Origin of the sequence: Eubacterium coprostanoligenes (assembly GCF_900167205.1) — a bacterium.
GTDB lineage: Bacteria > Bacillota > Clostridia > Oscillospirales > Acutalibacteraceae > Eubacterium_R > Eubacterium_R coprostanoligenes.
This window is the reverse complement of record NZ_FUWW01000011.1, coordinates 1-57,331: the sequence shown is the minus strand read 5'-3', so window position 1 is coordinate 57,331 and position 57,331 is coordinate 1. Positions and strand designations below refer to the sequence as shown.

The following is a 57,331-nucleotide window of genomic DNA, read 5'->3' as shown; positions in this document are numbered from 1 at the left end:
GCTGCAGGTATCGGCAACATCCACGGTAAGTACCCTGCAAACTGGGCAGGTCTTTCATTTGAAACTCTTGACGCTGTTCAGCAAAAGACAGGCGCTATGCCACTCGTTCTTCACGGCGGTACAGGTATTCCTGACGATATGATCAAGAAGGCTATCGACCTCGGCGTTTCAAAGATTAATGTAAACACAGAATGCCAGCTTGTATTCCAGGAAGCAACCCGTGCTTACATCGAAGCAGGTAAGGACTTAGAAGGCAAGGGCTTTGACCCTCGTAAACTCCTCGCTCCGGGCGCACAGGCTATCTGCGACAAAGTTAAGGAAAAGATGGAACTCTTCGGTTCTGTAAACAAGGCATAAGTTTAAACCTATATCGGCTCCCCTAATAGTTAGGGGAGCTGTCGGCAAATATAAGTCATTCAAACCGACCAAGGCTCCCCTTTTAATGTTATAAAGGGGAGCTGTCGCACTTTATGTGCGACTGAGGGGTTAAAAGGAATTAATCTATGATTCTTTGCGACTGAGTGGTCAAGAAGAAAAACCCCACCGTCTTTTTGCTTTGCAAAAATCCACCTCCCCTTACATTTAAGGGGAGGCAAACTTTACATAAACGATGCAACGGTGTCTGCAATGTCCGACATTTTGTTCATCGTTTTTTTCATAAATTTTTTTGTTGATGACGAAGTGGAATTTGAGCAACAACTGCCTGCAAATGCCATCACCGAGCAGAGTGCAAGCGTTGCGCCAACGCACTTCATCATTATTTTTGATGTTTTGACATTCATAAAAATACCTCCGTTTTCATTACAGCGTTTTTGCCATATCGGCAATAATAGTTTGTGCTTTTGACTGTAATAATAACAGAGGTAATTTTTTTATTTTATATCAATTTTGTCTGCAATTCTGACGAATTGACCGTCAATTTCTTCTGCTGATTTGAGGAATTTATTTCCAAAAAATTCGCCGTTCGGGAACAGCTCCAAAAGCGGTTCAAGAACAAATCTACGCTCGGAATATCGAGGATGAGGACAAACAAGATTTTCGGTGTTTATAACCTTATCTTCCGCAAAAATAAGGTCAATATCCAAAACTCTCGGACCGTCTTTAATCACTCTTATTCTGCCAAATCCTGCCTCAATGCCGAGGCACACGCCGAGCATTTCGTGAGGGTCAAGCTCGCTTTCAACAAGAACAACCGCATTGTAAAAATCATCCTGCTCATCATAGCCGACAGGCTCTGTTTCGTAAATCGAGGAACAAGCGATAACCGAAGTTTTCGGCACAAGATTTATCGACTCAACCGCATTGTCGATATTTTCTTTGCGATTGCCGATATTTGTGCCGAGTGCAAGAACATAAGTCATAATTTTTTACCTTTCTCTTGTGATTGAAACCGCAACATAATCAAAATCCGCACTGATTGGTGCTTCAGGCTTTTTGAGAGTAACTTCCACCTTGAAAATATCCTCAAATTCATCAAGCACCGAATCTGCGATAACCTGTGCCGCTCTTTCGATTAAATCATATTTTTCCGCTGTGAACACACGGCGAATTGTTTTGACAACCTTTGCATAGCTCACCGTGTCGTCAAGGCTATCCATCTGGCAAGCCTTGTTAATGTTTACATAATAATCCAAATCTATAACAAAATTTTGACCGTTTTCTTTTTCCTCCGGATTAACTCCGTGGTAGGCAAAAAGTTTTAAGCCCTTGATTGAAATCTTATCCATAATTATTCCTTACTTTGCATTTTTTTGATTGCGTACGCCATATCTATACCCTGTTTTTCGGCTTTTACATTGTGCAGGCGAATTATATCAACTCCGCCCAGAACACCCGCTGTGTCCGCTGCTATGTTGCCGTAATCACGGTTTTTAGCCACGCTCTCGCCACCGTATTTGCCTATAACACGCTTTCTGCTTGTTCCGAGTAACAGAGGGTAACCTTCAACCTTATAGTCGCTTACACGGGAAATGAGAGCCAAATCCTGCAATCTGTCCTTGCCAAATCCGATTCCCATATCAAAGCAAATCTGTGCCCTGTCAATTCCGAGTGCATCGCACTGCTGTGCAGAATCAACGAAAAATTTGTTGACCTCGTCAACTCCGCCTGCTCCGTTGTGCATAATTATCCAACCTGCTTGGTTATTTTTCACAACTTTTGCCATTTCTTTTGTGACAACACCGCTGACATCATTGATGATGTTTGCACCCCATTCAAGCGTGTTGAGTGCAACAACAGGAAAATAGGTGTCAATGCTTATCGGCACATCCGTCTGTGCCCTGACTTTTGAAATAACCGGCTCAAGTCTGTCCAATTCCTCAAGAGGTGAAATTTTTTCTGTATAGCCGGGTCTGGTGCTCTGTGCGCCGAAATCCAAAATATCTGCGCCGTCCTCAACCAATTTGAGGGCACATTCAATCGCCGATTCAGGCGAAAAATGGTCGCCACCGTCCGAAAAACTGTCCGGTGTGACATTCACAATACCCATAATAAGCGGTCGGTCGCCGTATTCAATATTTTTGTCTGTACATTTCCAAATCATAACTTTGCCTTTCTGCCAAAAACATTCATATACAAAATGCGACAGCTCCCCCAAAAAACAAGGAGAGCTGTATTTGATTTTATCTTTGAAGCAAGGACAAAACCTCTGCTCTTGTGCGTGCGTCTTTTTTCATAATTCCACGAAGTGCGGAAGTCATTGTTGACGAGCCTGAAGCCTTTGCACCTCTGATGTTCATACATGTGTGCTCCGCTTCAACGATGACCGCAACTCCCTTTGGCGAAAGATTTTCTTCCAAAAAGTCGGCAATATCCGAGGTCAATCTTTCCTGAACCTGCGGTCTTTTTGCAAAATTATCAACTATTCTTGCAAATTTTGAAAGCCCGATAATCTTATTATCCGACGGAATATACGCAATATGTGCCTTGCCGACAAACGGAAGCAAATGATGCTCGCACATTGACGAAAACGGAATGTCACGCACGATAACCATCTCATCATTTGACCTTTCATCAAACAATTTGAGGTGTTGCTTTGCATCGCTGTCAAGTCCCGCAAACATCTCCTCATACATATTTGCCACCCTTTTCGGTGTTTCGATAAGTCCCGGACGGTTTACATCCTCGCCCACCGCTTCAAGAATGTCACGAACGGCATTCATAATTTTTTGCTTGTTTTCTTCTGTAATCATAATAATTCCTCGTTATAGTTTTGTGTAAAACAATATTTACTTGCTGAAATAACCCTTGATTTCCTGCACGGATTTTGGAGTGAGCACATTCGACTGCGAATACTTGATTTTTGCCGAATAAACCGCAATATCTCTGTTTTTTTTGCAAAAGACCTCAAGGGAGTCGATATTATCCTGAAAATCACGAACCGTGATGTTTGTGGTTGAACTGTTGATAAACAATCTGAATATTGCCTCGGCATTTTCAAAATTTTCCTCGTTAAACAGTTCTGTAAGCCCGTAAAGGATAATTTGATTTGCTTTGGAATAATCCACCATATCATTTGAATAATAACGCAAAATATCGGCTGTTTCGGAGCCTGACAGCTTTTGTTCGCCTTTGCCGATACGAACCGAATACTTGTCATCCGGATTTTCGTTGCTGAATTTGATTACATCGGTTGACGGATAAATATATGTGCCGAGTTTGTTGACAAATTCGATGAAGTCATTCGTTTTCATTGAAGCGTAGTAATCTATATTCACTCCAAGATATGAAGTCAACTTTGTTTGAATTGTTGCTCCTCCGCCGAGTGAATACAAATCATAGAGAGATTGACCGTCAATATCGGTGTTCGGTGAAAGCGAGCAGACCTTGTAGCTTTGAGTATCTTTATCTGCCTGCACCAAAAATGCAAAGTGAATGACCGATTCTTCATCATCGGTTTCTATAATCAAAAAGTTGCTTTTGCCCGAAATTTTCGGCAATTTTTCAACAGTATTGACCTGTTCGGTGACAGTGACATTTTCACCTGCAAAAAATTCCTTGACCGATGAATATTTCTGCGACAATATGCCGAAAAAAGCAACCGTAAATATAACAATTACAACAAGCAGAATAAGCAAAATATGCTCTTCTCTGCTCTTTTTACCGTTTGATTTGCTGATATAAATATCGCCACGGTGCTTAAAAATTTTCATATTCTGCCTTTCTTATATTTTATATTGAATTCATTATAAAATAAATACATTCAAATTGCAACCTAAAATGAAAGATGTTGACCCTGCCGTTTTTGTTTGGTTTTGCTCATACATCTTATACAGTATATATATTATAGAAGTATATAATTATTATCTTATTTTAAATATTTATTGACTTAAACTCTTTTCTTTACTATAATAGATTATGTATTATTGCCTCAATCTTTTTTTTTGTCCCAACAAAGTTACACACTAAGGTTGCCCGACAAGGTTGCCCACTCGGCAAAATACTTTTTAATATTTAATAAAAACAAATTTTACATAACGGAGATTATTATATTTATGGATACATACCAAGAATTATGGCAAAATGTTCTCCTTTATTGCAAAGAGCAAACAAACCAAACGGCATACAATTTGTGGTTTGCTCCGATAGAAATGACTGAATTTAACGGAAGCGAGGCAACGCTGAAATTTGCCAACGAGTTTAAGAAAAACACGGTTGTTGGCAGATACGGAAAATTGATTGAAGAAGCATTTGAGGTTATTTGCGGATTTGAAGTAAAAATCAATTTTTATTGCCCCGAGGACGAAATGAGTCAAAAGCAAAAAACGGAAATCAGTTTTGCAGACTTTAAAAATGAAACATTTACCTTTGACAATTTTATTGTCGGCCCGAGCAACAGATTTGCATATGCGGCGGCAAAAGCAATCGCAGCCGACCCTGCCGGTCAAATCAGCAACGGTGCAAAATACTACAACTACAATCCGCTTTTCATTTACGGCTCGAGCGGTTTGGGTAAAACCCACCTTCTCAACGCTATCAGCTACGAGGTCAGCCGAAATTATCCTGAAATGCGAATTACTTATGTCAAGGCGGAAAATTTTGCAAACGAATTTATTGAGAGCCTTGGCAAAAAGACAGTTGACGAATTCCACAACAAATACAGAAACAACATTGATTTGTTTTTGGTTGACGATGTTCAGTTCATCGCAGGTAAAACACAGACAGAAGAAGAATTCTTCCACACATTCAACAGCCTTGTAGACAACGGCAAACAAATTGTGTTGACCTCCGACCGTCCTCCAAAAGAAATCAAATCGCTCACAGAGCGTCTTTGCTCAAGATTTGAAAGCGGACTTTTGGCAGATGTTCAGTCCCCTGAATTTGAAACAAGATGTGCCATAATCAAAAGAAAAGCACAGCTTCTTGATTTTGAAATTGAGGACGACAATGTTGTTGAATACATTGCACAAAACATCAAAACAAATATTCGTCAACTTGAAGGAATTACAAAAAGATTGCAGGCAATCTGCAAATTCAGCGAGCAAACACCAACCATTTCGCTTGCACAGAGTGCAATCAAGGCGGTTCAAAATGATGTTCGCCCAATTGGTGATGTGCTCAAAATTATTGTTGAGGAAGTCAGCAGAACAACAGGAATTTCTGTTGAGGATATTTACAGCAAGAAGCAGACAAGTGATGTTTCCATTGCAAGAAAAATGTGCTTCTACATCATCCGTGAAGTAACCGATATGAGCTTTAAAGCAATCGGCGAAAAGTTCGGCAAGGACCACTCAACAGTTATGTACAATGTAGAAAAATTTGAAGAAAAGATGAAAAATGATTCTGCACTTGAATATCAGGTCAGCGACATTATCAATAATGTAAAGGAATAATAAATTTTAAAGATTAGATAATTGATAAGAAATTATTTAAATTTCTTTTCTTGCGAACGGGAGCTGTACAAAGGTACCGCCCCTGAGCAAAAAACGAAAAGCACCAAATATATTTTGTATATGATATACAAAATATAGTTACAATCCTTCCGAGTGCGATAAAACGCACCCACCTCCCTTTACACAAGGGAGGCAAAAATCGGTTTAATTATTTTAAGGTGCGGTTTAAAAAATTTATTGCAATTATTTTCCACAAAATTTTAAGTTTCCACATTAATATTTTTCACACAGTATGTGGAAAACCAAAGTTTTACACATTTTAAACAAATTTTTCACAAACGGGATGTTAAAATTTTTTGAGGCAAAATTCTTTGTTTAAAAAGGTTTCAAGAGTTTTACACATTTTGCACTGCCTCTAATACTAATACTACAATAATGATATATTGTGATAGCAAATCCCGTTTCCAAACTGAAAATGAGGCAAACAGAGCTGTGAATTTTCAACACAGATGAAAAAATAAATTAATTAGCCGTATATAGCTATATCATATAAGAGGAGCATCGGTATGAAATTTATATGCAATACAAAAGAATTATCGGCAGCCTGCAATAATGTAATCAGAGCGGTCAGCACAAAGGTAACAATTCCGACAATTGAGGGTATTCTCATTGAATGCGGAAGCGACACTTTGAGCCTTACAGGTTATGACTTTGAATTTGGAATCAACACAATTATGAGTGTTGATGTTGTTGAGCCGGGTGCAATAGTAATCAATGCAAAGGTGCTTTGCGATATTATCCGCAAACTTAACAATGATGAGGTTACTATTGAAACAAACGGTAGTTCTGTATCAATCATCAGCGGTGCCGCACAGTACAATATTTCCGGCATAGACGCAGAGGACTACCCTGAACTTCCGTCTGTTAATAACGGAGATAAGGTTGAACTTGACCAAAAACTTATGTATTCAATGATCAGCCAAACCGTTTTTGCAGTTGCAGACAACGAATCATCAAAGCCTGTTTACACAGGTCTTAAGTTTGAAATTGCAGACGACACAATCACAATGATTGGTGTTGACGGCTATCGTCTTGCTATCAGAAAAGAAAAAATCAATTATAACGGTGAACCTCTTGATTTTGTTGTTCCGAAAAAAACAATTAAGGAAATTACAAAACTTTTCAATTTGGAAGAGGACAAGAGCGTGAATATGCTCATCAGCAAGCGTCATATTGTGTTTGAAATTGAAAATTACAGCATTATCAGCCGACTTCTTGATGGTGAATTCATTGATTACACCGCCGCAATTCCAAATGTACAAAAAACAACAGTGCTCATCAACACAGGCGATGCGATTGACTGCATTGAAAGAACATTGCCTGTTATTGAAAATAATCAGAAAAACCCGATTAGATGCTTGTTTGACGGTGACCAAATGAGAGTGTCAACCGTGTCAAGCCTCGGCAGAGTTGTGGATTACACACATGCAAATACATCGGGCGACAGAGTAGAAATCGGCTTTAACTCAAAATTTATGCTTGATGCACTCCACGCAAGCGACACAGACGAAGTGAAGATTGAACTTTGCGGACCTGTCAGCCCTGCGGTTATCAAGCCTATTAACGCAAACAACTTTATTTTCCTTGTGCTTCCAATGAGGTTGAAAAATGAGAATTAAGGTAAAAACAGCAGAACATCAAAAAGAAACGGTAAAAATCAATACCGAATTCATACAGTTGCAATCATTCCTTAAATTTAAAGGAATTGCAGAAACAGGCGGTCAGGCAAAAGAATTCATACAAGACGGAATCATCCGTGTGAATGGTGAAGTTTGCACCGCAAGAGGTAAAAAAATCAGAAACGGCGATGTTGTAACGGCATTTGCGGTTGATTATACAATAGTAAATGAAGATTAATTCAATTACACTTGAGAATTATAGAAATATAAAAGAACTGTCGGTTGATTTTGATGATGTGAACATCATTTGGGGTGAAAATGCACAGGGCAAAACCAATTTGCTTGAAGCAATATATTTGTTCAGCGGTGCAAAAAGTTTCAGAGGTGCAAAGGACAAAGAACTTGTCAAATTTGATTGCGACTACGCAAAAATGAAACTCGATTTTTTTGCAAACGGCAGAGAACAAACAGCCGAAATCAGCATTAAAGACAGAAAAACAGTGACCCTTAACGGTATAAAAAAAAGAAGTTCAACAGAACTCGGGGACGAAATCAAAACGATTATTTTCAGTCCCGACCACCTGAATATGATTAAGGAAGGTCCGAACGAACGCCGAAAATTCATTGACGGGGCACTATGCCAAATAAAAAGCAATTATCGCACATTACTGAAAAATTACAGCAGAACTCTTGTCCAAAGAAACTCCCTGTTGAGAAATGCAGAGAGCGTTGATGAGGTTGCACCTATGCTTGAAGTGTGGGATGTTAACTTGGCAAACTTGGGTGCAAAAATAATTTATCAACGAATTATGTACCTAAAGGCGATTAAACCGTACCTTAAAAGCATATTTGAGGGCATCAGCGGTGGCAAAGAGGACATTGAACTTGTTTATATCGGGGCAGACACCTACACGGATGATGTGAATGATATTGAACAAAGGCTGTATAATAAAATTAAAAGTCACAGAAAAATTGATGTGCTCAACCACACGACAACCAAAGGTCCGCACCGTGACGACATAGAAATTATGATTAACGGCAGGAGCGTAAAATCCTTTGGCAGTCAGGGTCAGCAAAGAAGCTCGGTGCTTGCGCTCAAATTGGCGGAAGCAAGCCTGCTTCGAGAAATGACGGGCGAAAATCCGATTGCTCTGCTTGACGATGTTATGAGCGAACTTGACGAAAAGCGACAGGATTATATCCTGAACCACATCAAAGATTTGCAGATTTTCATCACCTGCTGTGACAAAGAAACCGTGCTTCGACTGAAAAAAGGCAAAACTTTTCATATTGCAAACGGAGCACTCTCGGAGGGTTGACAATGTATTTGCACATAGGCGAGGACACCCTCGTGAGAGATAAGGATATTATCGGTATTTTTGATATGGACACTTCAACCGTCAACAAGGCGACAAGGGACTATCTCAAAAAAGCCGAAAAAGACAAAAAAGTAATTTATGTAAACTATGACTTGCCGAAATGTTTTGTTGTTACAGACAAAAATGTTTTTGTAAGTCCGATAAACACGGGCACACTCAACAAGCGTGCCAAATAAATGGGGTTAAAAAATGGAAGAAGAAAAGAAGTTAACCAATCTTGAGGAAGAGGATATCAACACCGTTGTAACAGAAGAATACAGTGCGGATGATATTCAGGTACTTGAGGGACTTGAGGCGGTTAGAAAAAGACCGGGTATGTACATAGGCTCAACAGGACCGAGAGGACTTCACCACCTTGTTTACGAGATTGTGGACAACTCTATCGACGAGGCTCTTGCAGGCTATTGTACTCATATTGAAACCGAGATTTTGCCGGGCAATGTCATCACAGTTCGTGATAACGGCCGTGGTATTCCGACCGGTATCAACGAAAAAACAGGACTTCCTGCCGTAACCGTTGTTCTCACAGTGCTTCACGCAGGCGGTAAATTCGGCGGTTCGGGCTACAAGGTTTCGGGCGGTTTGCATGGTGTTGGTTCATCGGTTGTAAACGCACTTTCGGAATGGCTTGAAGTTGAGGTAACTCAAAACGGCCACATCTATGCACAGAGATTTGAAAGAGGCGTGCCTGTAAATGATTTGCACATCATTGGCGACAGTGACGGTCAGGGCACATTCATCAAATTCAAGGCAGATGACGAAATCTTCCAAGAAACAACACAATATGATTTTGACATCCTTGAAAGACGACTTCGTGAGCAAGCATTCCTCAACGCAGGTCTTTCAATCAGCCTTACCGACAAGAGAGAACTTACCGAAAAGCCGGAGGGCGACAAATACGGCGAGGACGAACACACTGCCGTTTATTGCTACGAGGGCGGTATCCGTTCTTTTGTTGAATGGATAAACGAAAGCAGAGGACTCACTCCTATTCAGCCTGAAGTTATCCATATTTCAACTACAAAGGATGACAAGAGTGCAGAAGTTGCACTTTGCTATACAGACAGTTATTCCGAAACAAAACTTTCATTTGCAAACAATATCAACACTGTTGACGGCGGTACTCACGAAACAGGATTTAAGACTGCCCTTACAAGAGTGTTTAATGATTACGGCAAAAAATACGGAATTCTCAAGGACAGCGACAAGAAATTTACAGGTGACGATGTTCGTGAGGGTATCACCGTTGTAATTTCGGTTAAACTTACAGAGGCACAGTTTGAGGGTCAAACAAAGGGCAAACTCGGCAATACCGAAATGACAGGTCTTGTGTCAGGTCTTGTTTACGACAAACTTATGACCTATTTTGAGGAGCATCCGCAGGTTGCAAAAGCACTCCTCAACAAATCGCTTGACGCTTCCCGTGCAAGAGAAGCAGCAAGAAAAGCAAGAGAAAACGCAAGAAGAAAATCTCCGCTTGAGAGCAACTCTTTGCCTGGCAAACTTTCGGACTGCACATCAAAAGAACCTGAAAAATGCGAAATTTACATCGTAGAGGGTGACTCTGCGGGAGGCTCGGCAAAACTTGGCCGTGACCCGAAATATATGGCAATTCTTCCGCTTTGGGGCAAGATGCTCAATGTTGAAAAGGCACGACTTGACAAGGTTTACGGCAACGAAAAACTTGTGCCTGTAATCACGGCACTCGGCACGGGTATCGGCGAAGACTTTGACATTTCAAAGCTCCGCTATCACAAAATCGTGCTTATGGCGGATGCCGATGTCGACGGTGCGCATATCACAACCCTTTTGCTCACATTCTTCTTTAGATATATGCCTGAACTTATTGAACACGGACATGTCTATTTGGCAATGCCGCCACTCTTTAAGGTGACAAAGAACAAGAAGAGCGAATACGCATATTCTGACGAGCAGAGAGATGACATCATCCAAAAAATGGGCGGAGATTGCGATGTTCAGCGATACAAGGGTCTTGGTGAAATGGACCCTGAACAGCTTTGGGAAACCACAATGGACCCCGAGTTCAGAACAATGAAGCGTGTTACTGTTGATGACGCACAGATTGCAAGCGAAAACTTCTCTATCCTTATGGGTGAGGATGTTGAGCCAAGAAGACAGTTTATCGAGCAAAACGCAAAGTTCGTTAAGAACCTTGATATTTAATTTTAGAATAGGAGATATTACAAAATGGCAAGAAAAGAAGTAGTGCGTGACAATATTGACTATTCTAACCAAAAAATAGTTGATGTTGAAATCAGCAAGGAAATAAGAAGTGCCTTTCTTGACTACTCAATGAGCGTTATTGTTTCCCGTGCGCTCCCTGATGTAAGGGACGGCTTGAAGCCTGTTCACAGAAGAATACTTTATGCAATGTACAACACCGGACTTTATCCGGACAAGCCTTACCGTAAGTGTGCTACCACCGTCGGTGAAGTGCTCGGTCACTATCACCCACACGGTGACGCATCCGTTTATGATGCTTTGGTAAGAATGGCACAGGACTTTTCGCTCCGTCATCCGCTTGTTGACGGTCACGGAAACTTCGGTAGCGTTGACGGCGACCCTGCCGCTGCATACAGATATACGGAAGCAAGAATGAGCAAGATTTCGCTCAAAATGCTTGAAGATATAAAAAAGGACACAGTAAATTGGGTTCCGAACTTTGACGACACAGAGGTTGAACCCGAAGTTTTGCCTACAAAGTTCCCGTGCCTGCTCGTCAACGGCTCATCGGGTATCGCAGTAGGTATGGCAACCAACATTCCGCCTCACAATATGGGCGAGGTTGCAGAGGGTGTTTGCTGTCTTATTGACAATCCGGACGCCGAACTTGAAGAAATTATGCAATACATCAAAGGTCCTGACTTCCCGACCCACGGTATTATTATGGGTGCAAAGGGCATCAAAGAAGCATATTCAACAGGCAGAGGCAAAATTATTGTTCGTGCAAGAGCCGAAATCAAGGAAACCAAGAACGACAGATACAAAATTATCGTTACCGAGCTTCCTTACAGCGTAAACAAAAGACGACTTATCGAAAAAATTGCCGAGCTCATCAAGGACAAGAGAATTGAAGGCATTGCCGATTTGCAGGACTATACCGACAGACACGGTATGCACATCGAAATCACAATAAAGAGAGATGCAAACGCACAGGTTGTGCTCAATAATCTTTACAAAATGACCGAAATGCAAACAACTTTCGGCGTTATCCTCCTTGCGCTTGACGGCGGAGTGCCGAAAATTCTCACGCTCAAGCAAATTCTTCAAAAATACATCTCATTCCAAGAGGAGATTATCACAAGAAGAACAAGATTTTACCTCAAGAAAGCCGAAGAGCGTGCTCACATTTTGGAGGGTCTTGCAAAGGCGCTTGACATTGTTGATGAGGTTATCGCAACAATCCGTGCCTGCCGTGGCGGACAAAGCGAAGCAAAGCAAGCCATTATGGATAAGTTCGGTTTTGACGACCCACAGGCAGCGGCTATTGTTGCTTACCGTTTGGGTCAGTTGGCAGGTCTTGAAATCGAAAAGATTTTGAACGAGTTGGAAGAACTCCACGAAAAAATCAAGGACTACAACGACATTCTCAACAACGAACAAAGAGTGCTTGACATCGTCAAGACAGAAATCCGTGAAGTTGCCGACAAATACGGTGACGAAAGAAGAACGGAAATTTCCGCATTCACAGGCGATGTTGACGATGAGGACTTGATTCCTGTTGAAGACTGCATTCTCACACTCACCGAGCGTGGCTACATCAAGCGTCAGACAGTTGACACCTACAAGGCTCAAAACCGTGGCGGCAAGGGCATTATGGGTATGTCAAGACGAGAAGAAGATGTTGCAAAGAATATGTTTACATGTTCAACTCACGACGCAATTCTCATATTCACCAATATGGGCAAGGTGTTCAAGCTGAAGGGCTATCAAATTCCTGAAGCATCAAGAACAAGCAAGGGTATGAATGTCATCAACCTCTTGCCGATTGAACAAGACGAAAAAGTTACTGCAATGGTTAAGGTGCCAAAGGACAGCGACAGAGAATATCTCTGTATGGTTACACGAAACGGCGTCATCAAGCGTACAGCACTTGACCAATACAATAATATCAGAAAAACAGGCATTATTGCCATCAATCTTGACGAAGGTGACGAACTCTGCTGGGTTGAAATCACAGACGGCGAACGCAATCTCATTGTTGCCACTCATGACGGTATGTCTATCTGCTTCAAGGAAGAGGACGCCCGTCTTATCGGCAGAACCGCAAGAGGTGTAAGAGCTATTCAGCTTGCCGAGGGCGACTATGTTGTCGGATTTGCGGTTGCAGTTGAAAATATGCAACTCCTCACCGTATCAGAAACCGGCTACGGCAGAAGATCCGATTTTGAGGATTACCGTGTTCAGGGCAGAGCCGGCAAGGGTCTCATCAACTACCACACCGACAAATACGGCAAGGTTGCTATGATTGCTCCTGTTATGGAAGAAAATGATGTTATTATGATTACCTCCGACGGTGTTGTAATCCGCACCCACGCCGACCAAATCTCGCTCATCAAGAGAGGCGGAAAGGGCGTTAAGGTAATGACCGTTAAGGACAACGAAAAGGTTGCAACAATAGGCATTGTTGAACGAGCAAATGATGAGGAAGAAATCACTGCTCCGGAGCAAACAGATGCCGAGGCACAGAATGAAGATGTGCCTGTCGAGGAATAATAACCGTCAGTGATGACGACAGAGGAGTAATTTATGGAAAAAGGATATAATATCGACGATATTCTCTCGGAGGTTCAAAAACGCCGTGAGGAAAACGAGGCTAAGATTAAGTCGGACAACGAAGCTGCACAAAAAGTTGTTGAAGAAGTTATCAACAGCAAAAAACCGGAGCCTGTCGTTGAGGATATAACTCCAAGCGAAGAAACCGAGGAGGAATCGCAGGATACTTATTCTCAAACCACAAATGATAAAACACAAGAGCCTGTTCAAGAGGCACAGCCTGTTCATCGGGAAGTGCCTGAAAGCAAAGCGGAAAAGCCTGTAAAAAAGGCTGAACCGCAGGCTCAATCTGCCAAAAAAGTGCCAAAAACGGATGACGAGGACTTTGTTGATGTTAAGGAAATAGTTGACCAAAACAACGACTACGAAAATTACTACATCAACACTTCCGACAAGGATGCCCGTGACAGAGCCCGTGCAAGAAAGAAGAAGAAAAACGACAAGAAGAAAAAGAAGAACACCGCTGTTAAGGTTATTCTCATTTTGCTTGTTATCGTTCTTTGCGCAGGAATCGGCGTTTATTGGTATGTCAACAATATTTTAGAAACCGTGACGGACGAAAATGCGGACAAGCAAGTCAGCGTTTCTTCGTTCAGAATGGACGAGCGAGTTGAGTGCTTTGACAACTTTGAAGAAACAGACGCATCGGAAATCGGCTCGCTCAAAGATATGATTAAGAAGTGGTACAAAAACGGTACGCCTGTATCATCAACAAGGGTGCTCAACATTATGCTCATCGGTGAGGACACCCGTGGCAAAAATGTGCTTGAAAGCGGAACGAGAGCCGACTCTGCAATCATTGCAAGCGTAAATCTTGACACAAAGCAGATTAAACTCACATCAATTCTCCGTGATGCCTACGCTTATTGGGAAAACACACCGGGTGACGAATCGACAGGTCATTTTGGCAAAATCAACGGCGCAATGTCCACTGACGGCGGTGATATTCACACCTATATTTCAGCAGTTGAAAATCTTTATAAAATCAAGATAGACAACTATGTTATTGTAAACTTCACAAGTTTTGAAAAGATAATCGACAATTTGGGTGGTGTTGAGCTTGAACTCACAAGTGCCGAAATTAACGAAATCAACAACCACCAAAAGAGATACGGCGGTGTTTACATCGACAAGACATTTGACGGAACAAAGGGCATGCTCAAACTTTCGGGCAAGCAGGCTCTCGCTTATTGCAGAATCAGAAAGATTGACTCCGACAATATGCGTGCAAACCGCCAAAAGATTTGTCTTACAAAGGTGTTTGACGATTTGAAGGGCGCTTCAAGCGTTCAACTTCTCAAAATCCTCAACGATATGGTGCCTTACATCCGCACCGATATGCCAAAGAGCAATATCGTTTCAACCGCAAAATATGCGCTCAAAGAGGGTTGGATGAACTATGCCGTTAAGTCGTCAAATCTTCCTGAATACAGAAATGACGAGAACGGCGCAGGCGGTAATTTCTATGGCGCTTGGTGCTGGAAAGCCGACTATCCGATGGACGCATATATGCTCCAAATGGACATTTACGGCAAGAGCAACATCACTCTTGCACGCACAAGAGTTGACTACATCAACTGCCGTGAATCAGGATTTTATTCGGAAACAGGCTATGCCGTGCAGGCAACCTACACCAACGAAAACTACGGTGAAGTAACCACCCGTGCACCGGAAAAAACTGACGAAGAATAAACATTATCAAGCCTCCCCTTTTAATGTTATAAAGGGGAGGTATAATTCGGTTGATTATATCTTGGCGTGTTTCAGAACCTTTCTCAACAGCCTACTTGCTCTTTAATTATTAGGCGAACACAGTTCGCCCCTACGACATAAAAAACGACCTATTAAACATAATAGGTCGTTTTTATTGACAGATATTGCAGAATAATATATAATCTTTTTCGGACAAGGAGATTTGTTTTGAAAAACGGATAGGCGGTTAAATCTTACCTCCGAACTTCATTTGAAGAACGAGGAGGTGGTATTATGGATTTTCTTATTATTCTAACGGTTTTCGTTATAGTATATACAGGATACATAATTGAAATAAAGAAGAAGTAATCGCCCAAACTTCCAAATGAGTGCGATTACTTCATTGCTCAATCAAGGAGGTTGACCGTCTGTCAGACTGCTCCTTGTTCATTTTTATTATATATAATTAGTTTGAATTTGTCAACACTATGTTATTTTTCCAATTCGTTCAGCGAAACGGGTACGGTGTCAACAACTTCAACTTTTTTGCCCTGCATCCAAATTGACGGTGTGATGCGTAGCTTGTAGCCGTAGCCGGCGTCCATTTGCCAATGTGCCATAGGTGCTTCCGGAAGTCCGTAGCAAGCCAAAATCGTCATCAAAACTCCTGCGTGCGACACTATGGCAAACTTTTCTGTGCCGGTTGACACGCAACCCTCAACGACTTGTTCAAACGCTTTGCAGACTCTCTGCACAAATTCTGCGTTGCTTTCGCCAAACGGCGGGCGTGCATACATATCGCCGTGAAGCCAGTTTTTGAAGTCCTCGTTGTCCTTCAAATCGTCTGCCGTAAGCTCCTCGAACTCGCCGAATGAGTACTCGATGAAGTTATCTATTACAATTTTGTTATTTTTTGGGTACATTATGTCAGCCGACTCCATTGCCCTTTTTAGTGGAGAAACGAAAACTGCATCCACCTTGGGATACGGGTGCTCTTTTTTTATCTCTTTGAGCTGTTCTATACCAAATGTGGACAAAGGATAATCCGTATGCCCAATATACTGTGCGTTAAGATTGCCTTTTGTGAGTCCGTGTCTTAATAAATACACTGTGTATGATTTCATTATTTAAAACCTCCGTGAAAGTGATTTTTAACCAAAATATTACAAAAATACAACAAATAAAAAATAGTTCTTTACAAAAAGTATAATAAGTGGTAGTATGTATTTAGATTACAAATTGTATAGTGTTGAGAAGAGAACTATCGCTTTGTTCTAATATTTAGGAATTGGTTTAAGGGGAAGCTATGAAGAACGAAACAGAAAAGTTGTCCAAATTCTCCCAAATGCTTTCAAAAATGAGAAAAGAGAGAGGCATCAGCCAAAAAAAGGCTGCCACCGATTTGGGTATTTCTCAAGCGCTTCTTTCTCATTACGAAAAAGGCATCAGAGAATGTGGGCTTGATTTTGTTATTAAATGCAGCCGATATTACGGAGTCACCACAGATTATCTGCTTGGTGTGAGCGAAAGCAGAAACGGATTTAACGGTAATGTGCTTTCCGCTCTTGACGGCAGCGGCGAGGGCCGCTCAATCAAATCTATGGCGCTCGCAACAAAATATTTGCTTGAGCTTGCAACCGCAGGTGCAAACAATAATCAAAGCAAATTTGTATATGATTACTTTATGCTTTGCATATACAGGGGTGCTCTTACTCTTGCTAAAGCCGGTGATTTGCCAAAGGAACTTTTCAGAATTGATTATTCTGTTGCCCGTGATTTGGCATCGGCAGCAATTGCAGTGCAGGACGCAAAGTTCGTGCTTATTGAGGACAAGTCACGCACAGGCATTGACGAAAACCAATTTGCTCCGCTCAAGGATATTATCACCGAGGCAGAGGAATACATTTTGTCAAACTACATTTTAGAGTAAATTATCGGGTTTTGCCCGGCAAGTCAGATTGCAATATATATCGAAACGGAACGGCAGTTTTCGCCGTTCTTTTTCGTTGTTAGTCAAACACAGTTAGCCCCTATGAATTTTGATTACAATTCAAACTGTGTTTTTTGGGTTTTGATGTATTCAAGTATGATGTCGGTGCTGATTTTGGCAGCAATCATCTTGAAAGTCGGATAATCCATTTGTGCGTTTGCGTCACCGCCATCGCTGATAGAACGCAGAACAGCGAACGGCACTCCGTTTGCCTTGCAGGTGTGACCTATTGCACCGCCTTCCATTTCTCCGCAAATTGCGTTGAATTCGGTTGAAATAAGGTCTTTAAGCTCCTGTGATGCAATGAAGGTGTCGCCCGAAGCAACCGTGCCCCTGTGGATTTTTTCTCCGCAGCGGATTGCACATTGGCTGAGTGCCTCGGAAATCTCCCTGTCGGTTTCAACCTTGATGACATTCAGCCCGTTGATGAAGCCTCTCGGTTCGCCAAGAGCCGTGATGTCAATATCATATTCGCAAACATCGTTTGCAATAACAACATTTTTGATGATTACATCGCTTGAAAGCGAACAGCCAACGCCGACATTGATGATTGCGTCAGGCTTGAAGCGGTCAATCATAATCTGTGTGCACAGCGAAGCGTTCACCTTGCCCGGTGAGCACTGCGCAACAGTGACCATAACATTTTCAATTGTTCCGCAAACAAAAACTATGCCCGCAATTTCGGTTTCAACAGCATCTTTGACCTTTGCCTTGATGCTTGCTACCTCCACATCCATTGCTCCAATGATTCCCAGCATAATTCATTCTCCTTGATTTTTTCTATAATAAATTTGTAAATCACACAGCCGAGGATTGCCCCAACCGTGTTGAGTATAACATCGTCTATATCGGGGTCACCACACTTAAAAAAGTATTGATAAAACTCCATAGAAACGCTGATTGCAACGGGCAAACAAATCCCCCAAAAGAATTTACACCGCTTTGTAATCCCCAAAAGCACAATGACCAAAGCCGTAAAAAACAGCACATTGCCTGCGTCCCTGATGAGCAACTCAAGTTCTCCGCTTTTGGCAAACTCACTCATTTCGCCGTTGAAAGGGATGAGGTTTGGCGGATTGTATACTTTGCCGTAAATACGAGATGAAAAATAAATTTTTGCAAACCCGATAACCATAACCGGAATTGAACCCGAAAAGAACGCTTTGAGCGACTCGGCGTAATGATTGTTGAGTTCCCTGTTTTTTTGGCGGATAAGCGTAATCAAAGTTATGACCGCCAAAACGGAAAAGAAAGTTTCCAACCCAAAAATGAGCTGATGAAGCGACCGAGAGCGGTCTGTCATATCAAAATGTCGCAGATTTATGCCGTCGAGCACAAATAAAACTGAAAAGACAATCATAACCGACGCTGTGCGGTCGGCAATATAAATAAAATCGTGATTTATTAGATAATGAATCACAGTGACGGCAATCGGCACTATGAGAGCAAGCAGAAGTTTAAGCCAGCTATATCTGAAATATAACGACAAAAGAAAGTGATTGTAGTTGTAAAGAAATTGGCACGAGGAGAAAAAAATCGCCAATGTGAACAGGATATTTGAAAATTTTTTTATGCCCAAAACGGTATTTTTAGTTGTTGACACCCTGCTCACCCCCAACATATAGTGCCATTATATAATATATTTAGAATAAATACAAGTTTTTGTTGACAAATTGACATATTTTATAATATAATATCAAGGCTAATAGTATGTGTGGTAGTTTTGCCACATATCAAAAAAGCGTTTTGCCTGTGCTATACCGCACAGAGATTATAAAAGATTAAGACGAGTTTAGTCTTTGCGAAAGGTAGTGAAAAAGAATGAAGAGAACATTTCAACCAAAGAAGAGACATGCACAGAAGGTTCATGGCTTCAGAAAGAGAATGTCAACAAAGAATGGTAGAAAGGTACTTGCTCGCCGTCGTGCAAAGGGCAGAAAGTCACTTTCTTACTAATTAGCAAGTAAAGGAACGATTTTGTGAAAGGTCAAACCTTAAAGGAAAATAAGGATTTTCGCAGATTGTATTACAGGGGCAAAAGCGAGGCAAGCTCTGCGCTTGTTACCTACGGAATGAAAAGTCGTAGGGGCGGTGTCCGCTACGGAATAACCACAAGCAAAAAAATTGGCGGTGCAGTTCAGCGCAACCGTGCTCGCCGAGTTATTCGAGTAGCCTTCAGGAATATTGAGCCACTCATCGAGGGCAGTTGGGATTTTGTTTTTGTTGCAAGAACAAGAACAACCGAGTGCAAGGAGGATGTTGTGGAGAGGGCTATGCTCAAGCATATGCAGGCAATAGGTGCTGTTAAGAATGAAGAAGATTAACGCTTTTATCAAAAAGATTATGATATTTTTGATAAGAACCTATCAGGTGACTTTGTCGCCGAGGTTTTCGCACGGTGCTTGCAGATACACACCAACCTGCTCGCAATACGCCATCGAGGCAATACAAATTCACGGAATATTCAAGGGCACATTGCTTGCCATAAGGAGAATATTGCGTTGCAATCCTTTTTTTAAGGGTGGATACGACCCTGTTCCGATGAAAAAAACAAAGCAAGAGGACAATTATCGGTGATAACTACTATTACTATGGCTGTATCGAACGGTATGGGTTTGTTTAAACCGCTGTACTGGTTGTTCGGTAAGTGTATGGAAGGTTTGTTGATGCTTTTCAACGACCAATATTTCCTTGCTCTTATTGTGTTCACCATCGTTACCCGTTTGATATTGTTCCCATTAAACCTCAAACAGCAAAAAACAATGGCAAAGACATCCCGTCTTCAGCCAAAAATTCAAAAAATTCAAAAGAAGTACGCAAATTCAAACGACCCGAGAGACCGTCAGAAAATGCAAGAGGAAATGCAGGAACTTTACAATCGTGAAGGTCATAATCCTATGAATATGGGTTGCGGTCCTATGCTCTTTCAAATGGTATTTTTGATGGGTATTATCGGTATTATTTACTATCCTATCCAATATATCATCGGCGTTGATATTGCGTCAAACAGTGATGCGATTTTCAAAGCACTCAACAAGGTGCACGAAATTAAGGGCAATTATTTCCAGATTGAAATTCTCCAGAATTTTGATATTTACAAGGATGTGCTTGCAAGCAAGTTCCCTGAACTTTTCACTGAGGCGAAGCTTAATGCGATTGCCGACTACAAGGCACATATGTTTATCGGAAACCTTGATATGACTCAAATTCCGAACTTTAAGAACTGGAAAGACCCAATAATCATCATCCCTATTCTCTGCTTGGTTACTTCTTTTGGCTCAACACTGTTGTCACAGCAGATTCAGAAAAAGCAAAATCCGGCAGCTGCCGCTCAAGGTCAGCAGATGATGATTATGATGCTTATGATGCCGTTTTTCTCTTTCTACATCTCATTCAAGGTTTCAGCCGCAGTAGGCTTCTATTGGATTATTTCCAACCTTGTTGCAACCGCACAGCAGGTGTTTATGGCAAAATTCTTCCCACCAAAGCGCAATGTTGCCCGTCAAATGATTGAAGCAACCATCGAGCGCCGTTCGAGAGAAGAAAGCATAAAAAAGACAAAATAAATCGGAGATTTATATATGATTATAGAAAGAATCGGTTCCGGCAAAACCTTGGAGGACGCTGTTGCTTCTGCAAAAGCAATGCTTAATGCTCCTGCAGGCGCTGAAATAAAGACCGAAGTGCTCCAAACAGGAAGCAAAGGTTTTTTAGGCTTTGGCAAAAAGGACTTTGAGGTTAAGGTTTCTTTCGATGACGGCAAACGCCCTGAAAAGGCAAAAAAGCCGACTCCGGAGAAGAAACCGGCACAGCAAAAGCCGGCACAAAAAAAGCAAGTTGCTCCAAAGAAGCCACAAGCTCCAAAAAAGCAGGATGCTCCGGCAAAGCCTGCCGAGGCGCAAGAGGCAAAGAGCGACCAGCCTAAAAAGGATTATCCAAAGAGCGTAGACCTTGAATATGCAAAGAGCTACTTCTTGACAATCCTTGAGGGATTAAAGATTGTTGATCCAAAAATTGAAGCGTCTTATGCCGAGGGCGTTGTAACAATCGACCTTGATTGTGAGGATTACGGAATTGTAATCGGTCACAGAGGCGAAACACTCGACAGCATCCAGTATCTTCTTTCTCTTGTTATCAAGAAGAGCACTATGGAATATGTCAGAGTTGTGATTAATGTCGGCAACTACAGAGAAAAGAGAGCTATGACTCTCTCAAATCTTGCAAAGAAAAACGCTCAAAGAGTTCTTCGCACAGGTAGAAGATACACATTTGAGCCAATGAATCCGTACGAGAGAAGAATTATCCACACAGCAGTGCAGGAAATTGAAGGTGTTGAATCACGCTCAATCGGATACAATCAGGACAGACGAGTTGTTCTTGAGCCAACAGGCGGTGTAAAGAGAAACGGCGGCAACTATCGCAGAGGCGGCAGAAGCCAGGCTGTTACAAAGGCTCCGGAAAATCACACACCAAAGGCTGACAGAGCAGATTTGCCAAAGTTCGGCAAGATTGAAGTGAATAAATAAGCAGGTGAAAGGTGCAGTTACTTATTATTGTAATAGGTATTTTGCACCTTTTTTGCATAAATTTTTAGGAAGTGGGAGAAGGAGTATGTCAACTATTGCAGCAATAGCAACCGGTAATGCGGCAGGCGGAATCGGTGTAATCAGAATAAGCGGTGACGAGGCAACAGCGGTTGCGGACAGAGTTTTCAAGGCTATGGACGGCAGTTTGCTTGCAGACCTCGGCGGATACAGAGCAAAATTCGGCAATGTTATAATCGGCGGTCAACCGAGCGACAATGCGGTTGCGCTTGTGTTCAAAGCTCCAAAATCCTACACGGGCGAGGATGTTGTTGAAATCAGCGTTCACGGCGGACTTCTTATAGTTCAAAAAACCTTGGAAGCCGTGCTTGATGCAGGTGCAAAGCCTGCCGAGGCGGGCGAATTTACAAAGAGGGCGTTCCTCAACGGCAAAATGGATTTGACCCAGGCGGAATCGGTGGCAAGCCTGATTTCCGCACAGGGCGAAGCAGGAATGAAAGCCTCTTTCAATGCCTTGCAGGGTTCTTTGAGCGATAAGATTAATTCTGTTTTGCAAAAACTACTTGATATGTCGGCACTTATGTCGGCTTGGGTTGATTATCCCGATGAGGAAATTCCCGAACTTGAGGAGGACGAGTTGCTTTCTACTCTCAAAGAGTGCGAAGCGGAGCTTGACGAGCTTCTTCAAAATTACGACAACGGTCAAACCGTGATTGACGGAGTTGACACGGCGATTGTCGGTATGCCGAATGTCGGCAAAAGCAGTTTGATGAATATGCTTGTCGGCAGGGACAAGAGCATTGTTACTCAAATTGAGGGCACAACCCGTGACATTGTTGAGGAGAGCGTTCGCCTCGGCGACCTTGTTCTTCATCTGCGTGACACGGCAGGTCTGCGTGAAAGTGATGATGTGGTTGAAAGCATCGGAATTGACAAAGCGTACAAGGCACTTGACGAAGCACAGCTTGTTCTTGCGGTTTTTGACAACAACAAGCCGCTTCAAAAGCAGGACAGAGAAATTCTTGAAAAGGCAAAAAGCAAGCCTGCCGTTGCGGTCATCAATAAGGTTGACCTTGAACAAAGGCTTGAAACAGACGAAATAGAAAACGCATTTGCCAAGGTGGTTTACATCTGCGCAAAGGAAAACAAAGGATTAAAGGAGTTGTCTTCGGCAGTCGAGGAACTTTTAGGTGTTCAGGATTTTGACACGGGCGCTCCGATGTTGGCAAATCTTCGTCAAAGGCAGAATTGCCAAAATGCCAAGGAAAATATTGCCGAAGCAATCGGCGGAGTTGAGATGGGCGTGACCTATGACGCAGTCAATGTTATGGTTGACAGTGCGGTTGAGGAGCTTCTCTCGCTCACAGGCAAAAAGGCAACAACAGAAGTAGTTAACAACATTTTCAGCAAGTTTTGTGTTGGAAAATAATTTTAGTGGAGAATTATGGAATATTTTGGCGGAAAATATGATGTAATAGTTATAGGTGCAGGTCACGCAGGAATTGAGGCGGCGCTTGCATCTGCAAGGCTCGGCGTGAAAACCGCCGTGTTTACAATAAATTTGGATTGGGTCGGCAATATGCCGTGCAATCCGTCAATCGGTGGCACAAGCAAGGGTCACCTTGTCAGAGAAATTGATGCCCTCGGCGGAGAAATGGGCAAGGCGGCGGACAAGTATTCGCTTCAAAGCAGAATGCTCAACCTCGGCAAAGGTCCTGCGGTTCACTCGCTCCGTGCTCAAATCGACAGGCGTGAATACTCTGCCGGAATGAAGCACACTCTTGAACTCACCGACAATCTTGACATTCGTCAGGGCGAAATTGTTGACCTCTACAAAGACGGTGACGAGTGGGTGGTTAAGACAAGGCTTGAAGCTTTGTTCCGTGCAAAAGCCGTTGTTATTGCGACAGGCACATTTTTGGGCGGCAGAGTTTACATCGGTGATGTAACATACGAGAGCGGACCTGACGGTATGTTCCCTGCCAACGAACTCAGCAAGGCACTTTGCAAACTCAACATTCCGCTTCGCAGATTTAAGACGGGCACACCGAGCCGTGTTAATAGACGAAGCATTGATTTTGATGGACTTGATGTTCAAGAGGGCGACGAGGTCACCGTGCCGTTTTCGTTTGAAACCGACAAGCGCCCTGAAAACAAGGTTGTTTGCCACATCACTTATTCAAACGAGAAAACGAAGCAGATTATTCTCGACAACCTTGACCGTTCACCGATGTACAGCGGAAAAATCGAGGGCAAAGGACCTCGCTATTGTCCGAGTTTTGAGGATAAAATTGTTAGGTTTGCCGACAAGGAGAGGCATCAGCTTTTCATCGAACCTTGTGGCGAAAACACAGAAGAAATGTACTTGCAGGGTTTGAGCTCCTCACTTCCCGAGGATGTTCAGCTTGCATTTATCCACACAATCAAAGGTCTTGAGCACGCGCAGGTTATGAGGGCGGCTTACGCTATCGAATACGACTGCGTTGACCCGACCGCACTCAAAGCAACACTTGAATTCCTCGACATTCCGGGGCTTTACGGCGCAGGACAGTTCAACGGTTCGAGCGGTTACGAGGAGGCTGCGGCACAGGGACTTGTTGCCGGAATTAACGCTGCACTCAAAATTAAGGGTGAAGAACCGCTTATTCTCGACCGTGGCGGTTCGTACATCGGAACTTTGATTGACGACCTTGTTACAAAGGGTTGTTCCGACCCATACAGAATGATGACGAGCCGAAGCGAATACCGTTTGGTGCTCCGCCAGGACAATGCGGACATTCGCCTCACCCCGACAGGCCATAAAATCGGACTTATCAGCGACGAGCGTTTTGCAAAGTTTTGCAAGAAACAGGAACTTATCAAGGAAGAGTTCAATCGTGTTAAAAATTTGTCCGTGCCGATGACCGATGAGGTTCAACAGATTTTGACCTCCAAGGGCACTGCCCCACTCAAAACAGGATGCAAAATGATTGAACTTCTCCGCAGACCGCAGATTACATATGATGACCTCAAAACGATTGATGTTGACCGCCCTGAACTTCCGCTTGAAGTTTTTGAACAGGTTGAAATCAGCATAAAATACGAGGGTTACATCAAAAAGCAGGAAGCACAGATTAAGGAAATGCGCCGAATTGAGGCAAAGCAAATCCCTGCCGACATTGATTATTCCACGCTTAAAGGTTTGCGACTTGAAGCTATTGAGAAGCTGTCAAAAATCCGTCCGCAAAATCTCGGACAGGCAAGCCGAATCAGCGGTGTTAACCCTGCCGACATCACGGCGTTGAATATTATTTTGGAGAGTATGCACAATGATTGACAAAAATCGACTTTGCAACATTGCAAAAGAAAACGGAATAACTCTTGACGAGCAAGCACTCGACAGATTCGACAAGTACGCCGAGCTTCTTGTGGAGTGGAACGGCAAGATGAATTTGACCGCAATCACCGAACCGGAGGAAATTGAGGTTAAGCATTTTCTCGACTGCCTTATGCTTCCAAAGTATTTTAATTTGGAAAATGTCAAAACGGTCATTGATGTTGGTGCCGGAGCAGGCTTTCCGAGCGTGCCGTTACTCATCTATAAACCTGATTTATGTCTAACTATGATGGATGCAATTAACAAAAGATTAACATTCTTGGATACAGCCATTCACGCTCTCGGACTTGAAGCACAGCTCATTCATTCTCGTGCAGAAGACTCAGGACAAGACAAAAATTTCCGAGAAATGTTTGATTTGGCAACCGCAAGAGCAGTTGCGCCCATGAATGTGCTCGCTGAGTACTGCCTGCCGTTCGTAAAAGTCGGCGGATATTTTGTGGCACTCAAGGGTAGCTGTGACGATACCGAATCGGCAAAGGACGCAATTTCAACCCTTGGCGGTGAAGTTGTGGAAAATATTTCATATAAACTTAACGGAACAGAACCACGCTCAATTGTTGTGATTAAAAAAATATCGCAAACTCCGACACAGTTCCCCCGTAAGTCCAAAAAAATATCAACAAAGCCTTTGTAAAAAGGGACTTTTTGACGAATTAAAGGGATTTCTCACGATGAGAAATCCTTTTCTTTTTGCGTTGTTTATGATAATATAGATATATCGAAAGGACAGGCTTATGAACAATATCTCATATATAGCAACCGAAAAGCTGTTGCCTAATCCAAATCAGCCGAGGCATCAATTTCAATCGGAAGAAATGCTTGCACTCGCCAATTCAATCAAAGAAAACGGAATACTTCAACCGCTCCTTATTCGCAGAATGAATAACTCGGATTATTGCGAAATCATTGCGGGAGAACGCAGACTTCGTGCCGCAATCTTGGCAGGCATTGACACCGTGCCGTGCATAGAGATGGATATAGACCGAGAGCAATCGGCTGTCTATTCCATACTCGAAAATGTACAGCGTGAGGATTTGTCATTTTTTGAGGAAGCGGTGGCAATCGGACAGCTTATGACGGTGTTCGGGATGACCCAGCAAGATATATCCAAGGCGCTTGGCAAGAGCCAATCGGCACTTTCAAACAAGGTGCGTTTGCTCAAACTTCCCGTTGATGTGCGGTATTTTATTGAAAAAGAGCACCTCACCGAGCGACACGCAAGGGCACTCCTTGCCATTGAGGACGAAAAAGACATTTGGACTGTGCTCAATGTAATCAAGGACAGACATTTGAATGTTGCCCAAACGGAAAGCTATATTGCAACATTCTATGCAAAGCCGAAGCCTAAAAAAAGAACAAACCATCCTATTTACAAGGATTTTAGAATATTTGTCAACACGGTCAACAAGGCTATCAAAACGATGCAGGAATCAGGAATTAATGCCATATCTGACCAAACGGAAACCGATGAGTACATTGAGTATCGAATCAAGATACCTAAGGCGGTCGGTCAAAAATCGGCTTAAAATGGGTAAAACCATTTTAAACATATTCTCCTCTTTTCATCACAGCGGAACGGACAGGTTATGCCTGTCCGTTTTGCGTTGTTTCATGTGAAACATTATTTAATATACATTCGTGGGGAATATTACTCAATGTTTCATGTGAAACATTCAAATCCACATATTGATGTTTCATGTGGAACATACACCATATATTCACCTTGATATATAATCGGTATAGTAGTATAATAATATCAGTAAACAAATGAGGTGACTTTATGAGCAAAACTGTTGCAATTTTTAATCAAAAAGGCGGAGTCGGCAAAACCACAACATGCGTTAATATGGCTGCCGGTTTGGGTCAAAAAGGCTACAAAACCCTGCTTATTGACATCGACCCACAGGGCAATTCCACATCAGGTGTCGGCATCGACAAAAGCGAGGTTGAATTCAGCACATATGATGTGATGATTGGCGAGCAAACCGCCCGTTCCGTTATGATTGAAACAGAGTTCAAAAATCTGTATCTCCTCCCTGCAAATATGAATCTTGCAGGCGCAGAGGTAGAAATTGCAGAGCTTGAAAACCGCAACAGCGTGTTGAAGCGTTCAATTGCAACTCTCATTATGGAGTTTGATTATGTAATTATTGACTGTCCGCCGTCACTCGGCTTGCTTTCAATCAACGCACTTGTTGCAGCAGATACGCTCATCGTTCCGCTTCAGTGTGAATACTATGCACTTGAGGGTTTGAGCCAGCTCATCTCAACAGTTCGCACAATTAAACAACACTACAACGAACACCTCGAACTTGAGGGCGTGCTCTTCACAATGTATGACGGCAGATTGAAGCTCAACCAAATGGTAATTGACGAAGTGTCGCAATACTTTCCGGGTAAGCCATACAAAACGGCTATTCCTCGCTCCGTCAAGATTGCTGAAGCACCAAGCTTTGGTAAACCTGTAATCTATTACGAAAAATATTCCAAGCCGTCATTCGCATACAAAAAATTTGTTGAGGAATTTTTGAAAAATCAATAATTAACCGATAAACATTTCAGGAGGAAAATATGGCAAAAAAGTCAGGACTCGGTAAGGGTTTGGGTGCGTTGATGCTTGAAAATAACACCGATTCAATGGTGTCAACAAGCACGCTCAACATAAACGAAATCACCCCGAACAAAGAACAGCCGAGAAAAACATTTGACGAAACGGCACTTGAAGAACTTGCGGATTCCATTCGTCAGCACGGCGTGCTTCAACCGCTTTTGGTTCGACCGCTTACAAGCGGAGGTTATCAGCTTGTTGCAGGTGAACGCCGTTGGAGAGCGAGCCGTTTGGCAGAACTCAAGGAAGTTCCGGTAATCATCAAGGAGCTTTCAGACACCGAGGCTATGGAAATAGCTATTATCGAAAACTTACAGCGTGAGGACCTCAACCCGATTGAAGAGGCGGAGGGACTTCAGGCACTTATTGACAAATGCGGATACACTCAAGAGCAGGTGGCAACATCTGTCGGCAAGTCAAGACCGGCAATCACCAACGCTTTGCGACTTCTCAAATTGCCTGAAGAGGTCAGAGAAATGGCAAAAGACGGCACAATTTCAGCCGGTCACGCAAGGGCACTTCTTGCGTTTGACAATCAGCCGATGATGATTGAATGTGCAAATCAAATCGTTTCAAAGAAACTCACCGTGCGTGATGTTGAAAAAATGGCGAAGCGTCCTGCCACAAGTTCAGCAAAAACAAAAACCGCTCAAAGACGAGACAGTTTTTATGACGAGGTTGAACTTTCGCTCACAGAGGCACTCGGCACAAAGGTCAGAGTGTACAACGGCAGAAACAAGGGCACACTCGAAATTGAGTTTTACACCCTTGATGACCTAAAAAATATTGCAAATGCCATTGCAAAGTAATATAATATATATTTATAAATAACAAACAGGAGAAAAAATAATGTTAGATATTAAATTTGTCAGAGAAAATCCCGATGTGGTTAAGGAAAACATCAAAAAGAAATTTCAGGACCACAAACTTCATCTTGTAGACGAGGTTATTGAGCTTGATGAGGAACGCCGTCAGGTTATCGCAAGAGCAGATGAACTCCGTGCCAACAGAAACAAGATTTCAAAGGAAATCGGTGCTCTTATGGCACAGGGCAAAAAAGAAGAGGGTATGGCTCTCAAGGAAAAGGTTACAGCTCAGGCAAAGGAACTTGACGAACTTGCAGGCAAGGAAAACGAGCTTACAGAAGAAGTAACAAAGAGAATGATGATGATTCCAAACATCATTGATGAGTCTGTTCCGATTGGTAAGGACGACAGCGAAAATGTTGAAGTTCAGCGTTACGGCGAGCCTGTTGTTCCTGATTTTGAAATCCCTTATCACACCGATATTATGGAATCATTTGACGGCATCGATATGGAGGCTGCCGGCAGAGTTGCAGGCAACGGCTTCTACTATCTTATGGGCGATATTGCACGACTTCATTCCGCAGTTATCAGCTATGCCCGTGATTTTATGATCGACCGTGGTTTCACATATGTTGTGCCTCCGTTTATGATTCGCTCAAATGTTGTAACAGGCGTTATGAGCTTTGAGGAAATGGACGCTATGATGTACAAAATCGAGGGCGAGGACTTGTATCTTATCGGTACTTCCGAGCACTCAATGATTGGTAAGTTTATCGACACTATCACACCTGAAGAAAAACTTCCGCTCACTCTCACTTCGTATTCTCCTTGCTTCCGTAAGGAAAAGGGTGCTCACGGCATTGAGGAGCGTGGTGTATACAGAATTCATCAGTTCGAGAAGCAGGAAATGGTTGTTGTCTGCAAGCCTGAAGAATCAAAGATGTGGTTTGACAAACTTTGGCAGAACACCGTTGATTTGTTCCGCTCACTCGATATTCCTGTAAGAACACTTGAATGTTGCTCGGGCGACCTTGCAGACCTCAAGGTTAAGTCAGTCGATGTTGAAGCATGGTCACCAAGACAGAAGAAGTACTTTGAAGTCGGTTCATGCTCAAATCTTACAGACGCACAGGCAAGACGCCTCAAGATTCGTGTTAAAGGCGAAAAAGGCAATTATCTTGCTCACACTCTTAACAACACGGTTGTTGCTCCGCCGAGAATGCTCATTGCGTTCCTTGAAAACAATCTCAATGCAGACGGCACAGTTTCAATTCCTGAAGCACTCCGTATGTACATGGGCGGTAAGGACAAAATCGTTCCTAAAAAAGACTGTTGATAAAGTCTCTGAATCACGCCAAATTATAAATTAATAATTATTTATTTGAATATCCTTTTCGTTTTTTCTAAAACTAATAAAAAACGGAAAGGATTTTTTTATGCACAGTATCAAGGGAACAAAAACCGAAGCAAATCTGATTGCCGCATTTAACGGCGAAACACAGGCGAACACAAAGTATACGCTGTTTGCGACAAAGGCAAGAAATGACGGTTACAACGAGATTGCAAACATTTTTGAGCAGACTGCAAAAAACGAACTTGCCCACGCAAGATTGTGGTATAAGTATCTCCACAGCGATGAAATGCCCGACACTCAAACAAATTTGACCGAAGCGGTAGACGGCGAAAATTTTGAATGGGTGAATATGTATCCCGAATTTTCAAAAACGGCGGCAGAAGAGGGTTTTACGGAAATTGCAAAGCTCTTTGACCTTGTTGCAAAGGTGGAGTCCCAGCACGAAAGTAAGTTCCGTCAGCTTTTGACAGATGTGAAAAATCAAAAGGTTTTCACCAAAGACGGCGAGGCGATTTGGATTTGTATGAACTGCGGTCATATCGTTGTCGGCAAGTCCGCACCGGAGGTTTGTCCGCTCTGCAAAGTGCCAAAGGCTTATTTTAAGGAATATAAAAATTCATAAAAATAAAATTAATGCTTGACAAATGTAACTATCTTGGTTATAATAAGTCTTGCAATTGCGGATTTAGCTCATCCGGTAGAGCGTCACCTTGCCAAGGTGAAGGTAGCGAGTTCGAGTCTCGTAATCCGCTCCAAAAATGAAAATCCTCACCACAAGGTGGGGATTTTTATTTTTAAATTGTAGTGGATAACGCACACATTCTCGACAACATTGCAAATTAAAGCGAGCCGAGCGAGTCTCGTAATCCACAGTTGGCTTACACTTCCATAATCTGCTCAATTGCGTAGGCGATGCCGTCCTCGGTGTTTGCTTTTGTCACAAATCTTGCGTGGCGCTTGCATTCGTCTGTTGCGTTGCCCATTGCAACTCCGTATTTGCAAAATTCGAGCATTTCAATGTCGTTGCCTGCGTCACCGAATGCCATACATTCCGCATTTGTGATGCCGAGCACCTTGCACATTCCCTCAATCGCTGTGCCTTTGTTGACATTTGCCATTGTGAATTCCATACTTATCGGAAGTGAGGAAGCAAGATACAGTTCGTCAAAACCGCTCAAATAATTCCAAGCCTTGTCGTAGTCGGCTCTGTCGTCAAAATATGCGGTGAATTTTTCAATCCTGTTGCCCTCAAGCACGGCTCTCAAATCTTCAACACCGCTCATTTTTCCGAGCAATTCGTCAACAAATTCCTGTGGCAATGCACCTTTTGGATAAAACTTTGTTTTGTCGAGTTGATAGTAGCTTACACCGTCAACATAAACTTCAAAAAATGTCGGCATTGTGTTGAGCGTGTCGTAAATCGGTGCAACAAGCTCCCACGGCATAAATTTAGAATATATGATTTTTTGGTTGTGTCTGTCAAGAACGCCCGCTCCGTTTGAGTAAATCACATAGTCAATTTCGGGAACCTGCTGACAGATGTCGCCGATAATCGCAACTGTTCTGCCTGTGGCAATAGAAATCTTTGCTCCCGAATCGTGGGCACGCTTCAAGGCGTCTCTTGTTTTTTGTGTAACAGTCATATGGTCGGCAGAAGTGAGGGTGCCGTCCAAATCAAGTGCGATTAATTTTATCATATAATCATCTCCAAATATAAATCATCAAACCTTATGAGCCTCCCCTTATATCAAGGGGAGGTGTCTGCGTTGATATGCAGACGGTGGGGTCTATTCAACGAACCCTGTAACAAGGATGATAATATTACTCTATAATTTAATAATACACCACAACGGCAAAAAAATTCAAGGTGACAAAATGCACGAACAAGGGCGAAAGTTTTGGCGTTTCTTTGTGACGGATAGATAAAATAGTTAAAAAAGTGTATCAAAGTAAAAAAACTGTTGAATTTTGTTCCTTTATAATATAAAATATATGTGTATTTTAGAGGATAGGTGGATATAACTATGGATTTGTTAAAGAAGAAAATTCTTGAAGAGGGACAGGTTTATGCCGGTAACATCCTAAAAGTAGACTGTTTTCTCAACCACCAGATAGATTGTACCTTCTTGGCAGAAGTGGGCAAAGAATTTCATAGATTATATCAAAATGAGGGCGTCAATAAAATTCTGACTATAGAGGCATCGGGTATTGCTATCGGTGCGATAGTAGCACAGGAGTTCGGATGCCCTTTAGTATTTGCAAAGAAGAACAAAACAAAGAATATTGCCGGTGATGTGTACACTGCTCCCGTTGAGTCGTTCACTCACGGCACAACCTATAATATTATGGTCAGCAAAAAGTTCCTCAACCCCGGCGATAAAGTTCTTATTGTTGACGACTTTCTTGCTATCGGCAATGCACTCAATGGCTTAATCAGCCTTGTCAAAGAGAGCGGTGCAGAGCTTGTCGGCTGTGGCACGGTTATTGAAAAGGGCTATCAGCACGGCGGTGACAAGCTTCGTGCAAAGGGCATTCGTGTTGAATCGCTTGCAATTATCGAATCTATGGACGCCGATAAGGGCGAAATTGTGTTCAGAGATTAAATTTTCATTTGGTTATATGGCAATTATGCCTGTAATATAAATCATTTTATTCAACGGAGGAAAACGAAATGAAACTCACTAAAAAAATTTTGGCTGTTCTCCTTGCTGCTTTGTTTGTAGTAGCTGCATTCGCAGGCTGTTCTGCATCAAAGGGCAACGATGACGCTAAAGACGCATCAACATCAACAGACGCAAAGACAGTTAAGTTCGGTTTGATTACTCTTCATGATGAAAACTCAACTTACGACAAGAACTTTATCGCAGCTGCACAGGAAGCTGCTGAGGCTTGCGGAGTAGAGCTTGTTCAGAAGAACAACATCGAAGAAGGTCAGGCTGCATATGAAGCAGCTGCTGAACTTGTTGACGAAGGCTGCAACCTCATTCTTGCAGACAGCTTCGGTCACGAGGACTACATCATTCAGGCTGCAAAGGAATTCACTGATGTACAGTTCCTTCACGCAACAGGTACAAAGGCTCACACAGAGAACCTTCCAAATTACCACAACGCTTTCTCTGCAATCTACGAGGGAAGATTCCTTGCAGGTGTTGCAGCAGGTGAAAAGCTCAACCAAATGATCGCTGACAAGAAGATTACTGCTGACCAGGCTAAGTTGGGTTATATCGGTGCATATACTTACGCTGAAGTTATTTCAGGCTATACTTCATTCTATCTTGGTGCAAAGAGCGTTTGCCCATCAGTAACAATGAAGGTTACATTCACAGGTTCATGGTATGACGAAACAGCCGAGAAAGAAGCTGCTCAAAAGCTCATCAATGACGGTTGCGTAGTTATTTCACAGCACGCTGACTCAATGGGTGCTCCTACAGCTTGTGAAAAAGCAGGCGTTCCGAATGTTTCATACAACGGTTCAACAGAATCAGCTTGCCCTAACACATTCATCGTTTCTTCAAGAATCAACTGGGCTCCTTACTATGAGCACTGCATCAAGGCAGTTCAAGAGGGTAAGGAAATCGAGACTGACTGGGTTGGCACACTTGCTGACAATTCTGTATGCCTCACAGACTTCGGTGCAAAGGCAACAGCTGACGGCACAGCAGAAGCAGTTGAAAAGGCAAAGAAGGGTCTTGAAGACGGCACAATCCATGTATTTGATACTTCAACATTCACTGTTACAGTAACAAAGGACAAGAATGTAAATGCAAAGGTAGATGCTGACGGTCACCTTACAAGCTATATGGCTGATGTTGACACAGACGCAAACTACACTCCTGATACAGAAGCTGTATCTGACGGTTACTTCCACGAATCAGAATATCGTGCAGCTCCATACTTCGACATTCAAATCGACGGTATCGAATTGCTCGACACAGCATTCTAAGCAACGCTTTAATAAACTACACTCCGTGGCGAGGGATTAACCTCGTCACGGTATAGTTGTTTTATACAGAAGTATAAAAATGACAAAATTTATTCTTTTATGATGATTTAAGAGGTCGCAATGGAAAACAAATTAGCTTTGGAATTAAAGGGCGTCACCAAAAAATTCGGCAAGGTTGTGGCAAACCACGATGTGTCGTTGCAGGTGCACCACGGAGAAATTTTGGCTATCCTCGGCGAAAACGGTTCGGGCAAAACCACACTTATGAATATGGTGTCCGGCATTTACTTTCCCGATGAAGGTCAGATTTTTGTTGACGGAGAAGAGGTTGTAATCAAATCTCCTAAAGACGCATTTAAGTATAAAATAGGTATGATTCATCAGCACTTCAAACTTGTTGATGTTTTTACCGCTACCGAAAATATAGTTCTCGGTGTAGAGGACGGCAAAAAATACAATATTAAAGAGGCTAAAAAGCGTGTTAAGGCTATCACGGATAAATATGGCTTTAACATTGATTTGGACAAAAAAATCTACAATATGTCTGTATCCGAAAAGCAGACTGTTGAAATTATCAAGGTACTTTACAGAGGTGCGGATATTCTCATTCTTGACGAGCCGACTGCTGTACTTACCCCACAGGAAACAGAAAAATTATTTGATGTTCTTCGCAATATGCGCAAGGACGGTAAATCAATTATCATAATCACTCACAAGCTCCACGAGGTTTTGGAAATTTCCGACCGTGTTGCAATTCTCCGCAAGGGCGAGCATGTAGACACCGTGCCTACAAAGGATGCAACCGAGCAATCGCTTACGGAAGCTATGATGGGTGAAAAAATAGACCTTAATATCATAAGAGAAGAACCAAAGAATGTAAAAGAGCGTCTTGATGTTGAGCACCTCACCGTTATCAAGCGTGACGGCACAAAGGCACTTGACGATGTAAACTTTAAGGCTTACGGCGGCGAAATCCTCGGCATTGCCGGTATAAGCGGCTGCGGTCAAAAAGAACTTCTTGAATCAATCGCAGGACTTCAGCAAACAACAAAGAAGTCGAGCATTTTGTACAAGCCTGACGACTTGGGTCCGCAACAGCTTGTAGGCAAATCACCGAGAGAAATCAGAAAACTCGGCATTGCTCTTTCGTTTGTTCCCGAGGACAGACTCGGTATGGGTCTTGTCGGCAATATGGACATTGTTGATAATATGATGCTCCGTTCGTATAAGGGCGGAAAAACCGCATTCCTCAGCAGAAAAGAGCCAAAGCATTTGGCAGATGATATTATCGAAAAACTCGAGGTTGTCACTCCGAGTGCTTCAACTCCCGTAAGACGACTTTCGGGCGGTAATGTTCAAAAGGTTCTTGTCGGCAGAGAAATCGCACTCGGACCAAAGGTGCTTATGGTTGCTTATCCCGTAAGAGGTCTTGACATCAACTCGTCATATACCATTTACGGATTGCTTTCGGAGCAAAAGGAAAAGGGCACAGCCGTTATTTTCGTTGGTGAGGATTTGGATGTTCTCATCGAACTGTGCGACAGAATTATGGTAATTAATTCCGGTGTCATCACCGGAGTGGTAGACGGCAAAACCGCTACCAAGGAAGAAATCGGTCTTTTGATGACCAAAAGCGTTGACAGGGAGGTAAACACAGATGGCAAAGAATAATTCAACCGTGCGTGAACCTCTTTTTCATGTAGTTAAAAGGGACGGAGTGTCAAAGACAAAGTCCTGGGCAATCAGAATTATTGCGATACTCCTTGCACTTGTTTTTTCGGGCATTATCACAATGCTCCTCACGGGTGAAAACCCAATCAGCGTGTATGCCACAATGTTTGATGGTGCTTTCGGTTCAAGCAGAAAGGTGTGGAAGCTTCTCCAAAACCTTGCAATGCTCCTTTGCGTTTCGCTTGCGCTCACCCCTGCATTTAAGATGCGATTTTGGAACATCGGCGGCGAAGGTCAGGTGCTTATAGGCGGTTTGGCAACAACCGCTTGTATGGTGCTCCTCGGCAACAAAGTGCCAAATGCACTTCTCATCATCATTATGATTGTTGCTTCCGTTGTTGCAGGTGCTCTTTGGGCACTTATTCCGGCTGTATTCAAGGCAAACTTCAACACAAACGAAACCTTGTTTACACTTATGATGAACTATGTTGCAATTCAGCTCGTTTCGTATTTCTGTATGCTTTGGGAAAATCCAAAGGGTGCGGGCAAAATCGGCATCATCAACCGTGAAACAGAGGCAGGCTGGCTTCCTGTAATCGGGGATAAAACCTATCTCCTTAATATCTTGATTGTTCTTGCAATCACTATTGCAATGTACATCTACCTCAAATATTCAAAACACGGCTACGAAATTTCGGTAGTCGGCGAATCGGAAAATACTGCAAGATATATCGGTATCAATGTTAAAAAGGTTATCTTGAGAACTATGGCACTCTCGGGTGCTGTGTGCGGTATCGCAGGACTTCTCCTTGTCGGCGGCACAGACCACACAATCTCAACCACAACTGCCGACGGCAGAGGCTTCACGGCAATTATGGTATCGTGGCTTGCAAAGTTCAATCCTATTTATATGGTTTTGACCTCATTGCTTTTGGTGTTCCTCGAAGCAGGCGCAGACCAAATCTCTATGATTTTCGGTCTTAATCAGAGCTTCTCGGAAATCATTACCGGTATAATTTTGTTCTTCATTATCGGCAGTGAGTTCTTCATCAACTACAAATTGCAGTTCCGCACTTCATCAAAAAAGGAGGTAAAGTAATATGTTTGCAACTTTGATTACTTTTCTTCACAGAGCCATTATGCAGGGCATTCCGCTTTTGTTCGGCTCAACAGGTGAAATCATTACAGAAAAATCGGGCAACCTCAATCTCGGTATCCCCGGCATTATGTATATCGGCGGTATGAGTGGCGTTATCGGTGCGTTTTTCTACGAAAATTCACTAACCGACAAGGCAGACGCCAACGGCTTTCTTGCAATTTTTATTCCGCTCATTTCTTGTATCTTGGGTTCGCTCATCGCAGGTATGATTTATTCATTCCTCACCGTAACCCTCAAGGCTAACCAAAATGTAACGGGTCTTGCACTCACAACTTTCGGCACAGGCTTCGGCAACTTTTTTGGCGGTTCGCTCATCAAGCTCACAGGTGCAGATGTTCCGTCAGTTGCTCTTTCAACAACTTCTGCTTATTTCAGCAAAACTCTCCCTGTTGCGGAAACAACGGGATGGTTCGGCAAGCTGTTTTTGAGCTACGGATTTTTGGCATATCTTGCAATTATCATTGCTCTTGTTTGTGCATATGTGCTCAACAAGACAAGGGTCGGCTTGCATCTCCGTGCAGTAGGCGAAAACCCTGCAACTGCCGATGCAGCAGGCATTAATGTTGAAAAAACAAAGTACATCGCAACAGGTATCGGCTCTGTTATCGCAGGTCTTGGCGGTCTTTACTATGTTATGGACTATGCAAACGGCGTGTGGTCAAACGACGGCTTCGGCGACAGAGGCTGGCTTGCAATCGCACTTGTTATCTTTGCAGTGTGGAAGCCGAATATGAGTATTCTCGGTTCAATCGTTTTCGGCGGACTTTACATTGTTTATCTCTATGTTCCAAGTGCACTCCGCACACAGGAACTTTTCAAGATGATTCCTTATGTTGTTACAATTCTTGTTCTCATCCTTGTCAGCGTAAGAAAGAAGAAAGAGGACCAAGGTCCTGCCGCTCTCGGATTGTCTTATTTCAGAGAAGAACGATAAATTTTTAATTGATAAAAGGAGATTACTATGGCTAATCTTGATGGAAATATTGAAAAGGTGCTTGTCACCAAAGAGGAGCTTGAAGCAATCAACGCTCGCCTCGGCGCACAAATCACAAAGGACTTTGAGGGCAAAAACCTCCTCGTTGTAGGTATTCTTAAAGGTTCGATTTACTTTTTGGCAGACCTCACAAGATATATCGATTTGCCGCTTAAACTCGACTTCCTCGCCGTATCAAGCTACGGCGGCGGCACTCGCTCATCAGGTGCGGTAAAGATTATCAAGGATATAGACATTGACCTTGCAGGATATGATGTTTTGCTTGTTGAGGATATTCTCGACTCGGGCAGAACTCTTGAATATGTCAGCAAAATGCTTTCTGCAAGAGGTGCAAACAGCATTTCTATTGTGACACTTCTTGACAAGCCTGAACGCAGAGTTGTTGACATTCACCCTGATTATGTCGGCTGTGATGTGCCTGACGAATTCGTTGTCGGCTACGGTCTTGACTACGATCAGGAATACCGCAACATTCCGTATATCGGCTCACTTAAAAGAGAGATTTACGAATAATCGCAAAATAGACAGATTATAAAAAGTAAGAATGTAGGCAGATTTAGTTTTGCCTACATTTTTTTGTAATATAGTGGATTTTATATTAATAATATGTTATTATAATAAGAAAGGAGGTTTTTCTATGAAAAAAGTTTTATCCGTTTTATTATCATTGATTATGGCAGTTGGTGTGTTTGGCGGACTTTCCTCAACGGCGTATGCCAAAGACACAATAAATGTCAAGTATGAACAAACCGAAGCACGCAAGATGTTAAATCGTATAAATCAATTCAGAACAGCAGGTTCATGGTGCTGGGATGAATCAAACACAAAAAAGGTGAAATATCCGGCTGTAAAAGCACTTGTTTATGACTATGATTTGGAAAGATCGGCTATGATTCGTGCAGCGGAAATCAGCAGATTGTACGAGCACACCCGTCCAAACGGAACAGGTTGTGAAACTTCACTTACCGGCTACGGTACTTGTGGTGAAAACATTGCCTACACAGAGGGCTATGATATGAGCGAAGAATTCGTTTTCGAACTTTGGGAAGAGGAAGACCAGGATTATAGCGGTCAGGGTCACAGAAGAAATATGCTCAACGGTGATTTCGGTGCAATCGGTATTGCTTGCTGTTATGTTGACGGCAGATATTATTGGGTGCAGGAATTCCGTGATTATGTTGTTGACTCAAATCCGTCACCGGCAAACAACAGCAACAGCAGTGTTGTAGTTGACGGCACTGCAAAGCCAAGCCTTGCAGGTGTAAAAATCAATGCCCCAAAACCGCCGACAATCAAGGTTACTTCTCCAAAGAAAAAGGCTGTCAAAATCAGCTGGAATTCACAGCCGAACATCAAAAGCTATCAGCTTCAATATTCATATAACAAAAAGTTCAAGAACAAAAAGTCGCATAATGTTGCAGAACGCTATGGCTCGTTCACAATCAACGGCTTGAAATCGAAGAAAAAGGTTTATGTCCGTGTCCGTGCAAAGAATAAGTCAACAGGCAAATTCACAAAATGGTCAAAGGTCAAAACAGTAAAAATTAAATAAAAATTTTTACCTATCTGCCTCCTCTTTTTAAGGGGAGGTGGATTTTTGCGTAGCAAAAAGACGGTGGGGTAAACAAATACAAAAACAGCTCTCTTATGATAAGAAAGCTGTTTTTTGCAAATTCGTATTTATTTTATTAGTTTGAGCACATCCTCTTTTTCGATGTAGCCGATTGATTGGTTGACCTGCTCGCCGTTTTCAAAAACAATGAGGTTCGGGATGGTCATAATTCCAAATTGAAGCGCAACATCTCTTGCTTCATCACAGTTGACCTTGCAGAATTTGACATCGTCAACTTCTTCCGAAACTTCCTCTATAATCGGTCCGAGCATCATACACGGTCCGCACCATTCTGCCCAAAAATCAACAAGCACCTTGCCTTTGTAATTGAGCACTTCTTCATCAAAATTTTGTGCTGTAACTTCAATAGTCATTTCCATACCTCCTACTGTTTGTTTTGTCCTGCAAGTGATGTGAGCATTGCAAGGAATTCCTTGTCCTCCTCACACACTCTGAAATTTGTGCGAATTTTGTTGCCGTCAGGGGTTGTGACAGATAGTTCAAGCACAGCGCCCGTGTCTATTCTGCTCCCTGCGTCTTTAAAAAACATTGCAAGCTTCGGGTGGCGAGAGTTGAAACCCTCTGCCTTTTCCTTGATTTGAAGCAATGCCATTGGATTGAATGCCATAATTCTTTGGATTGCGTGGCGAATTGAGCACCTCAACGCACCGCCTTGCAGTCCCACTCCTTTTTATTTACTATACCTATACTGTAATTCAAAAGTCGAATTATGTCAAGAAAAAGAAAATGAATTTTGTTTTAATAATCCAAATTAAGCTCCCTTATGATGTCTTTGAGCATTTCGGCAGATTTTTTAACCGCCGTTTCCTCTTCTGCATTGAGGGACACTTTTACATTTTTTTCAACGCCGTTTTCGCCCACAACGGCAGGCATACTCAGTGCAACATTTGATATTCCGTGTTGCCCCGTCTGTATGCACGATACGGGCAAAATTGATTTTTGGTCAAGCACCACCGCCTCGCATATGCGTCTTACACTCATCGCTATGCCGTAGTAGGTGGCGTTTTTCCTTTTGATGATTTCGTATGCCGAGTTCTTTACATCTTCGGCAATTTCTTTCATTTTGTTTGCGTGGCAGATGTCGCCGCAGTTGTCGGCACAAAACTGTTTCAGCGGAATACCCGATACATTTGCACTGCTGAATGCCGCAATTTCGCTGTCGCCGTGTTCGCCCAAAATAAATGCGTGCACGCTTCTCGAATCAACTCCGAGCTGTTCGCCGAGCAGATATTTAAGCCTTGCCGTGTCAAGCACCGTGCCGGAGCCGAACACTCTGTTTGACGGCAAACCCGACAATTTAAGTGCCGTGTATGTCAAAATATCCACGGGGTTTGATACTATCAGCAGTATGCCTTTGAAGTTTCGCCCTGCGATTTGCGGAATAATTGATTTGTAAATGTCCACATTTCTGTGCACCAAATCAAGTCTGGTTTCGCCTTCTTTTTGCCCCGTTCCCGCCGTTATGATAATGATTGATGCGTCGCTTATGTCGTCGTATGTGCCTGCGTAAATCTGCATAGGCTTTGAAAAAGGCAGACCGTGGCTGATGTCGAGTGCCTCGCCCTCGGCTCTGTCTGTGTTTGCGTCAAGCAAAACAATTTCGCTGAAAAGTCCGCTTTCCATAAGTGCAAACGCACACGCACTGCCCACAAAGCCGCAACCGATTATCGCAACTTTTCTTGCGTCTGAATTTGTCATATTTTCACCCCTCTAAATGCAAAATCTGTGGTTGCCTATTTCCTTGATTACCGTGCGAGAGTGCATAAATTTGTCGTTGGTTTTGGCAGGGTTGAAGTAGTATACCGCACCGCCCGATGGGTCCCATCCGTTGAGTGCGTCCGTGGCGGCACGCTTGCTTGATTCTGCCACAGGCTGATACCAGTTGCTATCGTTCACGCAGGAAAATGCACCTTTTTGGTACACAACGCCCGACAGCGAATCGGGGAATGACGGGTGAGCAACTCTGTTGAGGATGACCGCACCGACCGCAACTTGACCTTCGTAGCTTTCGCCTCGAGCCTCTGCCGAAATCACTTTTGCCAGCAATTCAACATCCGCACTCGAATACGCACCGTTTGAACTGCTCGATGACGAACCGCCGAGTCCGAGATACAAAAGCGTTGTTTTTCCGCAAATTCCGTCTGCCGTCAGTCCGCAATTTTTTTGAAAAGCGGTGACGGCTTTTTTTGTTGCCGAACCGTAAATGCCGTCAATTGCACCGTTGTAGTAGCCGAGAGATTGAAGTTTTTGCTGAATTTTTTTGACTTCGCTTCCGCTTGAACCGAGCTTTGACAGTGCATAAATGCTTGTTTCTTTGATGAATGTGTCGTACACAATCAGCCCTGCGCCCGCAAAACCAAAGATGATTGCAAAGGCAAGCATAAGGCTGATTATACTTTTGATTATCTTGTTTTTCATAATAATTTCCATAGCCTTTCTGGCTACAAATAGTTCATAAAAATCACCTATACGCTTCTTGTAGCCAGAGAAGGCGTATAATGGAAATTTAACCATCTCAAAATTATGCCACAGGCAAATTTTGAGGGTAATATAATTGGAATAGTGTGATTTTTTACACTATTCTCCTTGTTTGTTATAAGATGTTGAGGTGGCTGAGCAAAAATGTAATCCCTGCTCCCGACAGCACGGTCATTGCGGAATAGCCGATAATCAGCGCCGCTTTTCGCCCGTCAATTTTTTGTTTTGGCGGTTTTACGGCGGTTGAAGTCGAGATTTTTTCAGCCTCTTTGTGTAGCTTTTTTGCGTCTGCATTTTGTGATGACGGCCGTACAAAAAAGATGATTTTTTCAAAATACGGCGACTCGGGATTGGTGATTTCGAGTATTTGCTTGTTGACTCCCTTGAGCATAAACATCTTCCTTTTTTGCGTGCCAAATTTTCGGCACTTAATTATACAAATAGTGTTTGAATATTACACAAAATTTATACATTTCAGCTTTGGTCATTTTCTACATTTCGGACATATTTTTACCCTTGACAATCGTTTTAGGAAAACTTTTCGTATTATTCCACCGATGTTTAAAATGTGGAAAACTATGTGGAAAAGGTGTAAAACTTACCCCGAAAACGCTATAATTAAGCACTTTTAGGGTGTTGAAAACTAAAAATATGCAATTCTTTCAACATTTTACACATAGTTTTCAACAAAAAAGTTTTTTCAAAAATTTTGTATAAATTGCTGTTTTTCACTTTTAGTCTTGACAAAAAAATGATATAATTCAATTATTACAAATAGTCGAAAACGAATTTTCGTTTTTCGTGAAAGGTAAAATTTTTGTTGTTGTTTGGCAAAATGGTATATATAATATGAAAGTAAAAGTTGAAAAAAATAATATAATAGTCAGCGAGGTTTCATGCCTTGATCTTGATTTAACTCTTGATTGCGGTCAGGCTTTTCGTTGGGAGCGTCAAGAGGACGGCTCGTACAAGGGTGTTGCCGGCGGTCACTTTTTGCACATTGCAAAGGATGGCGACTCACTCATTTTTTATGATACGGACAAGGCTGTCTTTTATTCCTTTTGGGTGAATTATTTTGATTTGAACAAGGACTATGATGAAATCTGCAACCGCTTGAAGCAGGACAGCTTGCTTGCCTCAACCATTGATGAGTATTACGGCATCCGAATTCTCAATCAGGACAGCTGGGAAGCGCTGTGTTCTTTCGTCATCAGCCAGCAGAATAATATAAAAAGGATAAAGCTGATTATTTCTCGGCTCTGCAAGGCTTACGGTGACGAGGTTGCAGACGGTTGGTATTCGTTTCCGTCAGCGGAAAAGTTGAGTACGCTCGGCGTTGAGGACTTTGAGGCTCTCGGCACAGGCTACCGTGCAAAATATCTTGAACGCTTGTCAAAATCCGTTGCAAACGGCGAGATAGATTTGGATTATATAAAGTCCCTGCCACTTGCCGAGGCGAAAAAAGAATTGCTCAAAATTTACGGTGTCGGCGAAAAGGTTGCAAACTGCGCCTTGCTTTTCGGTATGCAGTTTTATTCCTGCTTTCCGCTTGATGTGTGGATGAAAAGGGTGATGGCGTATTATCCCGACGGCTTGCCACGGTGCTTTGACGGCATTGAGGGCATAGCACAGCAGTACTTGTTCCATTGGGCAAGACAAAATTTATGAGGTGAAAAATGCAAAAGTTATTTGTTGAAAATATAAGTGATGAAAAAATCATTCTTGATGGCGAATCTGCTCGACATATAGCAAAGTCTTTGCGTATGAGGGTGGGCGATGTGATTTGCGTAACCGATGGCGGTGGCGAGGACTACGGCTGTCAAATCGAGGAAATCACAAAAGATGAAGTTGTGCTGAAAGTTTGCTATAAGCAGGTTTGCGAAAGTGAGCCGTCTTGCAAAGTGACAATTTATCAGGGAGTGCCGAAAAGCACAAAACTTGAGGATATTATTCAAAAATGCGTGGAACTCGGTGTAACCGAAATTGTGCCGACACTCACAAAGCGTTGTGTTTCCCGTCCCGATGACAAATCGGCAGGCAAAAAAAATCAGCGTTATCAAAAAATAGCGCTTGAAGCCGCACAGCAAAGCGGAAGAGGCATTGTGCCTAAAATTGAAAATATGAAAAATTTGAAGCAGGCTTTGGCAGAGGACGAAAGCGAAGTCAAAATCGTGTTCTTTGAGGGCGGAGGCAAAAAACTCACCGATATAATAGATAAAAATACAAAGAGCGTGAGCATCTTCATCGGTCCGGAGGGCGGATTTGAGGAGGCAGAAGTTGAGCAAATCGAAGCGGCGGGCGGTGTCCGTGCAACTCTCGGCAAGCGTATTCTCCGCACCCAAACCGCACCGGTTGCAGGGCTTACGGCTATTATGCTCTTGACGGGTAATTTAGAGTAAAAATATTTATAGGCAGTATAAAGAATTTTGATTGATTGTAAAAAATCGGCAAAAATGTTTCATTATGAATATGGTAAATCCTGTTGACTTTAACGCTTTTAGGTGCTAAACTGAATGCAAATAAACCAAAGGACAGGAGATTTCCACAATGAGAAAATTAACAAAGAAAATTGCGGCAGTTGTTCTTTCGGCGGCAATGGTCGGCGGTGTATTCGCAGGCTGTTCCGCTACAAAGGACAATAATGAAGGCGCAGAAAAGAAAACATCATACAAGATTGGTATTTGCCAGCTTGTTCAGCACACTGCACTTGATGCGGCAACCAAGGGATTTGAGGACAAACTCAAGGAACTTGGCGAGGCAGACGGAATTACATTTGAGTTTGATTATCAAAATGCTTCAAACGATTCCGCAAACTGCACAACAATCGCAAACAAGTTCGTTTCATCAGGCTATGATTTGATTATGGCAAACGCAACACCTGCACTTCAGGCTTGCACAACAGCAACAGCTGCTTCGCAAATACCTGTTGTCGGAACATCCGTAACCGATTATGCAGCTGCACTCGACATTGATATGGGTCCGACAGACGCAACAGGCATCAATGTAACCGGCACAAGCGACCTTGCTCCACTCGACAAGCAGGCAGACCAGATTATGGAACTTTTCCCTGAAACAAAGAAAGTCGGCGTAATCTTCTGCTCGGCAGAAACAAATTCAAAGCCACAGGCAGACGGTGTTAAAAAGGCACTCGAAGCAAAGGGCGTTACTTGCGAATATTTTGCTTTCTCCGACTCAAACGATATTTCGGCAGTTGCAAAGAAAGCCGCTTCAGAGGTTGATGTAATCTACATTCCAACCGACAACACAGCAGCTTCAAACGGTGCGGTAATTGATGACGCTTGCTCAAATGCAAATGTTCCTATTATTGCAGGTGAAGAGGGTATCTTTACAAACACAAGAGCCGTAGCAACACTTTCTATTTCGTACTATGCACTCGGTGAAACAACAGCTCAAATGGCATATGATATTCTTGTAAACGGCAAGAACCCTGCTGAAATGAACATTCAGCAAACAGACGGTCTTACATACAAGTACAATTCAGAACAGGCTAAGAAGTTTAAGGCAAATATTCCTGACGGTTACGAAGAAGCTACAACAGCCGAAGCAACCACAGAAGAATAATAATTAACTTATTAATCAGGCTCCCCTTGTTGCAAGGGGAGCTGTCGTGTTTTATGCACGACTGAGTGGTTAAAAGGACATAACAAGAATTTAGGCGAACACAGTTCGCCCCAAAGCAAATATGTGCAAATTAACAGTTGACTAATTCAACGCTTTAAAGTATAATGATGAAGTATAATTGAAAATTTGGGCTTTTGTTTAGAAGTCCGAGAAATGAGGTAGAATTTATGGGATTCTTAAATGCTCTGCCGGGTGCTGTCGGTCAGGGACTTATATGGGGCATTATGGCAATCGGTGTGTACATCACATTTAGAGTGCTCGATTTCGCCGACCTTACAGTTGACGGAACTTTGGCAACAGGCGGTGCCGCTATGGTTATGTCACTTATGGCGGGATGCAATGTTTATCTTGCACTTCTCATCGCATTTGTTGCAGGATGCTTGGCAGGACTTGTGACGGGTATACTCAACACGGCGTTTGGTATTCCGCCGATTTTGGCAGGTATTTTGACACAGCTTGCACTTTATTCAATCAACTTGCGTATCTTGGGCAAGGCAAATCAGCCTGTTTCGGGATATAAATACAATCTTATTTGCTCAATGACAAAGCTCAATCAAGCACTCATTGTTGCAACAGTCTTTGTGTTGGTCATCATTGCGTTGCTCTATTGGTTCTTCGGCACAGAAATCGGTCACGCAATTCGTGCAACAGGCACAAACGCAAATATGGCTCGTGCAAACGGCATCAACATCAATTCAACGAAAATCATCGCACTTGTGCTTTCAAACGGCTTGGTAGCACTTGCAGGCGGACTTCTTGCTCAATATCAGGGCTATGCCGACATCAATATGGGCAGAGGCGCAATCGTTATCGGTCTTGCCGCCGTAATTATCGGCGAAGTGCTTTTCGGCAAGATTTTCAAGAACTTTGCGCTCAAACTTTTGGCTGTTGCAATCGGCGGTATCATCTACTATATCGTTATGCAGTTCGTTATCAGCCTCGGTCTTAACACCGACGACCTCAAGCTTCTCACAGCGGCGGTAGTTGCTGTATTCCTCGGCATTCCTTACATCAAGGGCAGATACCAGGAAACTCATATTAAGACTGCAAAAAAGGAGGTTAAGTGATATGTTAGAAATCAAGAATGTACATAAAACCTTCAATCCGGGAACTATTAATGAAAAAAAGGCGCTCAACGGCATTGATTTAACTCTCAACGAGGGCGATTTTGTTACTGTAATCGGTGGCAACGGCGCAGGTAAATCAACAATGCTTAATATGGTTGCAGGCGTTTATCCTGTTGACTGTGGCTCAATCGTTATTGACAGTGTGGATGTCACAAAACTTCCGGAACACAAAAGAGCAAAATATATCGGCAGAGTTTTCCAAGACCCAATGACAGGTACTGCTGCCAATATGCAAATCCTCGAAAACCTTGCACTCGCTTCAAGACGAGGCAGTCACAGAGGTCTCGGCGCAGGTGTAAAGCGTAAGGAAAAGGAAGAGTACAAAGAGGTGCTCAAGCATCTCGACCTTGGTCTTGAGGACAGACTCACTTCAAAGGTTGGTCTGCTTTCAGGCGGTCAGCGTCAGGCTGTCACACTTCTTATGGCAACTCTCCGCAAGCCAAAACTTTTACTCCTTGACGAGCACACCGCTGCGCTCGACCCAAAAACTGCAAAAAAGGTGCTTGATTTGACAGAAAAAATCGTTGAAGAAAACCACCTCACAACTATTATGATTACTCATAATATGAAAGATGCAATCAATATCGGTAACCGCCTCATTATGATGAATGACGGCAAGATTATTTATGATGTTCAGGGCGAAGAAAAGAAGAAGCTCACCACAGCGGACCTTCTTGCAAAGTTCAAGCTCACATCGGGCGAGGAATTAGAGGACGACAAAATCCTCCTTTCCGAAGCAGAAAATTAATAGCAAACTCATCAGCCTCCTCTTAATTTTTAAGGGGAGGTATCGCACATTAATTAGGTTAAAGTATAAGGAGGCACAGATTATGCCATTGCCAAAAGACCCGTTTATTCTTTTCAGTATGATAAATATGAAACTGCGTGACAGCTATTCGTCACTCGATGCACTCTGCGATGATATGCACGAAAACAAGGACGAGATTATAAGAACATTGTCGGCAGTCGGCTTTGAATATGACGAAGCCACAAATTCATTCAAATAATGAGCAAAAAAATCCTTGACATCTTGCTTGTCAACTGCTATAATACTAACACTTGCAGTATGTCTTAATGCAAGTAAATTTTCCTTGCGTATGGATAATACGCCAAAGTCCAAAAGGAGGTGCTGAAGAATGGCATTAAAAGACTATGAAATCGTAATGGTTTTCTCTCTTTCAAAGGGAGAAGAGGCAGTAAACGCTCTCAAGACAAAGTTCACTGACCTCATCTCAAAGAATGGCACTCTCGGTGAAGTAGAGGAGTGGGGCAAGAAGAAGCTTGCTTACGCAATCAACTACGAAACCGACGGTTACTATGTTCTTATCAACTTCTCATCAGAAGAGTCTTTCCCTGCTGAGCTTGACCGTGTAATCAACATTACTGACGGTGTACTTCGCTCACTTATCGTCGCTAAAGGCGAATAATTAGGAGGCATACTATGATTAATATGGTAGCCCTTATGGGTAGACTTACCTTTGAGCCGGAACTCCGTACAACTCCAAGCGGTGTATCTGTTCTTCGTTTTCAGGTAGCGTGCGATAGAAATTATCAGCGTTCGGGTCAAGACAGACAGGCAGATTTCATCGACTGTGTTGCATGGCGTCAAACTGCGGAATTTATCAGCAGATATTTCCACAAAGGCTCAATGATAGCTGTTGAAGGTTCAATCCAAACCAGCAGTTATACAGACAAAAGCGGTAACCAAAGAAAACAGGTCGAGGTTGTTGCAAACAACGTATCATTCTGCGGTTCAAAGAATGATTCAGGCACAGGAGCTTCTGCTGTAAGCGGAGGATTCAACGAGCCTGCACCGTCTTATGCAAGCGCAGACAACAGCGATTTTGAAGAAATCGTCGACGATGATGACGACCTTCCGTTCTAACATCTTATTTTAATTAAGGAGGAAACCAAAATGGCATATAACGCTAAAGGCCCAAGAAAGAGCCGTAGAAAAGTTTGTCAATTTTGTGTAGATAAGGCTGAAAGCATTGATTACAAGGACACAACAAAGCTCAAGAAGTTCATTTCCGAGCGTTCAAAGATCCTTCCTCGCCGTGTAACAGGCACTTGTGCAAAGCACCAGAGAATGCTTACAACAGCTATCAAGAGAGCAAGACATCTCGCTCTTTTGCCTTACACATCAGACTGATTAAGCAAATAAAGAAAGCAGTTCATTGCGAACTGCTTTTTTTCTTTATATGCCTCCCCTTGATGCAAGGGGAGGTGGCAACACGAAGTGTTGACGGTGGGGTTTTATATTGATGATTTCTTTTAACCCCTCAGTCGCACATAAAGTGCGACAGCTCCCCTTGATTACATAACAAGGGGAGCCGTATTCGGTATGATTTGTTTTTACAACAAATCCGCCAAGGTTTTGGAATTGAGGAAATTCATAATGATTTCGTTCAGCTCGTTCCACATAGGTCTGGTGAGGCAGGATTCCTCTTTTTTGCAGGCGTCACAATCAACGCACGCAACGGGCGCAAGCGTTTTTTCGGTCAAAACCAAAATTTCGCCCACAGAATATTCTTCCACCTTGCGGTTGAGTTTGTATCCACCGCTTTTTCCTCGTGCGCTGTCAACAAGTCCGCCCTTTGAGAGCTTTGCAATAATCGCTTCAAGGTATTTCATAGAAATTTCGAGTCTTTCGGATATGTCTTTGAGTGAAATGTAGTTGCCGTCATCGTGTGCGGCAAGGTCGAGCATAATGCTTAATGCATATCTGCCCTTTGTTGAAATCATCATAATGTTTTGCTTCCTTAAAATATTCGTCAATTTCTGCGATTAACGGTGATTATTATTCAAAAAATTCCTGTGCAATTCTGACGCTTTCCATTGCGTCCTTTGCGTACCAATCGGCGTTTATCATCTTTGCGTAATCTCTTGTGAGCACCGCACCGCCTACAAATACTTTTGCGTCTGTGTTGTCGTGCAAGAGCTTAATCGTCTTTTCCATATTCGGAACGGTCGTTGTCATAAGTGCCGACAAGCCGACAAGTTTGACATTTTGCTTGATTGCTTCCTCAAGCACAAGTTCGCACTTAACATCTTTGCCGAGGTCGATAACATCAAATCCGTAGTTTTGCAAAAGTACCTTAACTATGTTTTTGCCGATGTCGTGGATGTCGCCCTCAACGGTGGCAATGATGATTTTGTCACCCTTGACCTGCGGAGTTCCGCTCATAACAATGTGGGCTTTAATCTCGTCAAATGCAGATTTTGCGCTGTCTGCACTCATCAAAAGTTGAGGCAAAAACAGCGTGTTTTTCTCAAATCCGTCACCCACAAAGTCAAGTGCCGGGATGATGTAGTTGTTGATTATTTCAAGGCTGTCCGTGGTTTGAAGAAGCTCTTTTGCGCACTTTGCGCTTTCCTCTTTCATACCCTTGATGATTGCCTGCTTTAGGTCGATTTTTGCACCCTCTGCAACAACCTCAATCGGAGTCGCCGATTTGATGTATTCCTCGCAGTTGTCGTCAAGTCCCGCAAGTGCCTTGTAGCTGTAAAATGCGTTCATCATCGATTTTGATTTCGGGTTGATGATGCCTGCCGATAAGCCTGCGTTCATTGCAAGAGTGTAAAACGCAGTGTTGATTGCCTCTCTGTTTGGCAAGCCGAAACTGATGTTCGACACGCCCAAAACCGTGTTCACACCGAGCGTGTTGCGGATGTAATCAACGGCTTTCAAGGTTTCCACAGCGTTGTTTTTGTCGGTGGAAATCGTCATAGTCAAAGCGTCAACAACAAGATTTTTCTTGTCGATTCCGTATTCTTTCGCTGTGTTGATAATTTTTTCCGCAATGGCAATTCTGCCGTCTGCGGTTGACGGAATTCCGTCCTCGTCAAGACAAAGGCACACAACCACACCGCCGTATTTTTTGGCAAGCGGAAAAATCTCTTTCATACACTTTTCCTTGCCGTTTACGGAGTTAATCATTGCCTTGCCATTGTAAATGCGGAGTGCCGATTCCATAGCTTTTGCGTCCGATGAGTCAAGCTGAAGCGGTGTCGGAAGCACGGATTGAAGCTCAAACACCGATTTGCACAGCATTTCTTCTTCGTCAATTTCAGGCAATCCCATATTCACATCGAGGATGTGCGCACCTGCGTCTTTTTGGGTGATGCCCTCACGCAAAATGTAGTCCATATCTTTGTTGCGGAGTGCCTCTTTGAGCAATTTTTTACCCGTTGGGTTGATTCGCTCACCGATAACCACACCGTCGGAAATGTCAACGCATTGAGAATAAGAGGTAACAAGCGTGTCGGTCTTGAAACTCGGCACTTTGTCGGGAATGTCCTTTGTTGCATCAATCATAGCCTTGATGTGTTCGGGAGTTGTGCCACAGCAACCGCCGAGTATAGAAACGCCCATTTCGGCAATTTGCTTCATATAGTCGGCAAATTCTGCCGGGTCAACATTGTAGATTGTTTTGCCGTCAACACTTTCAGGCAAGCCTGCGTTCGGCATAACGATGATAGGGGTTGAACAGCATTTTTCAAGCTCTTCAACAAGCGGAATCATCTGCTTTGGACCTAATCCGCAGTTGAATCCGATAGCGTCTGCGCCAAGTCCCTCGGCAACTGCACAGGCGGTTTTTACATCCGCACCTGTCAGCAATCTGCCCTTGTCGTCAAAAATCATAGACACAACAAGTGGCAAATCGCAGTTTTCCTTGACTGCAAGCATAGCGGCTTTAAGTTCGTAAACATCGCCGAAAGTTTCGCAAAGGACAAGGTCTGCACCGTCTTTGCCTGCCTTGACCATATCGGCAAAAACATCCACGCATTCCTCAAAATCAAGGTCGCCCATCGGCTTCAACAGTTTGCCTGTCGGTCCGATGTCGAGAGCAACTTTTTTGCCTGTTCTGCGTGCATTTTGCACGGCAGCCTTGATGAGTTCGTCTGCATTGTCGTATTTCAATCTGTTTGCGCCGAAGGTGTTGGCTGAAATGATGTCACAGCCTGCCTCGGCGTATGCCTTGTGGATGGCAAAAATTCTCTCCGGGTCGGAGAGGTTCAAAAGTTCGGGAAGCTCACCTGCTTTGAGGTTGAGCATTGTTCCCATTCCGCCGTCAAAATATTTTATCATAATTCGTCAATTCCTATAAAAGCCGTAACGCTCTTTGTCGGCAACATTTCGTATGTGTCCGTGAGCGTCAAGCCTATTCGTTTTTGTAATTCGAGCAGAGAAAAGAATTTCTTTTGTTCACTGATGTCAAGGTCAAAGTACCCCGGTGAGTATCTTTGACGGAGCGAAACCCCGTGTTCGTTGATGATTTCTTGCTCAAGATTGTCGCAAACTTCCTCGATTTTGTCCGCCGAGGTTGCCTGCAACGCCATTGCAAGTGCCACATCCGTTGCCGTTGCGATTTTTATCTGCCTGTCACATTCCGTGCCGAGTGTTGCACCAAACATAACCACCCTTGTACAACCTTTTAGGTTCTCTGCAAGTCGGGTGCTGAAAAATTCTGTGTCGCCGATAATCAGCGATTTGTCCGTCACCTTGCAGTCAAAAATCCTGTACAGCGTTTTCGGTGTGACAGATGAATTGATGATGTTAATCGCCTTGTCAACAAGCGCCAAAATCTGCGGGTCGTCGGTCTTTGACGAGGTTCGCATATATCTTAAAATGTCTGCTTTATTCATTGATGATGCTCGAAAGTCCGCCCATAATTGCTTTTGCAACATCAGGCTTGTTCATTGTGTAAATGTGGATGTTGTTGAAGCCGTTTGCCATAAGGTCAATGATTTGCTCGGTGGCATAGATGATTCCGGCTTGCTTCATCTTGTCAGGGTCGTCACCGAATCTCTCCATAATTCTGAAGAACTTTGGCGGAACGCTCGAATTCGAAAGTTCAATGCTTCGCTTGATTTGGTTTGCATTTGTAATCGGCATAATGCCTGCGATAATCGGCACATTTATGCCCTTGATTTGGCACATTTCGTAGAAATTGAAGAATTTTTCGTTGTCAAAAAACATCTGTGTTGTCAAAAATTCAACGCCACATTCAACTTTTTCTTTGAGTCGGGCAATGTCCTCAACTCTGTTTTTGCTCTCCGGATGTGTTTCAGGATAGCACGCCGCACCGACACAAAGGTTCGGATTCATAGCCTTGATTTCGTTTACAAGCTGGTATGCGTTTTTGAAATACTGCTTGTCCTTAAATTCAAATCCCTGCGGAATGTCGCCACGCAACGCAAGAATATTTTCAATTCCGTTGTCCTCAAGTTCGCCGACTACCTGATGAATTTTGTCTCTTGTGGAAGTCAGGCAGGTGAGGTGCGAAAGCGGAGATACGCCACAATTTTTTATCTCGTTCGCAATTTCTGTTGTAAATCCCGATGTTGTGCCTGCCGCACCGTAGGTTACCGACATAAACGACGGGTTGTATTTGCACATTTCTTTTACTGTATTTTTTGTGTTTTCGAGCTTGTCCCACTGCTTTGGCGGAAAAACTTCAAACGACACGGTTACTCTGTTGTTTTTGAGTATTTCGCTTATTTTCATATCCTGTCCCTCACATATATTAATATGTATATAGTATAAATTATTATAATAGTCATTTCCCACTTTGTCAATAGGAATTAAAATACAATAAAGTATCAACTGTTTATCAATTTGAATTTCGGTTGCAAAATTTGTTTATAATCAAATTAATAATTTTTTTGTCAATTCACCTAAAAAATTGATATTTTTCCTTGTTTTGGTTGCAAGTTTTGTGTAAATGTGATAAACTTAACTTGAAATATTCATTTGGAGGTCTTGTTATGGATTTAACAAAAATTATTAACAAAAAAGACGAAGCCGCTCAATATATGATTGACGAAATCACTCATATTATCAAGACTTTTGACAAAAGAGACCCAGGTTCAAGGGGTGAGCGCGAAGCTTGCCAATATATGGCAGAGGTTCTTCAAAAGGATTGTGGCTGTGAGCAGGCAGATGTTGAGTCGTTCAAGGAAAATCCGGGTTCATTCTATGGTTGGATTTATTTCACCATCACATTCGTAATCGCAGGTGTTGCACTTTCATTCTTTGCACCGATTTTGAGTATTATTCTCATCGTTGTAGGTCTTGCAATTGTGCTTGCACAGTTCGGTTTTTATCTCAAACTCATTGACTGGGTTTTCCCTGAAAAGACAGGTCATAATGTAACCGCCATCAAAAAGTGCGCAAGTGGCACACCAAAGAGAAGAATTCTTTTCAACGGTCACCCTGACGCAGCTTGGGAATGGCCTATGAACTACAAGTTCGGTGGTGTCGGCTTTGAGGGACACGCTATTCTTTGCGGTGTAGGTGCAATTTATTACCTTGTAATCGCAATCATCAAATGCGTAAAATTCGGTGTTTTCGGCACTGTTCCTGTATCCGAACCAATAGTTAAGGCAAGCCTTATCGGTCTTATTTTCCTCATTCCGCTTGTTGGTCTTTATTGGATGGTTAACTACCGCAGAGTAGTTGACGGCGCAAACGACAACCTTTCGGGTTGCTATATGGGTATCGCTGTTATGAAGGCACTCAAGGACGAGGGCATCGACCTTGAAGATACAGAAATCGGTTGCGTTCTCACAGGTTCTGAAGAAGCAGGACTTCGTGGTTCAAAGGCTTGGTGCGAGGCTCATAAGGGCGAATTCCAGGATTGCCCAACTATGATTATCTCTTATGATACAATCCACGACCCTAAATATTTGATGGTTAACTATCGTGACCTTAACGGTACCGTAAAGGCTGATAAGGATTATTCCGACCTCTTTATGGAAGCTGCCGAGGCAGTAAATGTTCCTTGCAAAAAGGGTTGGGTTCCACCACTCGGCGGTGCAACCGATTCAGCTGCTTTTGCACAGGCAGGTTTCCGTGCAGCAGGTATCACCGGTCTTAACCATAATCTTGAAGATTACTACCACACCCGCCGTGATACATACGACAATATGAACGCCGAAGGTCTTGCTAACTGCTATGCAGCAACAGTAAAGGCATGCGAAATGTTCATCAACGGTGCAAAGCAATAAAACCCTAAATGGGCTGAACCATAAAAATGCCTTGAAAATCAAGGCATTTTTCTTTTTCGTTTTTTGCTCAGTCGAGGTATCTATATACATCTTCCTTCGCAAGAAAACGAAATTCAGCTCCATTTATCAATTTATGTTCGTTCTCCCGAGAAAAGCAAAAATCACATCCCATTTATAAATTTTATATCGTTATTTCGTAGGGGCGAACTGTGTTCGCCTCTTTGTTTTTGCTTTTACACCGTTACAATAAAAAAACGGACGGAATTTCCGTCCGCTTTTATTCACTTTTCAATCACACCGGGACAGGAACAACCTTCGGGTTTTTCAGGCGGGAAGAACTCATCAACAGGGAATTCCACACCTTGAAAAGCACTGCACGGGTCTTGCGTTGAGCAGTTGCACTCTCTGTCAGGAATGCAAAAATCATATGCAGGAATGGTCATTTGTACATCTCTTTCCATTTGAACAATCGAAAAAAGTCCGAGAGTTACAAGCACGGCTCTGCTTGATGCAACGGGAATTCCGCCCTCGTTTGAGCCTTGCATAATGCTTTGAGGGAAGCAGGTGCATAGCGGAACTGGGCAGTTGCAGGTTTCCACAACTTCGCTTGAAAGCACAACAGGGTCAACGGCTTGCACCTTTGCGGTTGGGTTTGTGTACTGCGGTGCTTCGGGGCAGTCCGTTCTCTCATCGCAAAGATTTGATGTAAAGATTTTGACATCACCCTCCGAGCCGTAGAGTATGCACTTCTTTTCAAAATCGGTGTAGCCCACAGCTACCTGCGGAGTTGAGCACGGAGCATTATAGCAGTCAAAGCAGAGCATAAAGTAAAAATGCACATTTGCGCTGTAAAATCCTCTGTTGAACGGCACTTCGTCAACATCAATGCTAACAGCCTTAATCACACAGCTGCGGCATTTTACGGTTGTTGCCTCGTCAATAAGTCGCTGGCTTGCACCAAAAAATGTAACTCTTAAATCTTCCAAGCAGTCCTTGCTGACGCACGAATCGTAAATTCGCTTTGTGTCAATGCAAACCGCCTCATTTATCTGTCTGTTGCAATTTTTAATAATAGGATTGTCGGGCATAAAAATTCTCCTTCACAGTGTTGTAAGATAAGGATGTTATCCTTTGCTTCACTTCATACTATGAGGGAGAATTGTTTTTGTTACTGCAAAAAATTATTTTACGGAAAATCTGAATTCGGTTGTGGTTTTAAATTCCTCGTTTGCTTTTACAAAGCGTGATGGGAACACATCCGCAAAATGCACGGTGTCAGGGTAGAACTGTGTTTCAAGCGCCGCACCTCTGCGGTATGTTACCTTGCCGTTTGCCTTGCCCGGATTGCCCTGTTTTGCAAGCCATCCGCCGCAGTAAAGCTGTATACCCGGCAAATCTGTGAAAACTTCAAGCACTCTGCCAGATTCCTTGTGCTCAAGCACAGCGGCTTCTTGAAGTGTAAAATCCTTTTTGTATAGGCAGAAATTGTTGTCGTATCCGATTCCGTCAATAACGGCTCTGAACGGCTTGTCAATATCTTTGCCGATTTGCTTGCTCTCTCTGAAATCCATCATTGTGCCCTCAACCTCTGCAAGCTCACCTGTCGGAAGCTGGTCGTCATCGGTTTCGGTAAAGTAGTTTGCATTGATTTTGAGAAAGTGAGTTTCAACGGTTTCGTCAGGATTGCCCGAAAGGTTAAAATATGCGTGGTTGGTAGGGTTTGCAACCGTGTCCTTGTCCGAAAGAATGCTGTATTCAAGGCGGAGCGTGTTGTCCTCGGTGAATGTGTACTTAACTCTCATTGTGAAGTTGCCGCCGAAGCCGTCCTCTCCGTCAGGTGAAAAACGCTTGAAAACAACATAGTTTTCGCCTGTTTCCTCAACATCCCAAGGTGTAAAGCTGAAACGACCGCCACTATGCAAGGTCCATTGTCCCTGATTCATCGGTGTTGTGTATTCTTCACCGTTAAATGTGAACTTTGCGCCTCTGATTCTGTTTGCCCATCTGCCGACAATCAAACCCTGATAGCCAAGATCGGGATTTGTGTAATCCAGCGGATTGTCAAAACCGAGCACAACATCTGCAAGCACGCCGTTTTTGTCAGGCACATTGATTGATTGAATACCTGCGCCGAGAGTTTGGAGTGTCACAAATGCACCGCTTTTGTTTGTGATTTTGTAAAGGTCAATAGCTGTTCCGTCGGCAAGAGTGCCGAAAATGCTTTTTTCTACCATTTTTTATCCCTTTCTTAAATTTGATACACATATATTATAGAATAATTGTTAACAATTTTCAAGTGTTCATTTGTCAATGATGTGACACCGAGATATTAAAATAAAAAGTATTGGGAAAAGGACAATGTGATGATTAAACGGAGCGTAGCGAAGTGAAATCATCACATTGTCGGCGGCTTTAATCAACGATGTATTCGAGTTCTGCTCGTTTTTGTAATGGTGATTTCCAACCCAAAACAGACATAGGTATGTTGTTTGAACGTTTGAGATATTGTTTCATTTGAACAATTAAATCATCGTAAGAGTAAAAGCTCAAATAATTGTAAAATCTTTCTTGGTCATTTCTGTGGCTTCTTTCAACCTTTCCGTTATGCCAAG

61 protein-coding genes, 1 tRNA gene and 1 pseudogene (1 of these 63 cut by a window edge) are annotated in these 57,331 nt (G+C 42.9%); 41 read left to right on the top strand and 22 right to left on the bottom strand.

From position 1 onward, the window contains the following. A protein-coding gene (fba, locus tag B5D29_RS05835; protein ID WP_078768648.1) for a class II fructose-1,6-bisphosphate aldolase crosses the window boundary here: on the top strand, positions 1-357 show its 3' end. The gene continues 507 nt to the left of window position 1, outside the view; the window shows 357 of its 864 coding nt (coding positions 508-864); its start codon lies beyond the left edge, outside the window; it ends in the stop codon at positions 355-357. Between the two features lie 242 nt (positions 358-599). Here fba and B5D29_RS05830 read toward each other — a convergent pair whose 3' ends face one another. From B5D29_RS05830 to B5D29_RS05805, 6 genes are all read right to left on the bottom strand, one after another. Beyond that, entirely contained in the window at positions 600-782 is a 183-nt protein-coding gene (locus B5D29_RS05830; RefSeq protein ID WP_078768647.1) for a hypothetical protein, read from the bottom strand. A gap of 90 nt (positions 783-872) precedes the next feature. Further along, positions 873-1,361, bottom strand: coding sequence for a 2-amino-4-hydroxy-6-hydroxymethyldihydropteridine diphosphokinase (folK, locus tag B5D29_RS05825; RefSeq protein ID WP_078768646.1), 489 nt, complete (start codon positions 1,359-1,361; stop codon positions 873-875). Between the two features lie 6 nt (positions 1,362-1,367). Further along, positions 1,368-1,727 carry a dihydroneopterin aldolase gene (gene folB / locus B5D29_RS05820; protein ID WP_078768645.1) on the bottom strand — a complete coding sequence of 120 codons (360 nt, stop codon included), beginning with the start codon at positions 1,725-1,727 and terminating at the stop codon, positions 1,368-1,370. Between the two features lie 2 nt (positions 1,728-1,729). Beyond that, positions 1,730-2,542 (bottom strand): dihydropteroate synthase, encoded by an 813-nt coding sequence (gene folP / locus B5D29_RS05815; RefSeq protein ID WP_078768644.1) that lies wholly within the window; start codon positions 2,540-2,542, stop codon positions 1,730-1,732. 79 nt (positions 2,543-2,621) lie between these two features. Then, positions 2,622-3,191, bottom strand: coding sequence for a GTP cyclohydrolase I FolE (gene folE, locus B5D29_RS05810; protein ID WP_078768643.1), 570 nt, complete (start codon positions 3,189-3,191; stop codon positions 2,622-2,624). A gap of 36 nt (positions 3,192-3,227) precedes the next feature. Continuing rightward, the gene (locus tag B5D29_RS05805; protein WP_078768642.1) at positions 3,228-4,151 is read right to left on the bottom strand and encodes an LCP family glycopolymer transferase; all 924 of its coding nucleotides are present in this window, start codon (positions 4,149-4,151) and stop codon (positions 3,228-3,230) included. A gap of 342 nt (positions 4,152-4,493) precedes the next feature. On the opposite strand from B5D29_RS05805, the gene dnaA reads away from it, so the two are divergent. The 8 genes from dnaA (at position 4,494) to B5D29_RS05765 (ending at position 15,378) form a co-directional block, all read left to right on the top strand. Beyond that, the gene (gene dnaA / locus B5D29_RS05800) at positions 4,494-5,831 is read left to right on the top strand and encodes a chromosomal replication initiator protein DnaA (protein ID WP_078768641.1); all 1,338 of its coding nucleotides are present in this window, start codon (positions 4,494-4,496) and stop codon (positions 5,829-5,831) included. Between the two features lie 566 nt (positions 5,832-6,397). Continuing rightward, a complete protein-coding gene (gene dnaN / locus B5D29_RS05795) occupies positions 6,398-7,510 on the top strand; it encodes a DNA polymerase III subunit beta (RefSeq protein WP_078768640.1) in 1,113 nt (370 codons plus the stop codon). Beyond that, positions 7,500-7,748 carry an RNA-binding S4 domain-containing protein gene (locus B5D29_RS05790; protein ID WP_078768639.1) on the top strand — a complete coding sequence of 83 codons (249 nt, stop codon included), beginning with the start codon at positions 7,500-7,502 and terminating at the stop codon, positions 7,746-7,748. The genes dnaN and B5D29_RS05790 overlap by 11 nt, the downstream gene beginning before the upstream one ends. After that, the gene (gene recF, locus B5D29_RS05785; RefSeq protein WP_078768638.1) at positions 7,738-8,829 is read left to right on the top strand and encodes a DNA replication/repair protein RecF; all 1,092 of its coding nucleotides are present in this window, start codon (positions 7,738-7,740) and stop codon (positions 8,827-8,829) included. Before B5D29_RS05790 ends, recF begins: the two co-directional genes overlap by 11 nt. 2 nt (positions 8,830-8,831) lie before the next feature. Continuing rightward, positions 8,832-9,065, top strand: coding sequence for an extracellular matrix regulator RemB (remB, locus tag B5D29_RS05780; RefSeq protein WP_078768637.1), 234 nt, complete (start codon positions 8,832-8,834; stop codon positions 9,063-9,065). 13 nt (positions 9,066-9,078) lie between these two features. Beyond that, entirely contained in the window at positions 9,079-11,073 is a 1,995-nt protein-coding gene (gene gyrB / locus B5D29_RS05775) for a DNA topoisomerase (ATP-hydrolyzing) subunit B (RefSeq protein WP_078768636.1), read from the top strand. Between the two features lie 24 nt (positions 11,074-11,097). Then, a complete protein-coding gene (gene gyrA, locus B5D29_RS05770) occupies positions 11,098-13,626 on the top strand; it encodes a DNA gyrase subunit A (protein WP_078768635.1) in 2,529 nt (842 codons plus the stop codon). 33 nt (positions 13,627-13,659) lie between these two features. Continuing rightward, on the top strand, positions 13,660-15,378 hold the full coding sequence (locus B5D29_RS05765) for an LCP family protein (protein WP_078768634.1): 1,719 nt from the start codon (positions 13,660-13,662) through the stop codon (positions 15,376-15,378). Between the two features lie 491 nt (positions 15,379-15,869). On the opposite strand, the gene B5D29_RS05760 is transcribed toward B5D29_RS05765, so the two are convergent. Continuing rightward, complete coding sequence (locus tag B5D29_RS05760; RefSeq protein ID WP_078768633.1) at positions 15,870-16,502, bottom strand: histidine phosphatase family protein; 633 nt, start codon at positions 16,500-16,502, stop codon at positions 15,870-15,872. Between the two features lie 182 nt (positions 16,503-16,684). Between B5D29_RS05760 and B5D29_RS05755 the strand changes: the two genes are divergently transcribed. Then, the gene (locus B5D29_RS05755; protein WP_078768632.1) at positions 16,685-17,308 is read left to right on the top strand and encodes a helix-turn-helix domain-containing protein; all 624 of its coding nucleotides are present in this window, start codon (positions 16,685-16,687) and stop codon (positions 17,306-17,308) included. Positions 17,309-17,421: 113 nt separating this feature from the next. Here B5D29_RS05755 and B5D29_RS05750 read toward each other — a convergent pair whose 3' ends face one another. Beyond that, entirely contained in the window at positions 17,422-18,126 is a 705-nt protein-coding gene (locus tag B5D29_RS05750; RefSeq protein ID WP_078768631.1) for a 5'-methylthioadenosine/adenosylhomocysteine nucleosidase, read from the bottom strand. Continuing rightward, on the bottom strand, positions 18,090-18,971 hold the full coding sequence (locus B5D29_RS05745) for a VanZ family protein (RefSeq protein ID WP_159443412.1): 882 nt from the start codon (positions 18,969-18,971) through the stop codon (positions 18,090-18,092). The genes B5D29_RS05750 and B5D29_RS05745 overlap by 37 nt, the downstream gene beginning before the upstream one ends. 218 nt (positions 18,972-19,189) lie before the next feature. Here B5D29_RS05745 and rpmH point away from each other — a divergent pair, with 218 nt between their 5' ends. From rpmH to B5D29_RS05675, 14 genes are all read left to right on the top strand, one after another. Next, complete coding sequence (rpmH, locus tag B5D29_RS05740; protein WP_078768629.1) at positions 19,190-19,324, top strand: 50S ribosomal protein L34; 135 nt, start codon at positions 19,190-19,192, stop codon at positions 19,322-19,324. 23 nt (positions 19,325-19,347) lie between these two features. Beyond that, on the top strand, positions 19,348-19,692 hold the full coding sequence (gene rnpA, locus B5D29_RS05735) for a ribonuclease P protein component (RefSeq protein ID WP_078768628.1): 345 nt from the start codon (positions 19,348-19,350) through the stop codon (positions 19,690-19,692). Further along, entirely contained in the window at positions 19,679-19,945 is a 267-nt protein-coding gene (gene yidD / locus B5D29_RS05730) for a membrane protein insertion efficiency factor YidD (protein WP_078768627.1), read from the top strand. The genes rnpA and yidD overlap by 14 nt, the downstream gene beginning before the upstream one ends. Continuing rightward, positions 19,942-20,934 (top strand): YidC/Oxa1 family membrane protein insertase, encoded by a 993-nt coding sequence (locus tag B5D29_RS05725; protein WP_143406738.1) that lies wholly within the window; start codon positions 19,942-19,944, stop codon positions 20,932-20,934. Before yidD ends, B5D29_RS05725 begins: the two co-directional genes overlap by 4 nt. Before the next feature lie 15 nt (positions 20,935-20,949). Beyond that, a complete protein-coding gene (gene jag, locus B5D29_RS05720; protein ID WP_078768625.1) occupies positions 20,950-21,894 on the top strand; it encodes an RNA-binding cell elongation regulator Jag/EloR in 945 nt (314 codons plus the stop codon). Positions 21,895-21,979: 85 nt separating this feature from the next. Beyond that, positions 21,980-23,341, top strand: a complete 1,362-nt coding sequence (mnmE, locus tag B5D29_RS05715) for a tRNA uridine-5-carboxymethylaminomethyl(34) synthesis GTPase MnmE (protein WP_078768624.1) — start codon at positions 21,980-21,982, stop codon at positions 23,339-23,341. Between the two features lie 15 nt (positions 23,342-23,356). After that, positions 23,357-25,228 carry a tRNA uridine-5-carboxymethylaminomethyl(34) synthesis enzyme MnmG gene (mnmG, locus tag B5D29_RS05710; protein ID WP_078768623.1) on the top strand — a complete coding sequence of 624 codons (1,872 nt, stop codon included), beginning with the start codon at positions 23,357-23,359 and terminating at the stop codon, positions 25,226-25,228. Then, entirely contained in the window at positions 25,221-25,925 is a 705-nt protein-coding gene (gene rsmG / locus B5D29_RS05705; RefSeq protein WP_078768622.1) for a 16S rRNA (guanine(527)-N(7))-methyltransferase RsmG, read from the top strand. The genes mnmG and rsmG overlap by 8 nt, the downstream gene beginning before the upstream one ends. Positions 25,926-26,025: 100 nt before the next feature. Beyond that, a complete protein-coding gene (locus B5D29_RS05700) occupies positions 26,026-26,817 on the top strand; it encodes a ParB/RepB/Spo0J family partition protein (protein ID WP_078768621.1) in 792 nt (263 codons plus the stop codon). Positions 26,818-27,071: 254 nt separating this feature from the next. Then, entirely contained in the window at positions 27,072-27,833 is a 762-nt protein-coding gene (locus B5D29_RS05695; RefSeq protein WP_078768620.1) for a ParA family protein, read from the top strand. 29 nt (positions 27,834-27,862) lie between these two features. Next, on the top strand, positions 27,863-28,708 hold the full coding sequence (locus B5D29_RS05690) for a ParB/RepB/Spo0J family partition protein (RefSeq protein ID WP_078768619.1): 846 nt from the start codon (positions 27,863-27,865) through the stop codon (positions 28,706-28,708). A gap of 40 nt (positions 28,709-28,748) precedes the next feature. Continuing rightward, complete coding sequence (gene serS / locus B5D29_RS05685; protein ID WP_078768618.1) at positions 28,749-30,041, top strand: serine--tRNA ligase; 1,293 nt, start codon at positions 28,749-28,751, stop codon at positions 30,039-30,041. A gap of 100 nt (positions 30,042-30,141) precedes the next feature. Further along, positions 30,142-30,681 carry a rubrerythrin gene (rbr, locus tag B5D29_RS05680; RefSeq protein ID WP_078768617.1) on the top strand — a complete coding sequence of 180 codons (540 nt, stop codon included), beginning with the start codon at positions 30,142-30,144 and terminating at the stop codon, positions 30,679-30,681. A 57-nt stretch (positions 30,682-30,738) separates the two neighbouring features. Next, positions 30,739-30,814: transfer RNA gene (locus B5D29_RS05675), tRNA-Gly, on the top strand. A 123-nt stretch (positions 30,815-30,937) separates the two neighbouring features. Here B5D29_RS05675 and B5D29_RS05670 read toward each other — a convergent pair. Beyond that, positions 30,938-31,756: a Cof-type HAD-IIB family hydrolase gene (locus B5D29_RS05670; RefSeq protein WP_078768616.1), complete on the bottom strand. Its 819-nt coding sequence runs from the start codon at positions 31,754-31,756 to the stop codon at positions 30,938-30,940. A 327-nt stretch (positions 31,757-32,083) separates the two neighbouring features. On the opposite strand from B5D29_RS05670, the gene B5D29_RS05665 reads away from it, so the two are divergent. The 7 genes from B5D29_RS05665 to B5D29_RS05635 all read left to right on the top strand — a co-directional run bounded on the left by B5D29_RS05665 (position 32,084) and on the right by B5D29_RS05635 (position 39,378). Beyond that, the gene (locus B5D29_RS05665; protein WP_078768615.1) at positions 32,084-32,662 is read left to right on the top strand and encodes a xanthine phosphoribosyltransferase; all 579 of its coding nucleotides are present in this window, start codon (positions 32,084-32,086) and stop codon (positions 32,660-32,662) included. A 68-nt stretch (positions 32,663-32,730) separates the two neighbouring features. Beyond that, complete coding sequence (locus tag B5D29_RS05660; RefSeq protein WP_078768614.1) at positions 32,731-34,002, top strand: BMP family ABC transporter substrate-binding protein; 1,272 nt, start codon at positions 32,731-32,733, stop codon at positions 34,000-34,002. A 120-nt stretch (positions 34,003-34,122) separates the two neighbouring features. Further along, positions 34,123-35,673, top strand: a complete 1,551-nt coding sequence (locus tag B5D29_RS05655) for an ABC transporter ATP-binding protein (protein ID WP_078768613.1) — start codon at positions 34,123-34,125, stop codon at positions 35,671-35,673. Next, on the top strand, positions 35,660-36,772 hold the full coding sequence (locus B5D29_RS05650; protein WP_078768612.1) for an ABC transporter permease: 1,113 nt from the start codon (positions 35,660-35,662) through the stop codon (positions 36,770-36,772). Before B5D29_RS05655 ends, B5D29_RS05650 begins: the two co-directional genes overlap by 14 nt. Before the next feature lies 1 nt (position 36,773). Beyond that, on the top strand, positions 36,774-37,766 hold the full coding sequence (locus B5D29_RS05645) for an ABC transporter permease (RefSeq protein ID WP_078768611.1): 993 nt from the start codon (positions 36,774-36,776) through the stop codon (positions 37,764-37,766). A gap of 27 nt (positions 37,767-37,793) precedes the next feature. After that, a complete protein-coding gene (hpt, locus tag B5D29_RS05640) occupies positions 37,794-38,339 on the top strand; it encodes a hypoxanthine phosphoribosyltransferase (RefSeq protein WP_078768610.1) in 546 nt (181 codons plus the stop codon). Positions 38,340-38,463: 124 nt separating this feature from the next. Beyond that, a complete protein-coding gene (locus B5D29_RS05635) occupies positions 38,464-39,378 on the top strand; it encodes a CAP domain-containing protein (RefSeq protein ID WP_078768609.1) in 915 nt (304 codons plus the stop codon). Between the two features lie 128 nt (positions 39,379-39,506). On the opposite strand, the gene trxA is transcribed toward B5D29_RS05635, so the two are convergent. The 5 genes from trxA to B5D29_RS05610 form a co-directional block, all read right to left on the bottom strand. Continuing rightward, entirely contained in the window at positions 39,507-39,812 is a 306-nt protein-coding gene (gene trxA, locus B5D29_RS05630) for a thioredoxin (protein ID WP_200803074.1), read from the bottom strand. Between the two features lie 11 nt (positions 39,813-39,823). Further along, entirely contained in the window at positions 39,824-40,123 is a 300-nt protein-coding gene (locus tag B5D29_RS05625) for a hypothetical protein (protein WP_143406737.1), read from the bottom strand. Positions 40,124-40,197: 74 nt separating this feature from the next. Then, positions 40,198-41,157: an L-lactate dehydrogenase gene (locus B5D29_RS05620; RefSeq protein WP_078768606.1), complete on the bottom strand. Its 960-nt coding sequence runs from the start codon at positions 41,155-41,157 to the stop codon at positions 40,198-40,200. A gap of 12 nt (positions 41,158-41,169) precedes the next feature. Then, positions 41,170-41,877: a spore cortex-lytic enzyme gene (gene sleB / locus B5D29_RS05615; RefSeq protein ID WP_078768661.1), complete on the bottom strand. Its 708-nt coding sequence runs from the start codon at positions 41,875-41,877 to the stop codon at positions 41,170-41,172. A gap of 175 nt (positions 41,878-42,052) precedes the next feature. Next, positions 42,053-42,328: a hypothetical protein gene (locus B5D29_RS05610; RefSeq protein ID WP_078768605.1), complete on the bottom strand. Its 276-nt coding sequence runs from the start codon at positions 42,326-42,328 to the stop codon at positions 42,053-42,055. Between the two features lie 458 nt (positions 42,329-42,786). Here B5D29_RS05610 and B5D29_RS05605 point away from each other — a divergent pair, with 458 nt between their 5' ends. From B5D29_RS05605 to rpsR, 9 genes are all read left to right on the top strand, one after another. Further along, on the top strand, positions 42,787-43,605 hold the full coding sequence (locus B5D29_RS05605; protein WP_143406736.1) for a DNA-3-methyladenine glycosylase family protein: 819 nt from the start codon (positions 42,787-42,789) through the stop codon (positions 43,603-43,605). A gap of 8 nt (positions 43,606-43,613) precedes the next feature. Continuing rightward, positions 43,614-44,336 (top strand): 16S rRNA (uracil(1498)-N(3))-methyltransferase, encoded by a 723-nt coding sequence (locus tag B5D29_RS05600; protein WP_078768603.1) that lies wholly within the window; start codon positions 43,614-43,616, stop codon positions 44,334-44,336. 148 nt (positions 44,337-44,484) lie between these two features. Then, positions 44,485-45,519 (top strand): ABC transporter substrate-binding protein, encoded by a 1,035-nt coding sequence (locus B5D29_RS05595; RefSeq protein ID WP_078768602.1) that lies wholly within the window; start codon positions 44,485-44,487, stop codon positions 45,517-45,519. A gap of 227 nt (positions 45,520-45,746) precedes the next feature. After that, complete coding sequence (locus B5D29_RS05590; protein WP_078768601.1) at positions 45,747-46,646, top strand: ABC transporter permease; 900 nt, start codon at positions 45,747-45,749, stop codon at positions 46,644-46,646. A 1-nt stretch (position 46,647) separates the two neighbouring features. Then, positions 46,648-47,454: an ABC transporter ATP-binding protein gene (locus tag B5D29_RS05585; RefSeq protein WP_078768600.1), complete on the top strand. Its 807-nt coding sequence runs from the start codon at positions 46,648-46,650 to the stop codon at positions 47,452-47,454. A gap of 82 nt (positions 47,455-47,536) precedes the next feature. Further along, a complete protein-coding gene (locus B5D29_RS05580) occupies positions 47,537-47,713 on the top strand; it encodes a DUF4250 domain-containing protein (RefSeq protein ID WP_078768599.1) in 177 nt (58 codons plus the stop codon). Positions 47,714-47,842: 129 nt separating this feature from the next. Continuing rightward, a complete protein-coding gene (gene rpsF, locus B5D29_RS05575) occupies positions 47,843-48,133 on the top strand; it encodes a 30S ribosomal protein S6 (RefSeq protein WP_078768598.1) in 291 nt (96 codons plus the stop codon). 14 nt (positions 48,134-48,147) lie between these two features. Beyond that, positions 48,148-48,591: a single-stranded DNA-binding protein gene (locus B5D29_RS05570; protein WP_078768597.1), complete on the top strand. Its 444-nt coding sequence runs from the start codon at positions 48,148-48,150 to the stop codon at positions 48,589-48,591. 30 nt (positions 48,592-48,621) lie between these two features. Further along, on the top strand, positions 48,622-48,858 hold the full coding sequence (gene rpsR, locus B5D29_RS05565) for a 30S ribosomal protein S18 (protein WP_078768596.1): 237 nt from the start codon (positions 48,622-48,624) through the stop codon (positions 48,856-48,858). A gap of 203 nt (positions 48,859-49,061) precedes the next feature. On the opposite strand, the gene B5D29_RS05560 is transcribed toward rpsR, so the two are convergent. Genes B5D29_RS05560 through metF form a run of 4 tightly spaced genes read right to left on the bottom strand, consistent with a single transcriptional unit; the run spans position 49,062 to position 53,217 of the window. Then, the gene (locus tag B5D29_RS05560) at positions 49,062-49,454 is read right to left on the bottom strand and encodes an RrF2 family transcriptional regulator (RefSeq protein ID WP_078768595.1); all 393 of its coding nucleotides are present in this window, start codon (positions 49,452-49,454) and stop codon (positions 49,062-49,064) included. A gap of 52 nt (positions 49,455-49,506) precedes the next feature. Beyond that, positions 49,507-51,798 carry a homocysteine S-methyltransferase family protein gene (locus B5D29_RS05555; RefSeq protein ID WP_078768594.1) on the bottom strand — a complete coding sequence of 764 codons (2,292 nt, stop codon included), beginning with the start codon at positions 51,796-51,798 and terminating at the stop codon, positions 49,507-49,509. Then, positions 51,795-52,355, bottom strand: coding sequence for a vitamin B12 dependent-methionine synthase activation domain-containing protein (locus B5D29_RS05550; RefSeq protein ID WP_159443411.1), 561 nt, complete (start codon positions 52,353-52,355; stop codon positions 51,795-51,797). The genes B5D29_RS05555 and B5D29_RS05550 overlap by 4 nt, the downstream gene beginning before the upstream one ends. Continuing rightward, complete coding sequence (metF, locus tag B5D29_RS05545; protein ID WP_078768592.1) at positions 52,348-53,217, bottom strand: methylenetetrahydrofolate reductase [NAD(P)H]; 870 nt, start codon at positions 53,215-53,217, stop codon at positions 52,348-52,350. The genes B5D29_RS05550 and metF overlap by 8 nt, the downstream gene beginning before the upstream one ends. Positions 53,218-53,477: 260 nt before the next feature. Here metF and B5D29_RS05540 point away from each other — a divergent pair, with 260 nt between their 5' ends. After that, the gene (locus B5D29_RS05540) at positions 53,478-54,719 is read left to right on the top strand and encodes a M28 family metallopeptidase (protein WP_078768591.1); all 1,242 of its coding nucleotides are present in this window, start codon (positions 53,478-53,480) and stop codon (positions 54,717-54,719) included. A gap of 281 nt (positions 54,720-55,000) precedes the next feature. Here B5D29_RS05540 and B5D29_RS05535 read toward each other — a convergent pair whose 3' ends face one another. From B5D29_RS05535 to B5D29_RS05525, 3 genes and pseudogenes are all read right to left on the bottom strand, one after another. After that, positions 55,001-55,807 carry a hypothetical protein gene (locus B5D29_RS05535; RefSeq protein WP_078768590.1) on the bottom strand — a complete coding sequence of 269 codons (807 nt, stop codon included), beginning with the start codon at positions 55,805-55,807 and terminating at the stop codon, positions 55,001-55,003. Positions 55,808-55,900: 93 nt separating this feature from the next. Then, positions 55,901-56,953 (bottom strand): aldose epimerase family protein, encoded by a 1,053-nt coding sequence (locus B5D29_RS05530; protein ID WP_078768589.1) that lies wholly within the window; start codon positions 56,951-56,953, stop codon positions 55,901-55,903. 178 nt (positions 56,954-57,131) lie between these two features. Continuing rightward, a pseudogene (locus tag B5D29_RS05525) lies at positions 57,132-57,331 on the bottom strand (IS481 family transposase); the annotation flags it as partial.

Coding starts and splice junctions, on each gene's coding strand:
- B5D29_RS05830 (WP_078768647.1), bottom strand. CDS start 782: ATGAATGTCAAAACATCAAAAATAATGATGAAGTGCGTTGGCGCAACG.
- folK (WP_078768646.1), bottom strand. CDS start 1,361: ATGACTTATGTTCTTGCACTCGGCACAAATATCGGCAATCGCAAAGAA.
- folB (WP_078768645.1), bottom strand. CDS start 1,727: ATGGATAAGATTTCAATCAAGGGCTTAAAACTTTTTGCCTACCACGGA.
- folP (WP_078768644.1), bottom strand. CDS start 2,542: ATGATTTGGAAATGTACAGACAAAAATATTGAATACGGCGACCGACCG.
- folE (WP_078768643.1), bottom strand. CDS start 3,191: ATGATTACAGAAGAAAACAAGCAAAAAATTATGAATGCCGTTCGTGAC.
- B5D29_RS05805 (WP_078768642.1), bottom strand. CDS start 4,151: ATGAAAATTTTTAAGCACCGTGGCGATATTTATATCAGCAAATCAAAC.
- dnaA (WP_078768641.1), top strand. CDS start 4,494: ATGGATACATACCAAGAATTATGGCAAAATGTTCTCCTTTATTGCAAA.
- dnaN (WP_078768640.1), top strand. CDS start 6,398: ATGAAATTTATATGCAATACAAAAGAATTATCGGCAGCCTGCAATAAT.
- B5D29_RS05790 (WP_078768639.1), top strand. CDS start 7,500: ATGAGAATTAAGGTAAAAACAGCAGAACATCAAAAAGAAACGGTAAAA.
- recF (WP_078768638.1), top strand. CDS start 7,738: ATGAAGATTAATTCAATTACACTTGAGAATTATAGAAATATAAAAGAA.
- remB (WP_078768637.1), top strand. CDS start 8,832: ATGTATTTGCACATAGGCGAGGACACCCTCGTGAGAGATAAGGATATT.
- gyrB (WP_078768636.1), top strand. CDS start 9,079: ATGGAAGAAGAAAAGAAGTTAACCAATCTTGAGGAAGAGGATATCAAC.
- gyrA (WP_078768635.1), top strand. CDS start 11,098: ATGGCAAGAAAAGAAGTAGTGCGTGACAATATTGACTATTCTAACCAA.
- B5D29_RS05765 (WP_078768634.1), top strand. CDS start 13,660: ATGGAAAAAGGATATAATATCGACGATATTCTCTCGGAGGTTCAAAAA.
- B5D29_RS05760 (WP_078768633.1), bottom strand. CDS start 16,502: ATGAAATCATACACAGTGTATTTATTAAGACACGGACTCACAAAAGGC.
- B5D29_RS05755 (WP_078768632.1), top strand. CDS start 16,685: ATGAAGAACGAAACAGAAAAGTTGTCCAAATTCTCCCAAATGCTTTCA.
- B5D29_RS05750 (WP_078768631.1), bottom strand. CDS start 18,126: ATGCTGGGAATCATTGGAGCAATGGATGTGGAGGTAGCAAGCATCAAG.
- rpmH (WP_078768629.1), top strand. CDS start 19,190: ATGAAGAGAACATTTCAACCAAAGAAGAGACATGCACAGAAGGTTCAT.
- yidD (WP_078768627.1), top strand. CDS start 19,679: ATGAAGAAGATTAACGCTTTTATCAAAAAGATTATGATATTTTTGATA.
- jag (WP_078768625.1), top strand. CDS start 20,950: ATGATTATAGAAAGAATCGGTTCCGGCAAAACCTTGGAGGACGCTGTT.
- mnmE (WP_078768624.1), top strand. CDS start 21,980: ATGTCAACTATTGCAGCAATAGCAACCGGTAATGCGGCAGGCGGAATC.
- mnmG (WP_078768623.1), top strand. CDS start 23,357: ATGGAATATTTTGGCGGAAAATATGATGTAATAGTTATAGGTGCAGGT.
- rsmG (WP_078768622.1), top strand. CDS start 25,221: ATGATTGACAAAAATCGACTTTGCAACATTGCAAAAGAAAACGGAATA.
- B5D29_RS05700 (WP_078768621.1), top strand. CDS start 26,026: ATGAACAATATCTCATATATAGCAACCGAAAAGCTGTTGCCTAATCCA.
- B5D29_RS05695 (WP_078768620.1), top strand. CDS start 27,072: ATGAGCAAAACTGTTGCAATTTTTAATCAAAAAGGCGGAGTCGGCAAA.
- B5D29_RS05690 (WP_078768619.1), top strand. CDS start 27,863: ATGGCAAAAAAGTCAGGACTCGGTAAGGGTTTGGGTGCGTTGATGCTT.
- serS (WP_078768618.1), top strand. CDS start 28,749: ATGTTAGATATTAAATTTGTCAGAGAAAATCCCGATGTGGTTAAGGAA.
- rbr (WP_078768617.1), top strand. CDS start 30,142: ATGCACAGTATCAAGGGAACAAAAACCGAAGCAAATCTGATTGCCGCA.
- B5D29_RS05670 (WP_078768616.1), bottom strand. CDS start 31,756: ATGATAAAATTAATCGCACTTGATTTGGACGGCACCCTCACTTCTGCC.
- B5D29_RS05665 (WP_078768615.1), top strand. CDS start 32,084: ATGGATTTGTTAAAGAAGAAAATTCTTGAAGAGGGACAGGTTTATGCC.
- B5D29_RS05660 (WP_078768614.1), top strand. CDS start 32,731: ATGAAACTCACTAAAAAAATTTTGGCTGTTCTCCTTGCTGCTTTGTTT.
- B5D29_RS05655 (WP_078768613.1), top strand. CDS start 34,123: ATGGAAAACAAATTAGCTTTGGAATTAAAGGGCGTCACCAAAAAATTC.
- B5D29_RS05650 (WP_078768612.1), top strand. CDS start 35,660: ATGGCAAAGAATAATTCAACCGTGCGTGAACCTCTTTTTCATGTAGTT.
- B5D29_RS05645 (WP_078768611.1), top strand. CDS start 36,774: ATGTTTGCAACTTTGATTACTTTTCTTCACAGAGCCATTATGCAGGGC.
- hpt (WP_078768610.1), top strand. CDS start 37,794: ATGGCTAATCTTGATGGAAATATTGAAAAGGTGCTTGTCACCAAAGAG.
- B5D29_RS05635 (WP_078768609.1), top strand. CDS start 38,464: ATGAAAAAAGTTTTATCCGTTTTATTATCATTGATTATGGCAGTTGGT.
- trxA (WP_200803074.1), bottom strand. CDS start 39,812: ATGACTATTGAAGTTACAGCACAAAATTTTGATGAAGAAGTGCTCAAT.
- B5D29_RS05620 (WP_078768606.1), bottom strand. CDS start 41,157: ATGACAAATTCAGACGCAAGAAAAGTTGCGATAATCGGTTGCGGCTTT.
- sleB (WP_078768661.1), bottom strand. CDS start 41,877: ATGAAAAACAAGATAATCAAAAGTATAATCAGCCTTATGCTTGCCTTT.
- B5D29_RS05610 (WP_078768605.1), bottom strand. CDS start 42,328: ATGCTCAAGGGAGTCAACAAGCAAATACTCGAAATCACCAATCCCGAG.
- B5D29_RS05605 (WP_143406736.1), top strand. CDS start 42,787: ATGAAAGTAAAAGTTGAAAAAAATAATATAATAGTCAGCGAGGTTTCA.
- B5D29_RS05600 (WP_078768603.1), top strand. CDS start 43,614: ATGCAAAAGTTATTTGTTGAAAATATAAGTGATGAAAAAATCATTCTT.
- B5D29_RS05595 (WP_078768602.1), top strand. CDS start 44,485: ATGAGAAAATTAACAAAGAAAATTGCGGCAGTTGTTCTTTCGGCGGCA.
- B5D29_RS05590 (WP_078768601.1), top strand. CDS start 45,747: ATGGGATTCTTAAATGCTCTGCCGGGTGCTGTCGGTCAGGGACTTATA.
- B5D29_RS05585 (WP_078768600.1), top strand. CDS start 46,648: ATGTTAGAAATCAAGAATGTACATAAAACCTTCAATCCGGGAACTATT.
- B5D29_RS05580 (WP_078768599.1), top strand. CDS start 47,537: ATGCCATTGCCAAAAGACCCGTTTATTCTTTTCAGTATGATAAATATG.
- rpsF (WP_078768598.1), top strand. CDS start 47,843: ATGGCATTAAAAGACTATGAAATCGTAATGGTTTTCTCTCTTTCAAAG.
- B5D29_RS05570 (WP_078768597.1), top strand. CDS start 48,148: ATGATTAATATGGTAGCCCTTATGGGTAGACTTACCTTTGAGCCGGAA.
- rpsR (WP_078768596.1), top strand. CDS start 48,622: ATGGCATATAACGCTAAAGGCCCAAGAAAGAGCCGTAGAAAAGTTTGT.
- B5D29_RS05560 (WP_078768595.1), bottom strand. CDS start 49,454: ATGATGATTTCAACAAAGGGCAGATATGCATTAAGCATTATGCTCGAC.
- B5D29_RS05555 (WP_078768594.1), bottom strand. CDS start 51,798: ATGATAAAATATTTTGACGGCGGAATGGGAACAATGCTCAACCTCAAA.
- B5D29_RS05550 (WP_159443411.1), bottom strand. CDS start 52,355: ATGAATAAAGCAGACATTTTAAGATATATGCGAACCTCGTCAAAGACC.
- metF (WP_078768592.1), bottom strand. CDS start 53,217: ATGAAAATAAGCGAAATACTCAAAAACAACAGAGTAACCGTGTCGTTT.
- B5D29_RS05540 (WP_078768591.1), top strand. CDS start 53,478: ATGGATTTAACAAAAATTATTAACAAAAAAGACGAAGCCGCTCAATAT.
- B5D29_RS05535 (WP_078768590.1), bottom strand. CDS start 55,807: ATGCCCGACAATCCTATTATTAAAAATTGCAACAGACAGATAAATGAG.
- B5D29_RS05530 (WP_078768589.1), bottom strand. CDS start 56,953: ATGGTAGAAAAAAGCATTTTCGGCACTCTTGCCGACGGAACAGCTATT.